Origin of the sequence: Bacillus sp. LB7 (assembly GCF_030449715.1) — a bacterium.
Taxonomy (GTDB): domain Bacteria; phylum Bacillota; class Bacilli; order Bacillales; family Bacillaceae; genus Bacillus; species Bacillus paralicheniformis.
In genome coordinates, this window is sequence record NZ_JASGCA010000006.1 from 1 (window position 1) to 56,236 (window position 56,236).

Genomic DNA, 56,236 nt, shown 5'->3' on the forward strand with positions numbered 1-56,236 from the left:
CATTGGATGTTCGATATTCATTGATACACTCTCCTCACAGTTGAAACATTAATCCCTCTGCTTGCAAATTTGGACGCGATTTCGTGAAGCCGAACAACCTGTTCCGGGTGCTCCATCCGTTTAAGATCCTTGCAATTTAAAATGATTGTTGCCGCAATTTCTACACATCCTTCAAAATCATGTTCCTCGATCGCGGCAGGCAATTCCGCAATAAGATCTCGCGTTGAAATGAACAGCCTTTCCGCCTTTTCGCGGTCAGTTTTTAGAAATCGGTTTAGGTTCATACTTGCTCCTCCTTTTTCGGTATAATGTTCCTGTATAAGACAGGAGGTGAAACTATGAAACTTGATAAAAGCGACTTTGCACCCATTGAACAACTAGAAAATGATATGGAATTGATTCAAAAGGATGCTATGGATATCGCAATAACAGCATTACAAGATGGTTTACAACATGTCTTTGATGAAGCAGACAAGAAAAATTTATCCGATAAAGATTACCTCAAAGAACTTATTTCTGGTGCCTGTGGACTCGCTCTTTCTGCTTCCGCTCTTCATACGAAACATATTGTTTCGAATTATTTTCCGATAATAGTGGAAACGGCTTATCAAAATACTTCTCAACGTATTGAATCGCAGTTAAAACAGAAGTAGTAAAATCCAATTTATTAGTTTTCTTATCAACCTCTGTTGCCGCAGGGGTTGATTTATTTTGTTTGTCCATTTCACAAGCTCCTTTCTAACGGGATACTGTTTATCTCTTGTTTAACAAGTCTTTTAGCATATTCGGCAATCACTTGTTCAGTTTTTGGCTTATATCTAAATTGATCTAAACAATGTAGTAAGTCTCCATATGTCTGACAAAATGATTTGAGTTGTCTAATGAGGTCTTTTGCTGTATTCTCCAAAGCTTCTTCATATTCAACAGATTTGATTTTTACTTTTTGCATTTCCAATCTATAAGGCTTCATTTTCTTTCTCCTCCTATGTGTGTCCAGTTTTATCGGCTTCCTTTAATTATTGAAGCGACAGAATTAATGCAATAACAGATAAAATGACACAAACACTACTCACTATAATTCCAATTAAATGAAATCTTCTGCTATCCATATGATCACCTCGAACCTCTTAAACCTCTGTTGCAGCAGAGGTTGGGTTATTTTGTTTTTCCATTTTCCTACCTCCTTTTGATTTTTAGATATGCTTCTTCACAAATGCTTGATAAATCTTCATAAAACGTTCCGCCTCACTTAAAGCAAGCCATTCTTTTGTTTTGATCTTCATTTCTCTCACCCCCTTTAACTTGTTAGTTTGATCTTTTCAACAACCTCAACATGCTTTCTAATCCAATCAAGAACCATGTCTCGAGGAAACAATATTCTTTCGCCTATTTTGAACTTCGGGAAGTCCGGTCTATTTATCACATGAGCATCAAGCGTTTGAGAACTAACATTAAAAATATGTTTGGCTAACTGAGCTTTACTGATCATGTAAGGAAGTTCATTCTCTTGTTTATGATCTTCAATAATTGAGGCAGCAACTTCCTGAAGCAAATCGTAGAGATTATTCCTAAATGAATCAGTATCTGCTTTCATTGTTAATTCGAACAATTATCCTTACCTCCTTACGATGCACACTCTTCTCGTTCAATTATTGGCAGAATGCCCTTTTTGTTTTTTAATGTTTCGTAAATAAACAATCGTCCTTTTTGAGTCCAATAAGTATGAAGCTTGCTTTTTTCTGAATCGATTGCATGGGTTTTGCTTTGTGTATATCCTTTATCAGCAAATTTTTGATAAAGTAACCAGCAGCCACCTTGTTTATATTGGATACCTAGCTCATGAAGAATTTTGTTCATCTTAGTTCCACTCATCCCGTAGTCTTTGGCTATCTTGCTAATTGACAGTAGGGATTTATTTTGTAGAACTAAGTCATAGTACGAAGCTTTAGGTTGTAATTCACTTATCACTTGAGTCTTCTGAGCATTTTCCAAAAGAAGATTTTCATTCCTTTCTGCAAGATCAGCAGCAAGCCGTAAAGCTTCAGGCAAAGACTGTGGAATATTAGGTTTAAGTTTGTTTTCCATTTCTTCGAACTTTGTTACATATGCAGCTGTAAACAGAACACCCTTTTCGCCAGTCATTTTGTTTGCAACCATGTCGCAGCCTTTTCGAGTAAGTAGGTAACATGGGCGGCTTTCCCCTTTTCCATCTTTATAATTAGATGGAATGAAGAAGTTTAACGAATCCAAATTTGGATTGGTTGATAAAATTCGAATATAACCTTCAATATCTCTTGTTAAGTGAAAATGCCTCTTTCCTGTCATTTCTGCCACGTCTCGGCTATCAAGTAATAATTGACCCTTTTTATTAATAACTTTTAACTCCATTTTTTGACCTCCTCGTGAACTGATATTACTTTTTCAAAAACGTCATTTTATGTTGCGTTATTATAAATGACGGTTTATAATAATGACTGTAAGTTAATTTCTAGATTGGATATTCTAATCCATATCAGCAAGGTCAGGAAACAAGTCTTCTGGCGAAGCATTAAAATAATTTGCGATTTTGAAAAGTAATTTTGCATCTGGGTTGCCTCTACCACTTTCAATATTTCGAATATGGCTTTCACTAACATTAAGTGCTAAAGATAATTGACGTTGAGATACTTTAAATTCACTCCGATATTTACGGAATTGATCTCTTCGACGTGTATCAACCAAGGTGTAACTCTCCTTTCTTAGTGTTTTTTGTGCTTTTTATTGACACCCACATCATAACACGTCATTTAAAAACACGTCAAGTAGGCAAACGTCATTTTAATTGAACTTTTTTCATGGAGGATATTAAAAATGAATTCAGAAGAGAAAAAACGCATCGGAACGCGTATCAAAGAGTGTAGGAATAATGTGAACATTTCACAAGAAGCTCTTGCTGAAAAATTAGATATGAAAAGAACAAATATTGCTAACTATGAAGCAGGAAGAGTTGTCCCACCAGGTAATGTGTTATTAGAATTAGCCAATATTTTTGGTGTTACAACTGATTATTTATTGGGACGTTCTGACGATCCGAACGGCAAGGTATCTCTATTAGATGATGATCTCCGCCAAATACAAAGAGCTAAGAAAAAACTTAAAACTCAAGCAGAACGAGATAGGATGGATCGCATGGTTGAAATGATTAAATTATCATTTGTTGATGCTTTCGAGGAAGATGATGACGATGATGACGATGATCTATAAAGCTGACTATAAAAAAGCAGAAAAAAAAGCTCACGAACTACTCAAGATGTGTGGTGTAAACGAACTTCCAATAAAGGTGAAAAAATTAGCCAAAAAATTCCCAAACCTAAAGATCAGGAGATATACATGGTATGCAAAAAAATGGGGTTTGACAATTGATGAAGTTTGTGAATTAACCGATTCTGATGAAGGTTGTTGCTGGTATATAAAATCCCAAAAACAATACATGATCTTATACAACGATACTGTTGAAAATGATGGACGAAAAAGATGGACAATAGCTCATGAATTAGGTCATTTTATGTTAAAACACAATGAAATCACCGGAAAAGCAATATTCGCAAGAAGCTCATTATCCGATGACGAATATGAGACATTTGAGAAAGAGGCTAATTGTTTTGCTAGAAACTTACTGGCACCAGCCCCAGTACTAAGAGAGTTAAAGCCTGCCAGCCCGCACTTTATTTCAGATATATGTAATATTTCTTATGAAGCTTCTATCAATATTTATAATTTTTTACTTGAAGGGGTTAGGATGGGGATATCTTATTCAAAAAGACACCCTTCACTAAAAATTTTTAAAGATTACATATGGAAAAAGAAAAATACATATCGGTGTTCAAATTGTACATGTTCTTTTATTAAAGAAAACCCAAACTATTGTCTTATCTGTGGAAACCAAGAAATACGTAAAGGAGATTATTTTGAGATGATATATTCAAGTATCGAATTGACAGATTTACATCATGCAAAAAAGTGTCCCAAATGCTCAAATGAAAAAGTAACAGGAGACTATTGTCAAGTTTGTGGTACTTACTTAGTTAACAAATGTACAGGGCTAACTCCAGGAGAGAGAGAATACGAATACAACAATTACCGTATTTTTTGGCATTCTCATGAAGGTGGGTGTGGCGAATTACTTGAGGGTGATGCACGATTTTGCTCAAAATGTGGCTCTACATCTACTTTTTATGAGGAAGGTATTTTAAAAAACTGGGAAGAAGAAAAGGAAAACAAAGTGCAACAACTACAAGATCCATTTGCAGAAAATCAAACACAATCACCAAACAATGAATTAACACTCTCAGATGAATTACCTTTCTGAGAAACTATAAGGCTGTTAAGTTTTTATTGGAGGATTAAAAATGGCTACTTTCAGAAAACGAGGAGACAAGTGGGAATACCGCGTCTCCTTTAAGGATCCTTTTACACTCAAATATAAAATTAAATCTAAGAGTGGATTTAAAACCAAAAAAGAAGCTCAAAAAGCAGCTGCAGAACAAGAAAACCTGATAGCAAGTGGTTTAGAGTTCGACAATGCTCCTTTAACTCTAGAACAATTCTTAATGAGCTGGCTGCAGGAATATAAAAAAGGCACTGTTAGAAAGAATACATACCAACTCCACGAACGAAACATCGGGAATCATATTCTTCCCTACTTCAAAAACGTCAAAGTTACAGATGTAAAGCCTATCATGTACCAAAAATTCCTTAATCATTTAACTGATCAAGGCTATAGCAAACGAACAGTAGAGATTATCCATGGAACAATGTTCAATGCTTTTAATAAAGCTGTAATCATCGGTAAGCTTGAAAAAAACCCATGTTACGGAGCAACAATAGCCAACATAAAGACGAAAAAGAAAGAAAGTCTGGAATATATGATTTCAGACGACATACCACGGTTTTTACAAGAAGCCTATAAGTACAACTATATTTATTATATTTTTTTCAGAACTTTGATTGAAACAGGTATGCGTAAAGGCGAAGCAGCTGCACTTCAATGGACAGACATCAACTTACGAGACAATTATATTGACATTAAAAAGACATTGGATTTCTCAGCAAAAGCTGAGGAAGAATTATTTGGGGATACAAAAACATACGATTCAAAGCGAAGAATTTCAATCGGCCCTTCCCTTTCTTCAGCTTTACAAAAACATAAGAAGTGGCAGTTTGAGAACAAACAAATGCTGCAGAACGGTTATAAACATGATTTGAATTTAGTCTTTTGTCGAGTTAACGGAGACTTCTTACCAAAGTCTACCCTCTTCAATGCTTTTAATCGTATTTTAAAACGGGCAGATATCGAGAGAATGCCCATTCACGCTTTGCGACATACACACGCGGTTTTGCTCTTGGAGTCAGGCGCAGACATGAAATATATCCAGGAACGCTTAGGCCATAAAAGTATGATGGTAACAGCTGATGTTTATTCCCATATTAGTAAAAAGCTCGATCAAAACAGAATCAAAGATTACGAGGATTATGTCTCAGCGATTATGGAGTTAGATTTATAACTTCAAATTTTTTTGGTCATATTTTGGTCAAAGACCAAAAAGAAGACCACTTACATTCTTTTGACCAAAATTCAAAAACCCCCTGACACCAACGGTGCCAAGGGATTCCTAGATTAATACTGAGACATATACTGCTCGCGCTCCCAAGGGTGGACTTGTGTGCGGAACATATCCCATTCGATTTCTTTTGCTTCGACGAAGTGTTCGAATAGGTGGTCGCCGAGGGCTTTGACCATGACTTCGTTTGATTTGAATTCTTCGAGAGCGTCTGCGAGTGTCGCAGGAAGGTCGACGATTCCGTTTTCGAGGCGCTCTTCTTTTGTCATCACATAGATGTTGCGGTCGATCGGAGCCGGTGCTTCGAGCTTGTTTTTGATGCCGTCAAGTCCTGCTGCAAGAAGTACGCTCAAAGCAAGGTACGGGTTCGCAGAAGGGTCTACGCTTCTGACTTCTACGCGCGTGCTGATGCCGCGGGAAGCCGGGATACGGATCAACGGGCTTCTGTTTTGCGCGCTCCATGCCACATAGCAAGGTGCTTCATAGCCTGGAACTAGGCGCTTGTAAGAGTTGACAGTCGGGTTTGTCACGGCTGTAAAGCTTGTTGCGTGCTTGACGATGCCGGCGATGAATTGCTTTGCCGTTTCACTCAGCTGAAGGTCAGCGTCTTTGTCAAAGAAGGCGTTGGCGCCGTTTCGGAAGAGTGATAGATTGCAGTGCATGCCTGATCCGTTTACGCCGAACAACGGTTTTGGCATGAATGTTGCGTGCAGGCCGTGTTTGCGCGCGATTGTTTTAACAACGAGCTTGAACGTTTGGATATCATCGCAAGCGCGGATGGCTCCGGCGTATTTGAAGTCGATTTCGTGCTGTCCAGGTGCAACTTCGTGGTGAGACGCTTCGATTTCAAAGCCCATTTCTTCGAGCTCAAGTACGATGTCGCGGCGGCAGTTTTCGCCAAGGTCAGTCGGCGCAAGGTCGAAGTATCCGCCTTTATCGTTCAGTTCAAGCGTAGGCTCGCCTTTTTCGTCAAGCTTGAACAGGAAGAATTCCGGCTCCGGTCCAAGATTGAAATCTGAGAAGCCCATGTCTTCCATTTCTTTCAAAATGCGCTTCAAGTTATTGCGCGGGTCGCCTTGAAACGGCGTGCCGTCCGGATTATAAATATCGCAAATGAAGCGGGCTACTTTACCTTTTTCGGCGGTCCATGGGAAAATCACAAATGTATCTAAGTCAGGGTATAAGTACATATCGGATTCTTCAATGCGGACGAATCCTTCGATTGAAGAGCCGTCGAACATAACCTTGTTATCAAGTGCTTTTTCCAGCTGGCTCACAGGAATTTCAACGTTTTTAATCGTTCCAAGAATGTCTGTAAACTGAAGGCGAATATATTTTACATTCTCCTCATTTACTAGTTTAACAATGTCGTCTCTTGTATACTTTGCCATTCGTAAAACTCCTCCTCTAAAAGGTAAATGTATATAGCAATACAGTTGCTAACAAATTAATGAAAAAACCTGGACATGTCTCCCTGGCGGAATGTCGTCCCTCTTTGGAAACGGCCTGCTTGGATAAGCTCGTTTTTCAGCAGTTTTCTCAGTTCTTCATCCGACAAGTTGTGTTTCTCTGCTTTTTTCGGCTTGTCTTGTTTGTCTTCTTTTTGTTCGTTTTCTGTTTTGGCGAAAATTTGTTTGATCCCCGCCATGTTTACACCTTGTTCGATCAAATCTTTAATTTCGAGAAGCTTATCTACATCATGGAATGAAAATAAACGTCTGTTCCCTTCGCTTCTTGCAGGAAATACCAGTCCATTTTCCTCATAATACCGAATTTGTCTTGCGGACAGTTCGGTCAGCTGCATGACGATACCTATCGGAAATAAGGGCATTGAGCGGCGAATTTTATCACTCATCTCAATTTCCTCCTTTTCTTATATAAATTTATTATATGTGATGTTATATAATGTGTCAACATGATGTAAGGATTCTTTACATGAAAATATTCTTTATTTTCTTTACATTAATCCCTGCTTCATGAGCGCATCCACAGCACTGCATATCGCATTCTTCACATGGGAATAGGTTAATCCGCCTTGGACATATGCCACATAAGGCGGTCTTATAGGGCCATCCGCTGATAGTTCAATGCTTGCTCCCTGTACAAAAGTGCCGGCCGCCATAATAACATCGTCTTCATAGCCCGGCATATAGCTCGGATACGGTGTCACATGGGCGTTGACAGGAGAAGCGTACTGAATCGCCTGACAAAACGCGATCATCTGCTCCGGGGTGGAAAATTCGACAGACTGGATCAAATCGGTCCGCTTGCTGTCCCACGAAGGATTCGTCCTAAAGCCGAGCTTTTCAAGAAAGCGGGCTGTGAACACGGCTCCTTTTAATGCCTGGGAGACGACATGCGGCGCAAGGAAAAAGCCCTGGTACATCTCCTGAAGGGTGTACAACGACGCACCGGCTTCACTGCCGATTCCCGGTGATGTCATTCTGTAGGAGCAGGCTTTCACCCATTTTTCCTTGCCGGCGATATAGCCGCCTGTTTTGGCGAGGCCGCCTCCCGGGTTTTTAATCAGCGAGCCTGCCATCAGATCCGCTCCAACATGGCACGGCTCACGTTCTTCTACAAATTCGCCGTAGCAGTTGTCGACGAAAACGATGATGTTTTCGTTTATTTCTTTAACAAAGCAAATCATCTTCTCAATCTCATCAATTGTAAAAGACGGACGATCGGCGTATCCTTTTGAGCGCTGGATTCCGACAACCTTTGTCTGCGGTGTGACGGACTCTGCCACGCGGTCAAAATCAACGGCTCCCTCTTTAGTCAGCTCGACATGGCTGTATCCGATTTGGAAATCCTTCAAAGACCCCGAGTTTTCCTCACCTCTGACGCCGACGATCTCTTCGAGGGTATCGTACGGTTTGCCGGTGATGTAAAGAAGTTCATCCCCCGGGCGGAGAACGCCGAATAAAGCAATTGATATCGCATGGGTTCCCGAAATGATCTGCGGTCTGACAATGGCCGCTTCACCGCCGAAGACGTCGGCATAGACTTTTTCCAGCGTATCGCGGCCGATGTCATCGTAGCCGTAGCCAGTCGATGGTGTGAAATGCGTGTCCGATACTTTGTGCTTTCTGTAGCTTTCAAGCACCCTCCACTCATTTCGTTCACTGATTTCATCAATTGTTTTATGGGTCTGAGCGATATCGGTTTCAGCCTCCACCGCCGTTTTCTTTAGTAGATCTCCGTGTTTTAATGTCTCAAACATGTTCTACAGTGTCCTTTCCTACATATACTTCTTCAGCTCTCCCAAAATGTTTTGGTCAGGGAGAATATATCCTTCTACTTCATATACTTCGCGATCTTCGTCAAAAACAGTGCTGTTCGCCATTGTCTCAGACTTGATTCGCGACAACAGCCTTCCTTCTGAAGCGGGAATCCTTACATCATACGGAATGAGCAGCTCCTTTTTCAGATAGTCTTCAACCGCCTGCTTAAACAGCGGCAGGTCTCCGTCTATTTTGGCGCTCGTCATGATATGCCCTCTCCCTGAAGAAGGGATGAAATCCGGCCGCTTCCGGTCTCTTTTATTATAGACTGTTAAAACGGGAATATCGTCGGCTTCAAGTTCTTCAAGAAGGCGCTTGACCGTCGCTTCGTGGCCCTCGTAGTCTTCGTGTGAAGAATCGATCATGTGAAGAATCAGATCGGCCTCTTTTACTTCTTCGAGCGTTGATCTGAAAGCCGCGATCAAAGTCGTCGGCAGATCCTGAATAAATCCGACCGTATCTGAGAGCAGCACGCTGTATCCGCTCGGCAGCGTCATTTTGCGGGTCATCGGGTCAAGTGTGGCAAACAGCAGGTTTTCTTCATAGCTGTCGGCGTCTGTAAGCCTGTTAAACCATGTCGATTTCCCTGCATTGGTATAGCCGATGAGCGCGATTTGCAGTACGCCGTTTTTCTTTCTTCTTTCTCTGTATCTGCTTCTGTGGCGAATGACGGTAGACAGCTGCACATTGATTTCATGAATCCGGTTTCTAATATGGCGCCGGTCGGTTTCCAGCTTTGTCTCCCCTGGGCCTCTTGTTCCGATTCCGCCGCCTTGCCTTGACAGGTTGATTCCCTGGCCGCTTAACCGCGGGAGGGCGTATTGCAGCTGCGCCAGCTCAATTTGCAGCTTTCCTTCCCTTGTCCGCGCACGTTTGGCGAAAATATCGAGGATCAACTGCGTCCTATCGATAATTTTCACGTCAAGTGTTGTGACAAGCGCTTTCAGCTGACTCGGCGACAATTCATCATTAAAAATTAAAACATCGGGCGACAGCTCTTCACAGAGCACCGCCAATTCATCTACTTTTCCTTTTCCGATATATGTAGCAGCATCCACACGGTTCCGCTTCTGCGTGACCGTGGAAACAACCGTTCCATCGGCCGTTTTCGTCAGCGCGGCGAGCTCTTCCATCGAGTATGAAAAACGCTCATCAGACACGTGCGGAAGCTGGCATCCGACTAATATGGCTTTCTCTTTCATGACGTCCTGTCCGTTCAAGTGATCATGTTCCTTTCTTAACGTTAGTCAATAAGCAGTACTATCATAACAAACGAAGGGAGCGGTTGCCAGAAATCCTCGAAAATAAAAAAAGAACGCGCCATTATACGTGCGGCGCGTCTTCCTTCAAGTCGAGATCCTGGCTTTTGATGGTTATCAGGTCATTCTTTAAATAGCAGTCCCCCATCAGCAGTCTCATCGCCTGCGACCGGATGGATTTTTCGATCAGGTTGCGGACGAAGCGGCCATTGCTGAACTTCGCGGGGCTGACCGTGCTTTTGACGGCCATCAGATGGTCTTTCAGCTTCCATTCGGCCTCAGGGCTGAACTGATACTCCCTTTCCGCCATCATCCGTTTCGCAATGTCCATCAGCTGGCTGACTGAGTAATCGGGAAAATCGATACTGATCGGAAACCTTGACTGAAGGCCCGGGTTTAATGAAAGAAAATGATCCATTTCCCGCGAATATCCGGCGAGGATTAAAATAAATTCGTTGCGCTTATCTTCCATATGCTTGACTAATGTATCGATTGCCTCCTTGCCGAAGTCTTTTTCTCCGCCTCTTGCAAGAGAATAGGCTTCATCGATGAACAGGATCCCGCCCATCGCTTTTTTAATTAAATCCCTCGTTTTTTGCGCCGTATGACCGATGTACTCACCGACGAGATCGGCGCGCTCCGCCTCGATCAGATGGCCTTTTGAGAGAACATTCATTTCGTAAAAAAGCCTGCCGATCAGCCTGGCGACGGTCGTTTTTCCGGTTCCCGGATTTCCTTTGAACATCATGTGAAGCGCCTGTTTTCCGGCTTTAAGGCCTTGTTCTTCGCGCTTTTTATTGACGAAAATCCAGGCGTAGATTTCCTTAATATTGCGCTTCATTTCCTCCATCCCGACCAGCGTGTTCATTTCCCTTTCAATTTCCTTCAGAATGCTGTGTTTGGCTTCATTTTTTTGCAGTGCGGCCTGATATTCGGCTTCAGCCTCTGAATTGGCCAAAACCTGCTTTTGACCGTTCAGTATGATATTGATTTGTCCGTTGTTTTTATAAGTAACAGCCCTTTCCAACACACTCACCTCACCATTCTCTCTTTATATCCTATTCATGGCGCGCTTAAGCCGTGACAGACGCCCACATGACTAGCGCATTCCGATGTTTTTTGAGAAGGACGGGGCAGGTCTTGTTGAAACCTGCGCTTTCCCGAGAAATACTTTATTTCTTATTGTATTCAGGTAAGCTGTGCGGACAAACCAATTTTTTATTTCTGTTTGCCTTTTTGGTAAATGCTTAACGGGTTGACATGATGATGTACTGAACCAGCTGTAGGAATACACTATGCTCTTTCGCTTTAATATAGTTATCTTTCATAATAATAAGCTTTGACCCAATAATAGTTTCTACCCTTATTTTCACACCATTCAACAAATCCCTTTGATTGCCCTTCTTTAAACATCACCCAGTCATTCAATAGATCTTGATAATAGTTAAGTGCTTCGTTATTGTTTTTTCTTGTTTGTTCACATTCTACTTTGTTATTTAACTGCCGGGACTCAGCAAGAAGTGCTGTATCTTCTTTAATATCGCCAAGATACAAATCTTCGGATATATGATGAAATGAATACCAAAGGGCGTTCAAGTTAGTATCGATTAGCGTTAATACGGTCTTGGATCTTCGGGATTACTCTTCATCCATCTCTCAAGTAAGGCTTCAAAAGTTCCTCCTCCAAAGGATAAACGAGTATATGATGAATATTATCTGATTCTTCAAACAAGGCAAATAGCCAACTGGCAAAATTCTGTTGTACATTATCATCCCACGTCTTTGCTTCATCAATAAAGGCGGACAATACTTTAAAAGATTCCCTTCGCAACCCTTTGTCTTTGAGGAAACAAAACTTTTTAAATAATGGATATTCATCCAATCTGTCATTTTTCAAGATATTAGTTAAGACATTTACCATTGTTCACATCTCTCTTTGCTCAGGATAAATTCGTAATTTTATTCTAATATCTATGATCGGCACGCTTTCTTTTAATGGATGATTTTTTTACCCACCATTGAGTGCCCTCATAAGATCCGCTTAAAACTTCTATTAATGCCAAATCACGATTATCCATGGTTTTTATGATTTTTATTCTTTTATACCTTGGTATATCAATTGTATTTACTCCATCACTCCTTAATTCAGATATACTGCCGTAATTCTTCTCTAAAGTTTCGATAGATTTAGCACCATGAATATGCCTGAGAATCTCGATTTCATCCCCTGCCTTGTATTCCCCAGTTCCAGGTAAGAAAAAAACTGCTACAACCGCAAGCGCTAGAAGAACGCCAGCAATTCCATAAAGCGCTTTTTTTATGAGTTCTATTAATTTATCCACGAATTTCATTATTGGATTATTTATATATTGGTGTTGTCTGCTTTTCACTCGTGATTGCATTCTGCCCTCTTCTTTCTTATTTTAAATTTTCTTTATTGCGTCCTGGTGATCATTAGGATACTCAATATAGCTTCCGTCATTCTGAACAGCAAATGTCTTTTCCCCAATCATCTTCAGTTCCCCTTCAGTCTCGTTTTCATCACCAAACCATATAACCCGATTCCCATTTAAAAACACCTCCAAGTCTTATTTCGGATTAGATCGATCCGATTTCAAACTCGAAGGTGTTTTTTATTTGTCTCATCTTGCGGGGCAGTCTCCTCGTCATTAGTTTTTTGAACGCGAGCGTGAATATGCGGCGTTCTCACTGTGTTATATTGAGGCGCCTTATCTTATGTACGTGACATTCGTTTTCTGTCTAGATAAGCAGTGACGCTCCATTTATCCCTTCTACACTGACATAACACAGAAAGGGAAAATTAAATTTCTTATCTTTTATTAGATTTAAAACCTTTTGACACCATGTTTTTTCTTCTTTGGCCAGTCTGAATTTTCGATCAATCAAGATATAACGGCCAAAGTTTTTTGACATGCTATCTGAGTCCTTGTTTTTTTCTAGCTCCGCCATTTTTTTCAATTGGGTATCAATTGTTTTTTCTAAATTTCTGATTCGATCCTGAATTAATTTTAGAGAATCTTCCTCTTCCAACAACCAAATCGAGTATACTTTAATAAGAAATTCGTCCCTATTTATTGGATCTGCAGGAGATACGGCGATCCAATCTTCTAACGCTTCTTTTCCCTTTTCTGTAATGGAATATATTTTTTTATCAGGTTTCCCTATTTGTTCTACATGCTCGTATTCAAGAAATTCTTCTTGTTCCATTTTATTTAGCAAAGGATATATTTGACTATGTTTTGCCGGCCACACTACCTCGAGGTACTGAACTAACTCATATCCTGAACAAGGTTTTCTGCCGAGAACACTTAGAATGGCATATCCTAAAGTATTTATATCATTCACCTCAATCTTAACGGCGGTTACTTTATACTATTTTTAAATCCAAAGATTAAACAATCCCTCATTAATACCCAAGTTATACATATAGTATACACCAAAAACAGCACTTATTACACCCGTCGTTATCCCTAGTGTTCCACTGATCGCCCCTCGCTTCTTACTCAGCACAAAGGGAATTCCAATGATTGTTGTAAAGAAAAGCATACCAATAACTGTTCCTGCACCGAATATAAGAATATATATTGCCGCTTCCCCCACACTCTTTACGGTACTTATCGTTAATAAGACCATGGCCCCGCTTCCTGCTAGACCATGAACTAAACCGATGAATGTTGATCTTAAGTATGTTACCTTTTTATGGCGGTGTTTATGGTCACCGCTGTTTTGATGGGTGTGGAGATGTTGATGCGTATGTACATGGCTATTCTTGAAAGAAAGTATCGTTTTAACCCCTAAATAAACAAGCATAATTCCTACTAAAAATTCTAAGGACATCGACCACTTTTCTGATATTTGCCCCTTCATTACAATGACAATGATTCCAACTATAAATAATGTTACCGTATGGCCTATGCCCCAAAATATGCCCGCTAAAGAAGCTTGCCATAACTTTTTACTTTGACTTGCAATTGTCGATACCGCAATCACATGGTCAGGTTCAATCGCATGCTTGATTCCTAAAATTAATGCCAGCATTAAAACCGAGAATAATGTGCCTTCCACAAAATACATCTCCTTTTATCTTGAATCTGAAAAAAACCAACAATTGAACAGTTGCTGGTTTTTTTCACCGTTAATATTTTCTTAAAAAACTCGGGGTTTTGTTAAACCATACTTGGTTGAGGATATGATGAAATTCCGAAAACAGACTTTCGATGATCTGTGTTTGATTTGCTAATACCCGTACGGAAAATCCAGGGACAGGCAATAAAGATATGCCTATTTTATATTCTTTTGTCTGAGTATCAACGGCCTGATATAAACGATCAAGAAGGTCATGATCTACTTTTTCATTGATCACAATCATGGAACCTAAATGAGAATAGCCTTCCATTAAACCGAGACCATCGATATTTTGTTTAGCTGGGCATAGTTTGATATGGTCATAGACTGCCAGCTCATTTTCCATAAAGATTTCATTAATGAATTGAAGCGTATCATAGGTAAACTTTTCTCCACTGGGAGACCATCCAGGAGTCACAATATCTGAATAAAGGAACGTACATCCTTTTTCAATATATACTACATTTTTTTGTTTATACCGTGCATTTTGATAGCCGATAAGCGGATCGGGAATGTATTCAAGATAACTGCCTTCCCTAAGGTTAAATTCAGTTTCCTGATATGCATGTGTATGCGGTGTCTTATATATTTTAGTTGCCGATTGGGTTGTTAATGTTAACCTTGCTTGTTTCTCCAGTGAAATCTTCATTTGATAGCGATCACCGTCTAAATAACCGCCGCCGGGGTTTAAAATGTAATAACAGGCTTGTCCTGATTCATCATGATAAATAGGACGCATGACTTTATACGCCCCTTGAAAATACACATTTTTCGCTATGGTCTTTCCATTTTTTTCTTCAGCGCTCAAACGCAAAACGCCTGTCCAGTCCTCCATCTTACTCCAGTCCTTTTAATAGTGCATTTTCCTTAATCCAGTCAATGACTTGATCAAGACCTTCATTCGTTTTTAAATTTGTAAAAGCGAACGGCTTGTCTCCGCGGAAAACCTTCGTATCAGATGCCATAACATCCAGGTTTGCTCCAACGAAAGGCGCTAAATCTGTTTTATTGATGATAAATAAATCAGATTTAATCATTCCTTGACCGCCTTTTCGCGGTATTTTCTCCCCTTGGGCCACATCAATAATATAGATTGAAAAGTCAACAAGTTCAGGGCTGAATGTAGCTGCCAGATTATCCCCGCCGCTTTCAACGAAAATAAGTTCAACGTCTGGATTCTTCTTCACTAGCTCATCAATGGCTGCAAAGTTCATTGATGCGTCTTCGCGTATTGCCGTATGAGGGCATCCGCCTGTTTCCACACCTATAATCCGATCTGCGGGAAGCACTCCGTTGGTCATTAAAAACTTGGCATCTTCTTTTGTATAAATGTCGTTTGTCACAACTGCCATACTCATTTCATCTTGTAAATGCCGGGTTATTTTTTCGACTAACATCGTTTTCCCTGCTCCTACAGGTCCTCCTACACCGATCCTAACTGGATTCATACCTAACACTTCCTTTTTTTATTAAGACATGAAAATACGAATATTTACACGCTCGTGCATCATCTGAGATAATTCCAAACCGGGGGAAACAATCCCAAATTCTTCTTCATGTAAACTTTGAATTTTTTCTGTTGCTTCGATTAAAACAGTCTGAAATTCTTGAATTGTCTTTTGACCTGCCACTTGCCCTAGAGGGACAGCGCGGACCGCATTTTGGACAAGATTTGAGACTGCAGAATACAAATAGTACAAAGTAGTCGTTGATGAAGGGACACCAAGATGATGACCTACAATCGTAAATACAATGGAGGGATGTCCAAACGATTGCTTTTGATCTATACGCTCCCGATATGTTGAAAGAATGGGTATCTCATATAGGGATTCAATAAGATTTAACATCCGCTCGCCCATCCTTTGGGTTCCTTCTCTTGTTTCACGCGGCAAACTTTGAACAGTCAACATGCGATCTAATTTCCATACTGTTTGTAAATCTTCATTCTCTAACGCTTCATATACTAGGCGGGATGCCAACCCATCAGAATAAATGAGCTGCTCGTTTACATACGTATGAAGCCATTGTACGAACGTTGCTTGATCATAGACTTTATCTTCTTGAATATAGGTCTCAAGACCATACGAATGACTAAAAGCCCCGATAGGGAAATTTGAATCGCATAGTTGGAGTAAAGATAGAATATTAATCATGGCTATGGCCGATATGGCGGAAAGCCTGTTTTACTTTTCGGTCTTCACGTTTATATGGAATTTGCATGTCTTGAAGCAACTCTTTTACAAGATAATCATATTGAACAAGCATTTCGTCCTCTTCAAACTGCGCCGGCAGGTGGCGATTTCCTAATTGATGAGCGATCTTTCCCATTTCATTCAAAGTGCGCGGTTTGATGACTAATAAATCATCGGATAATACATCGATAACGATCATATTTTGATCATTCATATACAAAACATCACCAGCGACAAGGTCACGCGGTTCTTTTAAGCGTATTCCAATTTCGTTGCCATGATCTGTTTTCACCCGTTGGATTCGTTTTACCAAATGAGCACTTTCGAGGTAAACTTTTTCAATATGACGTTTTTCAATCTCCTCTTTTTCCATGTTTTCAATATTTGTTACGATTTGTTCAATTATCATGACTCTCACCTCAGAATAGGAAATATCGTTGACCCATTGGCACCTTATCAACAGGGTCACATGTAATTAATTGGCCATTTACTTTCACTTCATATGTTTGTGGATCGACCGTTATTTCAGGAGTTTCGCCATTCAGCTTCATATCTTTTTTCGTTAGTTTGCGAATACCGCGAACCGGAAGAATGATTTTTTGCAACCCAAGCTTCTCATGCACTTTGTCATCGAAAGCTGCCTGGGAAATAAACGTAATGGAAGTGCTGGACAGCGCCTTGCCAAACTGCCCATACATCGGACGGTAAATCACAGGCTGCGGTGTCGGAATAGAGGCGTTAGCATCTCCCATTAAGCTCTCTGCAACAAAGCCGCTTTTAATGACCATTTCAGGCTTCACACCGAAAAATGCTGGATTCCAGACAACGAGATCGGCCATTTTCCCTGTCTCGATAGAACCGACATATTCGGAAATACCATGAGTAATGGCAGGATTAATTGTATATTTGGCAATATAACGTTTGACGCGGTTGTTGTCCGAAAGCTCGCTGTCGCCCGCCATTGTTCCTCTTTGTTTTTTCATCTTATCGGCTACTTGCCATGTACGTAAAATGACTTCTCCAATCCGTCCCATCGCTTGGGCATCCGAACTAGTCATACTGAATACACCCATATCCTGGAGAATATCCTCAGCTGCAATCGTTTCGCGTCTGATACGTGAGTCAGCAAACGCCAAATCTTCCGGAATGGATGGATTCAAGTGGTGACAGACCATTAACATATCTAAGTGCTCGTCTACCGTATTGACTGTATAAGGTAATGTTGGGTTCGTAGATGACGGCAGAACATTGTTGAAGCTGGCCGATTTAATTAAGTCAGGAGCATGTCCTCCCCCTGCACCCTCTGTATGGTACATATGAATGACGCGATTTTTAATAGCGGCCATTGTATTTTCCATAAATCCGCCTTCGTTTAATGTATCCGCATGAAGGGCAACCTGAACATCATATTTGTCAGCCACACTTAGCGCATGGTCGATAGCTGAAGCTGTAGCGCCCCAGTCCTCATGAACTTTCAGTCCAATGGCGCCCGCGCGTACTTGCTCTGCCAGCGGATCTTCTGAAGCGGCTTGTCCTTTTCCTGTAAACCCAACATTAATCGGCATGCCCTCTGCCGCTTCAAGCATTCGGTGCATATGCCACTCGCCCGGTGTAACTGTAGTAGCCTTTGATCCTGCAGCAGGGCCTGTTCCTCCTCCAATTAAGGTGGTAAGACCTGAAGCTAATGCTGTTCTGATTTGCTCCGGATTAATAAAATGGACGTGAGTGTCAATTCCACCTGGAGTGACGATCATACCTTCAGCAGCAATAACTTCTGTACCGGCGCCAATCACAATATCCACATTGTCCATGATTAGCGGATTACCTGCTTTCCCGATTCCAGCGATTTTGCCATCACGAATTCCAATGTCCGCTTTATAAATACCAGTGTAATCTAAGACAACAGCATTCGTAATGACAACATCTGCTATTCCTTCTCCACGTGTAACTAAAGGGTGTTGTCCCATTCCATCACGAATAACTTTACCGCCGCCGAATACCACTTCATCTCCATATGTCGTGTAGTCTTTCTCGATTTGGATGAGCAAATCTGTATCTGCCAGACGAATAGAATCCCCTGTAGTCGGGCCGTACATTTCAGCGTATTGCTTTCTTGGCATCTTGAAACTCATGATTGGTTCCCCTCTTTTTCTAATGATCCGTCCACTTTATTATTAAATCCGTATACCCGGCGTTCGCCGGCGTAAGGCACTAATTCCACTTCTTTTTCATCACCGGGCTCAAAACGCACAGCCGCTCCTGCCGGAATGTTTAGTCGCTTTCCAAATGCTTCTTCTCGTTTGAATTGAAGCGCTTCATTCGCTTCATAAAAATGAAAATGTGAACCTACTTGAACTGGGCGGTCACCTTTATTCGTTACAGTCAATTTGGACGCCGTTCTTCCGACATTACAAATGACATCTGTTTCTTTTAAAAATAGTTGTCCAGGTTCCATATAAATAGCCTCCTACCAATTTTATTTAATTGGACTATGTACAGTGACAAGCTTTGTGCCGTCTTGAAATGTAGCTTCTACCTGGATATCATCAATCATTTCCGGAATGCCTTCCATTACATCTTCCCGCGACAATATGGTTGTTCCATATTCCATCAACTCCGCAACTGTTTTTCCATCCCTTGCTCCCTCCAACACTTCATACGTTATCAGGGCTACTGCTTCCGGGTGGTTCAATTTCAATCCCCGTTCTTTACGTCGCTTCGCAAGATCTGCAGCGACAACAATCATAAGCTTGTCTACTTCACGCGGTAATAGTTGCATCACAAAACCTCCCTGTATTTTTATTACGACCAAACGGTGAGCATTCTTATAAGGGGGAGCCAGTTCATTACGAACATTAACATTCTGAGCTGACAGCGCCAAAACTAAAAAACTGAAAATATATTTGATTCCACTGCTTCTGTTTTAAATGTATATCATTTTTTACATATATGTCAATTTATATATTCAAAAATTTATATATGATACACTGAAGATATATAACCTTGAAAAGAAAGGAGAATATTAATTATGCGAAAAAACAAACACCATTTATTAAGCGAGGGGGTGTTTTTCCGTTTAATAACAGCTTCTCTCAAAGGCATCTCTCAAGTCATCCTGATTGAGAATGTGATGACCGGCTTTCTAATCCTTATAGCTATTACTATTTTTTCCTATTATTTAGGTATAATCGCTTTATTATCCGCTATTATCGGTACTTTAGCAGGGAAATTGGGAGCAGCAGATGAAAAGATTATCAATCAGGGTCTATTAGGATATAATTCTGTGTTAACAGGAATAGCATTGGCATCATTCTTAACTGGCCCTTACATGTGGCTTGTCGCTTTAATTGGGTCAGCCGTAGCAGCCATTTTTACAGCCGCTATGATGCATTTTACGAAAAGAACCGAAGTTCCAATCCTTACATTCCCCTTTGTTATCCTGACGTGGTTTATACTATTAGCTTCATACAAATTAAATGGGATTAAATTAAGTTCTGCCCTGGTGCCTCAAGATTTAACACACTGGAAACTAAAGACAGCAGGGGAAGTCAATTTAATAGACGGGGTCTTTCATGGAATTGGACAAGTATTTTTTCTGAATAACACAGTATCCGGGATTTTAATTTTTCTCGCCGTATTTTGGGCAGGAAGAAAACTGGGGCTTTATGCAGTTATCGGAAATGCAGTTGCCATCATCATTACATTCCTTTTAGGAGGGGAGCGTTCTCTCATCACATTGGGTCTTTACGGGTATAACGCAATTTTAACGATTCTGGCCGTATCTGCCGTTTTTAAAAGTGAACATAACCGGTTTGCATTTTTATCAGGGATCATTTCAGCTTGCCTGACAGTGCCTATAACAGCAGGCCTCAACACGTATCTTTTGCCATATGGACTCCCTGCCCTAACAATGCCGTTTGTTCTTTGTTCATGGCTGTTTTTAGGTGCAAGAAAGGTTCTGCCAAACTTATAGCTTTGCCTATTGATGATGTAAATCAGCCGCTTAGCGACAATCATTGGCATGTAAAAAGAATTGGGGCGGTAGAGCAGAAGAAATATGATAAGAAGTAAATTCGTGGAAGAAACTCATGATGTCTTACTATATTAATCTACTCGTGTTTAGACATACATGAATGATAACTTGAGAAAAACGATGGTGAGCTAGAAGAATACATAGGCCGTGAAAACTTACCAGGAATGCCGGAATTTTTATAGGAATGTTCCATTTCATTGACACTCTCACTTCAGAAATATCTGGACTCAATCCATTACCACATGAAACAGACTTATTTTTCAATAATGATGTATGAGAGCGTCTCCGCCATTATTCAGATTAACTGCTTGATAAGACCCTTAGGCCAAGTCAGTCTGAAGGTATGCTGCGGCCGCTGCCAGCTCTTCCCTGTAAACTGTGAAAAACCCATATTGGTGGAAGCATATTCTGATGGTGCCGCCGAAAACTGTTCCAGCTTTGTCTTCATTGATCATCGAGAGGGGCATAAATGAAAGAAAGAGGATTTGGACACAGGGAAGGTGAAAGTAACTGATTTGGTTAATGAAAAAAATTCTGTCTCAGGAAGAATACAAACGATTGAGACAGAATTTTGTCTTACTGATTACTTATACACGTAGCAAGTTCCATCGATAACCGTAACACACGTATACGTTCTGTGATAAGATTTACCTTGGCTGTCTCTAAAGAAAACAGTTACAGTATTGTTGCCATTCCATTGGAATTGATAGGCGTCTGGATACTTGTCTCGAATCGGAGTTAAATCCGGTGCAGCGCTTGCAGGTAATCCAGATACCAACAGAGCCCCAGCCACTGCAACCGCCCCCGCTACTTTTTTGAGTTTGTTTTTAAACATAAACACATCCCCTTTTCGTTTTGTTTACCTATTAAATGCTTGTCCACTTAATAGACACCTTGAGCTTAACACCAAAAGGATGAAAAAATTGTCAAACGGTGTAGAATTGAAAAATAATTCAAAAATAATACACATTTTTACAATTGTTTAGACATAACTTTAATTAATTTTCACTCAGGATTTACTTTAATTCCATTCCTAAGCATCAATCCTTCCATTTTTTCTAGAGGCAAATCTGGTGCTGGGAATATATTTGAGAGCCGCTTCTTTACTGGCTTGAATATCTTGATGAAATCCGGAAAACTAATCGATATTTCAGAAATGAAAAAGACCAGCCCATAAACTCACGGTGAGTTTCATGAACTGGTCTCTTCTAAAGGTTCTATATATTAATTTAGCAGTCTCAGAGTTAAATTGCTACCCTGTCAGCAACATGATATGCTGTATTTGTTGATTGATCATAGGAAGTGCCCACTAAACCAACTGCACCCAATAGCAGCATAGAGCAAATTAGCAACTTAGCTTTCATGTACTGTCCCACTCCTTTGTATTTGTCTTCTTGCCTCGACTACCCTGCGGTAAAACTCAAGTGAATCATGTAGCATTTCTTTTCCTTGTAGAAGTTCGGCCGTGATAACTCCATACTCTTCTATGTCTGCATACATACCTTTTTCACTGAAGAACTGAAAGGATTCTCGAACTGCGTCAAGGTCAAATGATAAGTACAACCCGTAAATCATTTTCAGCTTTGTAAGGAATTCTTGGTCCTCAAATTTTTGAGCCCACTCCCTACCCTCGAAGTACCGATCTTCTGCTTCAATCCACTTCTCTTGTTTCGCTTTAACGTGCGAAATATTAAAGAGGGCTTTGGGCAAAAAGCTGTGTTTTTCATTTTTATAAAGTTCAGCAGCCATTTGAAAATGATTTTCTGCTTTGTAAAGTTCTTCAAGTTGATTATAACATATTCCAATATTCAAGTGTGAAGAACCGATTAAATAATCAACTTGCAATTCCTTTGCATCTGACAGTGCTTTGCTGGTATGCTCCAGGGCTTTTTCAGGATTCATTTTATCTAGCCAGTTACCAGTCATTAAAAATTGGCATTGTACTCTACGCTGGCCATATGTTGGCTGTTTTAAATAAATCTTATATACATGATTAGCATAATACATTGAAAAATATGTTTGTTTCATATAGTAATAAATTTCTGACAATTTGAAATAAAATTCCGCCTTTTCAACATCATCGCTTTCAAATGAATTCAACTGATTTTCGGCATTTTGGTAGTAAGCCAAAGCATGAAGAAGTTCTTTCTGTCTAAAATGATACATTGCTGTGAAGAAATAGTAATAATATTCGAGCATACCATTCAAATTTTTCCCGCCTTTAGTCTTTTCCCTTAACTCTTCATAATGAACCTGTATATCTTTTGCTGCTTCCGGACAAATGTAATCCAACATCAGCTTATGACGGAATTCAAGCAATGAAAAATATATAAGGACATCCTGGTTTTCTTCCATTATAGCGATCTCTTGTTTAACCTCGGTTTTCATTTTTTCAGCTTCATCAACCCAGTCATTTTTAAGAGCTACATACCAATAATTCATTTTCGTTGCCACTAGATCATAAGGTATTACGCTTTTATATGCCAAAATAAAAACCCCTTTCTTCTCTATTTTTTCTGATACTTGTCTCTTGGAAGCTTATTTAATCATTTTGAATATTCGGCATTTAAACGTTTGAATTTTCTTACATTTTTAAGCTTTCTTCTTTACCCCTTATCATGTCTGAACGATTGGTTTTACTTAGTTTCGTAAGAGTTAATATCGCAATTCCAGCTAGAATTTCAATCAGTCCGCCGAAAGCGATAACTTTTCCTGCACCAAAGGTAGCAGCTGCATAGCCGCTAATTAAAGCCCCTAATGGTACCATCACATGAGAGATCATTCTAATAACAGCAAATACTTGTGGCTGATCTTCATCTGCAACTGAGGTTTGAATAATGGTGTGTTCAGGTACGTTTATGGCACTAATGGTAGCCCCCAAAATAAATGCTGCGAGAAGAAGTAGTAATAAAACTGAATTCATTCCTGTTATGAAAAGTGCAATTCCTTCTATTATTCCTGCGGAGACAAACAATAGTCCGTATCGGTTCACTCTTACTTTAGTTAAGATAAACCCCATTAAAAAGGCTCCGGTAGCTGTTGCTACTCTTATGAAAGAATGAATGACCGAACCGCCGCCTAAATCTTCTGAAAGATAGATCGCTGAAAGCGCCTCCCAAGGAGCTGAACCGATATTCAACAAAATGCAGTATACGGCTAGCGGAAGCAAAATATGATGATTTCGGACAATTACAAAACCTCTTTTTAGCTTTTTGAAATATGCGCCTTTTGGTTTCTGTTCCTGAGCCCCTTCTTCTTTCAAGCTATATTTAATACACAGAACTAAACAGGCTGAAGCGATGTAAAATGGAAATATAATAAGCATTGTATAAGCAGCGCCTATTACGGCAATCAATATACCGCAAACCATTAACGAGACCAATTTTACAACTTGGGCTGAAGATTCTATGGTGGCATTAGCTTTTTGAATAAGTTCATTCTTAACAATTTGCGGAATCATGGAAATGGATGCAGGATCATAAGAAGCCCCAGTTGCCGAATGTATCAGCATTAGTGAAATAATGAACCATAATGGTGAAAATCCACTAAAATAAAAAATTGGAATGATCAGCATCAATGAAGCCCTTGTTATATCTGCAGAGAACATCCAGAACTTAAGAGTTTTTGGCTTCATAAAAGGTGAAATCAACGGTGCTATTAAAGCTTGTGGAAGAAGGGTGACAGCTATTAACATACCTGTTCCGACAGCCCCTTTTCCATCTAAAATGAGAAACCACAAAATAGAAGTAAAAGCAAAGCTGTCTGCGGTTATTTTCACCATTTTAGAAACAAACAGAAAGGAAAAATTTCTTTGCCACACAGTGGAGCCACTATTCATTCCTCAAAAAATCCCCCTTACAAAAATCCCTCATTTTTACAGGCTCTCACCAAAGCATATCCTATATTTGGTTTCTTGGTCAATGTAGGAGAGGAATAATTTAAGAAACATTAAGGTAAAAAGAGAAAGATTTCATTACCCTCTTAAAAAGCTCTCCTTTACAGAGAGCTTGTTTACAGATGTTAAATTAATCTTTTAATAATTCATCATCTAACCAAATAGAAACAATTCCATCGTCTCCATAAGGTTCAATTAGTTCGTCCTCCAGACTTAAAATAAAGTCCTCAATAGAATTTGCTATAAGATAAAAATCTTTTTCTGGGTTTCTAAGCTCATGATCCCAAAACATTACTTTGCCATTGTCTAAATCTAAACAAATTTCATTCCCTCCGGGAGAACCAGCAATTGCAATGATTGTTTCAGGAAATCGATCAGAATATGTATCAACGATATCCATTATATTGTCAATATCGTTTCGAAAGCCGTAAAAGGACTCTAATAATTGTGTCTCATCATTTATCCCCATCCATGGATCTTTTTCAATTGGTCTATAACAAACATCAAACTCCGCGTCATCGTTTGTTTTTCTGCTTTCTAATAAACATCCTCCGTATTTAGCTAAAAACTTTTTATAATCTGAATGAAGTTGTTTACCAAGTTTCTTTTCAAGATCTTCAATTTTTAATATTAGAATTATTATTGCGATCCTTATCTATATTAATTAAAAATTCTTTCATTTTTTGTTCAATCTTTTCAAAGCTCATTAATAGGCTCCTCTCAAATCTGATGCTTAACCCACCAGTACGAACTAAGCAAAAAATCTCATCCTCTAATAAGGATGAGGCTGTTTTGATCACTCTTCATCGTCCCAATCTTCGTCTTCTTCCCAGTTTTCTTTAGACTCCTTAAGATCTTCCATGAAAAACTCTAGAAAATTATTTGCAACTACATCTCCGTAACCTGCATCATTAACCCATACAATTACAGGACACTCTCCGTCTTCCATTTTATTTGTATCGAGGCAATAGGAGAACTCGTCAACATACTCTATTACAACAATCCCATCAGGTAAATCATAATATTTCCTATAATCCTCAGTTTGCTCTACAACATAGGCCCCCTCAAGGTCATATCCGATTATTTCTAAACCGAAAATTCCACCAGAGCCATAGTTTTTTAAAAACCATTTATAACTCTCTGGAAGATCGACATTAAGTTCGTTTTCAATAATTTTAACTTTTTCTTCAGAAACTCCTCCAGTAAAAATCGCATGATCTTTGTTGTCATTTTCTTTTATGAATATTTCCACTTTAGAATAATCCATTTTTTCATATCCTCTGCCAGGGGGAATTTCATCCCCGGTATCACTCTCATTTTTCGTTAGGCTAAATCAATATAATATTTGTCGTTATCCATCACTTTAATTAGAAATTCTTCTAATGAATCTGCTATCTTTATATCATCATAATAAATCGGATTGTTTTGCTCTTCACTTAATTCAATTAATAATAACGCACTTTCATTCGCTTCAAAAAATATTAATTTATCTTCTTCCAGATCCTCATAAATTTCGATGTCAGGATAAAATTCAAAATCATTAGTTTTCAATCTAGCATCTCGTATTGAAGATGGCCCCATCATCCGATTGATATTATATTCTGATTTTTTCAGAAAACCATATCCTACTTCCAATAGAAACTTCCGTAATTCAAAAGGCATCTTTAATCCCAATGTTTCTTCTACCTCTTGTATTTCTTCCTCACTTACTGGATAAAATTGATTTTCTTGATCATCTCTAATAAAATCGTATTTCATTTTATTTACCCCCTTTAAATAATTTATTCGCAGGTGATCCTGTACCATGGATACCAGATTGATGTTCATTTGGAAATTTAGCAAGGGGTATATTCCACCACTCATGTTCTCCGCGAAAGCTATTTTCAATTATATGATGTGTTCTTCTAACTGGCCATGATACGATTTCTAATCCCAGTTATCTATTGCTTCTTGAAAACTGTCTTGTAAATACTCATCAAAATTAGAATATCTTTCAACCTTCTTTTTGCTTATGGCATCCCACATTATTACACAGTGATTTTCTTCAGTATTGAGACAATAAACAAATTCGTCCACATTTTCAATAACTAAGTATTTATCAGGTAAACCAAAATTTCTAAATCTTTCTGTAGCCTCAACTACTGAAGCATAGCCATTTCCTTCAACACCCAAAACTCAACCCCACATATACCTCCTGAGCCATACGCTTTAACAAACTCTTTATATTGCCGTGGAAATTTGCACCCTAGTTTTTCTTCAGCCCTCGAAATATCTTCTTCGGGTATTGATCCGAAAAAATCACCTTTTTCTACATATTCATTTATCATCATTGAAATTTGAGCATTCATTACATATATTTAACTGAACCTAAAAATTCAAATTCACTATCACCAATAGATACCTTCTTTTTGACACCTTTATAGTTGAAATTATATAAGAGTACCAACGCGTTATAATTTTTTGTCAGGTGCTCTCCACATACTGAAATAAATTCTGGGATAATCGTATCATCGTAAGAGAAGTCTTCTAATAATCGACTTAGCGAGTTACTAGACTCTTCATAAAAATCTGCTTCACGAACAGAATCATCGTACCTTTCTATATTAAAGCTATTAGCAAATATTGAAGGAATAAAATCACCATCTTCAGTATAAGAAGTTTTAAGAATCTTTTCTAATTCGTCTGGAGAACTGATACTACCTAACCAAAGTGATACAAATTCTTCTTTTTGCATAAAGCTACCTCCTCTTCTATAGCTGCGCCTTTAGTGCCGACGACAGACGTAGTAACCATTCCGATAGCCATATTTAACAGATTCTTCCCAAAACGCCTTCAATTCCGCCCTATTCCTTGCTGGCTTTCTCCAATTTGTTCAAAAAACCTTGAAAGGCACTGCCGTTCAAGGTGAAAAACGCATTAAATTTTCGGAACTTCAATCACATTCCCTGGTGACTTATCAAGTAAGCATCGGGAATATGCGGGTTGTTTTTTTTCAGCTTAAATCTTTGAACCCTTGTTATTTCAGGATCGGATGAAATATTTTGAGATTTAAACTGCAAATATAAGCTTTTGATAAGTTTGGATTAAGAAATCCTTCCATTCTTCTAAAGCAGATGCTGAAACATCGTCTGGGCTTTCGAGCATACGATAACCATCTGCATAATGGAACATTAATAACCCCGTACCATAATCGCAATTTTCATTCTCAAGAATTGCTTTTGGAACTTCAAAACCACTATTCCAATTATAATTCGCTGCAAAAACGTGAAGAATCACAGGGTTTTCAATATTTCTCTTCACTCTTACTAGATCGTCTTTATCTGTATTATAAAGCAGCTCCTCGAGGAACTTAATATCTTTCTTATCCAATACTGTTTTACCTCCTAACAAAAACACTTTAAATATTAGTCGACCAATTGTTTAAGCTTTCTCCTTCATAATAAGTTCCCTTAGGGAGCTTATTATGAAGGACTATTTGAATTTAAATACTGTTCTAAGAACCTAATGTTATCTTCATCATTAGGAAAATTGCATAGATTTCAGACCACTTCTTATATGAAGATGATGTCCATCTCGGATTTTTCTAGATTTAAACAAAAAAGCACTCAATCAAAGATTAAGTGCTTGAGATTTAATATATTATTCTTCCTCGTACCAATCTTCTTTAGCTTGATTTAAATATTCCCATAAAAACTCAAGGAAGTTAGGAGCCTTTTGATGATCATATCCGCTTTGATAAACCCATGTAACTACAGGACATTCTCCGTTATCCATTTTTTGTGTATCTAAGCAATAAGCAAATGCATCTACATCAACGACTACTACAATGTGATTTGGTAAGTCATAGAGCTCCCTATAGTCTTTGGTGAACTCTACGACTTCAGGAGATACAAGTCCATGACCCAATATTTCGACGCCAAAAGAGCCGCCTGAGCCATAGTTTCTTAAAAACCATTTATAACTTTCAGGAAGAGTGGTTTGTAAGTCATTTTCAATTTTTTTGATTTTTTCCTCATTAATTCCTCCTGTAAAATCATGGGGAGTAGCATGTTTATTTATAAAGTCTATAATTAATTCTTTAGTATTCATTGAGATCCACCTTTCAAGCTCTTTTCATATTGTTCAGCTCTCCACATCCAGTATTTTCTTCTGAAACTATCGTATTGTTGTTGCAGTTCAGGATTATTTCTAAAGCTATCCCCCTTCTCCACTAATTGGTGTAGTACTTTATGGTATTTTTTATGAGTGGTATGAAGTATCTCCAACATCGTACCTGGCTCTTTTTGTATTAAATGATGTAAATTAATTGGTTTGCCATCTTCCCCTATGGGCGCTTTTGCGCTTTTGCGCTTTTCATTAATTCTAAATTAGTTATATTTTTATTTGGATGCTTCATGTTGAAGTCAATGTTTTTAAGTTGATAAATTCTTCTGTCAACATCTTTTAAGTTTCCTTTTGGTTTTACTTTACCTTTAACTTCAACTGCATTGTACTTCTCTTTATTTAACCATGGTACTGAGATTTTACCACCTGTAAACGGTTTTCTGCTTATATCAGAGACTTTCTTCGCAAATTGAATAAGACTATCTTTTATATGCTCCCCATTAATCGCATGGTAAGGGACTTTACCCCCGCCTGCAAGCTGAATTTGCGGCGCAAAAGGGTTGTGTATTTGAATCCCTTTTATGTTTGAAGCAACCCTTTGTATCGATTTCTTGAAAGACGCTACGCTTTTTTCCAAAGCTTGTTTCGATACTTTTTTAGAAGCTTTAGTTGCTTTGGCAGCGACTTGCCCTACCTTCCCCGCTTTGGCAGCTTTTGCTGCTTTGTCAACGCCTTTAGAACCAACAATCGATGTCCCGACCATTCCAACGGCATAGCTAAACCATCTGGCTTGGGTGTAAGAATCACCATTGACGACATCTCGCTGATACGAGTCTTCAATTCCTTGTTTTATAATATTGAATGTGACATCAGGATGATGAAGCGTAAAGTTAATGCCCTCAATCGTTTCGTCTGCGTGAACGACCATGTCCCATAGGCCTACAGCAGTGTCGACAACTGCATTTTTAAGTCCTTCAGCACTTCCTTTAATTGCGTTGCCAAAATCACGAGCGCCTTCAATTTGATTGAAATACCGCTGTTGCCAAGAAGAAAAGAATCCCTAAAAACAAGGGATTCTTTTCTTTAATCAATATTTTCTTAATGGAATCTTTCCAATAAAGTTTTTCAATGAAATTTTATAATGGTGTTCAATGTCCCGTCCAAGTCTTTCATGCAGCATTTCCATTTGTTCAATAATGTAATTAAGGTCGAATACGTTATATAATTGTTGAGTTTCCCAAATGGTCGTGAGTCGAGCCTTATTGTCAAATGGTATCAATGAAATAATGGGCTCGTCCTCCTCATACTCCATGGTGTAATATCTATACTCTGCAACTTTGTTTTTTTTCTTGATCTTTTTAATCCACTCATTCAAAGAAGCATAAAACTCTAATAGGGCAATATTTTCTTCGAAATACACAATTCCATTTATTTTTATTTTAAACTCTCCCTCAACTCTCATCGCTGCTGAAGGGTCTTTTTTCATTTTTTTCGGGATATCTGCTTCTTCGGATGTGAACTTATAAACAAATTCTACTTGATTGGATACGCCGTCCATATCTTACCATCCCATCCTATTACTATTTTTATTTTTGTCTCACCTTTTGTTCCGATTTTCTTTTTTAAATTTGCAGTGATGACAAATGATAATTTTTTATTATCATTTATAGTAAAGGAAATATTCTTGGATTGTAAAGCCTCCTTTATCCATTTATTCACTTTGCTTTTACTTGTAGTATTAAATTTTCTGTATCTACCACCAGCATTACTGAGGTGTTTATTGCTAACAGAAAACTTAGAAACTTTTTTTATAGCTTGCTTAATTGCTGTTTTTTTAAATGTTTTTATAATAAGTTTTTTTCCGTATTTTTTAATAGCCCACTTTATACCGAATTTAGCAACAACTCCAATTATTATTGCAGGGACGATGGAAGCTTGAGCTTCTAAGGTGCTAATTTTATAGTATTCGCCCGTTTTTTGATCCACAAACGTAGCTTTAAAATCAGTCCCCTCAATCTCTTCAATCAATACATTGTAATGGTTTATTTCTTTTTCACCATTTTCTAATTCTCTAATACCAGTAACAGTGATTTCACCAGTTTCCTGATTAATGTTCATATCAGTTTGAACATTAGCATTTTCAGTTTCAAGCTTAGTAGTAACATTCACTTCATCTTGATTTTCTTCAACAGCCATCTCAATATCTTTTTCAAGAGCAACTCCAAACTCTTTTTCAACATTTACTCCATACACTTTATTTGTATTTTCTTTAATACCTGCAGTTTTGAAATCGCTCTCAATTTTGTTGTCATTTGATTCTGCATTTGCAAACCCAGGTAGAACTCCAGACAAAACTAACGTAAATATAAGAATTCTTATCAAAGTCTTTTTCACACTACTTCTCTCCTTTGTTACAAATAATCATCCCATGACCAAACTCTTTGTCATACCCTGAACTCCCTAAATCAACAGCATACTTTTCGAGTGTTTGATGAAAATTTTCTTTAGATATTTTCTTTTTTGAAATTAAACAGCCTATAGCGCCAGTTGCAAACGCAGTTGAAAAGGATGTACCTCCAACCTTTTTATAACTTCCGTTTTTATCTGTTGATTTTATATTTATTCCTGGAGCTGAAAAATCTATTTTGCCTTTTGCTGATACCGGATCAATTTTCAACTTTTCATCAAAAGAGGAAATAGATAGGACTCCTCTATATTTTGCTGGGTACTCCACGGTAAGACCTAAAGTATTTCCAGAGGCAGCAGTAATGATAATGTTATTATGTAGAGCATTGTTAATGACATCACGCAAGTCATCATAGTCTTTTTCAAATCCAAAGCTTATATTAATTATATCTACTTTCTGTTCAATACACCAATTGATTCCCCTAACAACATCCTCAACTTTGCCATTACCACTTTTATCTAGTACTTTGACATCATATAAAGTAGCATTCTGTGAAATACCTTTTATCTCTTCACCACCTGCAGCTATTATTCCAGCAATTGCTGTACCGTGACCATACTCATCTTCAACGGATTTATTAGGATCAATAGCATTGTATTCATAAAAGGTTATATTATTAAACTCTTTATGTGACTTATTAATGCCACTATCAAGAATAGCTATCTTGACAGGCTCTGTATGATTATTGCGCGCTTCTTGGCCGATAATTTCATATCCCCACATCAGTTCTTCTTTCTTATTTGTACTAGATGTAGTACTGCTATCTTTAGAAATATCATCAATACACATCAAATATAAGCCAACTGCAAAAATTACAAATAGGCAAGAAACAAATAGAAACACAATCTTCGATCTTTTCATTCAAGCTTCCTTCTCATAAACAATATTTGAAAATTCAAACAGATACTCTCATACTCCCCCCTTTTACTAAAACACATGATTATCTTAACCTATAATATAATGTATGTAAACACCTTTTGTTCCATAATGACCATTTTTATTAACATATTTCCATTAATGCATTAAAAAGGATTAATTTTATGATTAGAATCTGGTCTTGCTTCGTCTCTTCTAATAGAGTACTTAGGTGCTCTATTAGAAACTTTTCAAACTCATTATCTTTAATGAAGGATTCTTCCCCTACATTCTAGCCTGCTGTTTACTGTATTCGCTTTTTAAAGTCTCAATTAACTGCATAAAGTTTGTCCCTTTAATTAGCCTGTTTGTTTTATCAATATGGGGTTGATACTCACATATACTACATGTGGGTTCGCGGTTCTGTAGAACCTCTTTTCTGATTTTCCCCACAACGTTTCCCCAACTGCCTTCCTAACAATCTACTTATGGAATAATGAAGGTTTGGCATCTATTTTTAACTTAAAATGATCATATTTATTCATGATACACCTTCCTTAAAACAATTATTTTATCTTAAAGAGCCTATTAATTTACCTGCTTATAATAAAAATACAATTGGTGATTTTCAATTGATTTTAATTGTTCCTTGTAACGTTTATACGATACAACACCGTCATACGCAATTTTTGCTGCGCCTCCTAGACATGCCTGAGTAATATTTAGATAATCCGACACAGTTGCAAAAGCCAACCCTATTGTTGCCGGAGCACTCCAATTTTGAAATACTCGTCCACTTAATTCCTTCAAATAATTGTTTGATTCACATAATTCTTCAATCTCTTGTACAACAGGTTCAATTTCCTCTCTGAATTTATCTTCTACTTCAATCATGAAATCATCTTGCCAAACTTCAGAATTAATTTCATTAGAATACTTAAGCATAAGCGCTCTAAACTTTTTTAAAGGTTTGTCTAGCTCTTTTTAATGTCCATTACTTCTTTAATTTGCGCCAACTCAAAACTTGGGAGTCTATTAAAAAATCGAATGTCAGACCTTCCATGCTTCATTGAATATCTGAACCCCCTTTTTGCTTGAAGTGAACAGTTGCACTTTGCCGCATTTAAAAATGGAGTTTTTTATTTCTTCACATTTTGACAAAAACAGGGCAGGTCTTGTTGAAACCTGCGCTTTCCCGAGAAATAATTGTGCGGTCAAACCAATTTTTTATTTCTGTTTGCCTTTTCTGTAGATCAGCCATCCGGCCAGAATGATCAACAGGCCTGATGCGTCATAGGCAAGGTCGAATAAGAGGCGGTTCGGGCTTAGCGGGTTGACGTGGTGAATCTGAAGAAGATGATGATTGATGATGCCCTCGAGGAAATTAAACCAGCCCGCCCCCAGCAAAGAGGCTCCCCAAAAGATGTGCTGCGGCCGGCTGCTGCTCAGGTCACCTCTGTTCCACAGCAGGATCCCGCCGATAAAAAGGATGACGAGCGAAAACAGATGGAACAGTCCGTCGCTCATAATTTGGTGAGAGCGGTCTGTGTCCATGTACACGCTGTGCCATTGAAGCAATTGGTGAAAAACGATGCCGTCGATCATGGCGATGATGCCGACACCGAACAGAAAAGGTCCCCAAAACGCTTTTTTGTTTTTCATATGATTTGTCCTCCTTTATTTGCTAATCTGTTATGTACCCGCCGGCTTAAAAGATCAAACCGGTTATGTTTACATTCTCTCTCGAAAGCAATTATCCTCTTTTTACCATATGAGTATTTAAAAAGCTGATCCGAAAAGGTGTCTTCATTCCTTTCAGATCAGCTTTTTTATTTATGAAAGGCGGGAAGCCCGCACACGTTTTGTTTCCATTTCGTTAATAGTAAGTGTCTCAGGGTCAATCACGACACCGTAATCTTGCAATGCTGATTCAATGCTGACAAACTCATTGAAGACGTCGTCCAGCACCTTTTCCGGTTCACGTTCCAGCGGATTTCCCCAGCCTCCGCCGCCTGCACGGTAAAATTGGATGATGCCGCCCGCAGGCATTTCGACTTCAAAAGCCGTTTCCGCGATCTCTCTGGCTTCGTCTGTTCCATACCCGACGATCACCTTGTTGCTTGGTGCATCACCTGCTCCGCAAAAGCCTTTTGTTGTATTTCGGACCCCTGCCATCATGACGCTTGTCCGGCTTTCTTTTAAGTGCTGGATCTGAACGTCCAACCCGGGGGTGCCTCTCCATCGGCCTGCTCCCGTAAAATCGCTCGTATATTCATGCTTTAATACACGGCTAAAACCGGCATGACGATTGTCCAGTCAAGGCTGTGCGAGCCTCCATGAGGGAATTATCATCATTCAGCATTTTTGATGCCAGTCATTTTTGCACCTTCTGCCTGCTGGAATTCAGGCATTCGTTTTATTTGACAGCATTCACTTTAAAATGAATAAAAGGGCGGACACCGCCCTTTATTTACAGCAAGTTAGTTTACATAAAACATTTACAGTAAACTGATTTTAAGCAAATAAAAAAAGCCATTTTATTCAAATGACTTAAGTGAAGTGCTGCAATTGCCGTATGCAAGTAAGAAAGTTTTAAACCACACTCCTCAAAGTGGGTGTCTGCAGAAACGTTCCTGTCGTCCTTTCGAGGAAGGCATGACATTCCGGTTCCGATATAAAACTCCCTATTACAGCTTAAAGGTTAAAACTTAATTATCATTACGTACAATGCAGCGTAATTGAATTATATGATAAAAACATTCAAAATGCAACCTCTTGCCTGAAGAGAATATGACGCTCTATAATAAGTTGAATATTTAAAAAATTCTGCAATCTATCAGCGATCGTACAACCCTTCTCGTCCATCTGTTCATAGACTGTCTATTGAGGTGATGTCTTGTGGTAAAAATTTTTATCGATCCCGGCCATGGCGGGACTGATCCAGGCGCTTCAGGCAATGGTTTGCAAGAAAAACAGTTAACATTGCAAACCGCCTTGGCTTTAAGAAACATGCTGCTGAATGAATATCAAAATGTTTCAGTCCTGTTAAGCAGGACAAGCGACCAAACCGTCAGTCTGACGCAACGCACGAACGCTGCGAACAGCTGGGGAGCGGACTACTTTTTATCGATTCACATGAATGCCGGGGGCGGGACAGGTTTCGAGGATTACATTTATCCCGGCGTCGGCGCACCTACCACCACCTATCGGGATATCATGCATGAAGAGATTTTAAAAGTTGTCGATTTCAGGGATCGCGGCAAGAAAACGGCCAATTTTCATGTACTAAGAGAAACAGCCATGCCCGCACTTCTTACGGAAAATGGCTTTGTAGACAATACAAGCGACGCCGAGAAACTAAAGTCTTCCGCTTTTATTCAATCCATTGCCAGAGGCCACGCCAACGGACTCGCAAGGGCATTTAACCTTTCCAAAAAGGCCGCAGCTCTCTATAAAGTGCAGATCGGCGCTTTCAGGACCAAAGCCAACGCCGATTCGCTTGCCGCTCAAGCGGAAGCGAAAGGGTTTGATGCCCTTGTGATTTACAGGGACAGCCTTTACAAAGTGCAAATTGGCGCTTTTTCTTCAAAAGAAAATGCCGAAGCGCTCGTTCAGCAAGCCAAAAACGCCGGATTTGACGCTTTCATTTACCAGGAATAGGGACAATCATCAAGAAAAGCCCGCGATCTGTCTCGTATAGATCGCAGGCCTTTTTCATGCTTTTGCAGCTTTACTTTGAATCGGCGGCTTTTGCGTTTGATTCGATGCATGGCTGTTCAACACCATTCCGATAATCACAAGAGCCATGCCGCTCCATGAGATGGCACCAGGAAGCGGACTTGAAAGAAGCAAAATTTCACCAGCGGCAGCAAACAGCACTTCAAACGATTGTGTGGCCTCGACAGCCCCTAATTTTCGCATATCCCCTTTTACAAGATCGGTTGCGGCAAAGAACAGCACAGTTGCGCATATTCCGGAAAAGACAGCCACCAAACCTGACTGAATGACTTGTCCCCGGCTGGGCGCACCAGCCGACGCCAGCCCGTACAGCGAGAGGATCAGCCAAAACGGAAGGCTTGCCAGCGTCATCCCCAATACCCGCTGATAAGCATCAAGGCGCCCGGCGCATGCTTCCATCATTTTTCTGTTCCCAAGCGGATATGCAAATGAAGCCAACATAACCGGCACGACGCACAGCAGCATCTCATGTAAAGAAAGCTGTGCCGCATGCTCAGCCTGCATCAGCGCCACCCCGATTAAAATGATCAACGACATCGCCAGCCCTTTATAGGGAATTTTGCCCCTCAGCTGTACGGGACCTGTTTTTGTTTGGATGGTTTCGTAAAAAAGCGGCGCCAACAGGGAGCCGGAAATAATCGTAATTTGCCATGTTCCTGCGATCAGCCAGCCTGGCCCGTAAGCCGCCGCAAAACAGAGCGGCGCATAAAAGAGGCCGAAGCCGACGATGCTCCATCTCAGCCAAATGCCCGGCGCTTTTTTAATTTCCTGAAAAAGCTCTTTTACGTTCCCCCTCAGCCAAACAATGACAAATAAAAGAGGCGCCATAAAGATAAATCTTAACGATGCGCTCCAGATCCAGCTTCCCCCTTCAAGCTCCATCGCCCTGTTTAAAACGAATGTAAAAGCAAAAAAGAAGGCTGCAAAAACGCCCAGTATAATCGGCCTCACAATCCCCTCACTCCTTTTCCTGATGTCCGGCCAATCGGTCTCCGAGACTGAGCCAGTTTTCCTCGGCAAGCCTGATGGCCGCATCCCGATCCCGCTGTCTGCAGGCATCGATGATGTTCTGATGCTGTTCGACAGATTTCAAGCTGCCGATCGAGGAAAACTGCGACATTTCAAGGCGGTAAATTTTCGAAGAAATTCTCTCCAATGCCCGGGTAATTTCCGGGTTTTTTGATGCTTGTAAAAACACCTCATGAAAAGCAGCATCCGATTCGATTGCTTCGATAATGTCTTCTTTTTGAATCGCTTGCTGCAACGTTTTGTTATGCGCCTCCAGTTGATCAAGGTCTGAATCCGTTAAAAAAGGAAACGACAGTTTGACAGCCAGCGCATGCAGTGCTGCAGTGACTGTAAAAGCATGTTCAGCTTCCTCGCGATTTAACGGTGCTACACGTGTTGCTGAACCCGGAACAGTTTCAACAAGTCCTTCATCTTCCAGTCGTTTGAGCGCCTCCCTGACAGGTGTGCGGCTGATGCCAAACTGCTCTGCAAGCTCCTGATCATGCAGGCGCTCCCCCGGCTTAAGTTCCAAATGTACGATGGTGCGCTTCAGCGTTTGATACACTTCTTCCCGAAGCGAAATTCGTTTGATTCGTTTAATGTTATTTTTCATCATAAAACCAATATATCGGATTTTGGTTTTATGCACAACCAAAAAGAGATTCGTTTTTATCAAATCCCTTTCACTTTAGCGGCGTATTTTTTTTTCGCCTGGCAATCTTTGCAGATGCCGTACAGCTCCAATCGGTAATGTGTCACTTTAAATCCGGTCAGCCGTGCCGCGATGTCTTTTACTTTCTCAAGTTGCGGACATTGAAAATCGACGATCTTTCCGCATGCTTCGCATATGACATGATCATGTTTCTCTAGAGCCAGATCAAAGCGAAGCGGATCAGTAAAGCCCATTTCTTTTATAAGACCCTCTTGTTTAAAATAGCGGATGGTGTTGTATATCGTCGCTGTACTGACGGCGGGATAGACTTCCCTTAATGATTGTTGAATTTCTGCTATTGTGGGATGGTTCCTGTTGGCTAAAAAATAATGGTAGATGGCCAGCCGCTGCGGCGTCATTCGAATGCCTTTCTGTTTAAGCTGCGCCATCGCTTCCTGCTTTACATTCGTTTCGTTTTCCATACCTCTTTCGTCACTGCCCCTTTTTCCCTTGAATCTTCCGATATTCTTTACCCGGCGGCCTTAGAACCGGAGTGCTTTAGGTGTGGTGTTCACTTAATAAACGTTCTCCTTGATCCGATCAAAAGCCTGCCACGGCATCAGGGCACAGTTATGACGGGCCCGCAACGGATGGACGCCCATCAGGGAAACGGCATCTCCCAGTAGATCCTCTGCCGGTTCTTCTCCTTTTCTGATCATATTTTCCATCGCTGCACGCATTAGGCCGGCTTCTTTTAACGTCTTTCCTTTTATCAGTTCAGTCATGATTGATGAGGAAGCCATGCTGATGCTGCACCCATCTCCGATAAAAGCTGCGTCTTCGATCTTTTCATCTTTAATGTCGATAAACAAAGTCATCACATCACCGCATGTTGGATTTTTGTAATGGACGTAATACGCGCCGTGTTTATCGATTTTTCGAAAATTTCGCCTGTATCTTGCATGATCCATAATGACGGACCGATACAGCTCTTCCAGTTTCGGCATGAAATGATGCTCCTTCCCTTTTAAAGAGTTTATTTTGGTTGAAAGAACAAATGGATTCAGTTATACTTCCGTTGTTAAATCGTAATTATTACGATTTAATGATAACCGATCAAGCAGCTCATCGCAAATGAAAAGACACAATGAAACTGCCTCTTCTAATAAAGAGGCAGCGGTCAAACGCAAAGGGGGAAGGATTTATTATGAAGGAGCCAGACCGCATTCAACTCGATTCTTTTCAAATGACAATTTTGTCTGATGGAGCATTTCGAGTTTCAAGGGATTTCTTTTTGGCGGGAGGAGACTCCAAGGAAACAGAACGTTATCCTGAAGAATTTGAAGCAGCGCTGAACTTTGCCTGTCTGGAGACGAACGGCAAACGGATACTGATTGATACGGGATTTGGCGAAACAGGCGGACAAGAAAGCGGATACTTGATTCATCACATGACACAGGCTGGAATCAAGCCTGATTCTATAGACTATGTCATTTTGTCACACAGTCATTTAGATCATACGGGAGGTCTTCTAAATAACGGGAAACCCGCTTTTCCAAACGCTGTTCATCTGATCAGTGAAGCAGAATGGCTGTACGCAAAACAAACGCCGTCTTCTGAACAGTTTCGCATTCTCTCCTCTGTCCGGCCGCTTCTGAAACTGCTGACAGAAGATAACGAACTGCTTCCCGGACTGAAGCTGATCCATACGCCCGGACATACACCTGGGCACTTGACGATTGAGTTACAAACAAAAGACGGTGTCTGTCAGATCACCAATGACGTATTTCACATTCCCGAAAGCATTTCCAATCCAAAGCTGCGGGTTTCGCTTGAGCATGACCCTCTAGAGGGAGAAAAGACAAGAAGACTGCTGGCCCGGCAGGCTTATAGCGGCCAGGTCCTGCTTCACGGGTGTCATTTCCCCTACCCTGGTTTCGGGTTAATCGAAAAGCAGGGCTCACTTTTTCAATGGAAACCGGTTCAAAACGAAAAGAAAACTCGCTAAATCAGCGAGTTTTCCAATTTACACTAAAATATCAACGACAAACTGTGACCAAGATTCAAGTCTGTCATAGACGCTTTTTTCTTTCAGATCACTGGCTTTCATCCAGCGGCCGGCAATCTGTTCCTTTTCTTTAACTTCAACGTGGGCGCCCGGTTTTAATTCAAGCGCTGAAAGGATTCCGATATGTACTTTTCCGACGCTGTTTTCATCATCATTAATCAGTCCGAGCGTCACCATTTTTTCTTTATCTGATTCCTTAATCAGAAGCTCTTCATCAAGTTCGCGGTCTGTGTTTAACTTCAGAATACCGGAAAAGTCAAGCCCTTCGGCAAAGTTCATGTGGCCGCCGAAGCCGAGTGACAGCTTGTTGTGAAGCCGCGCTTCCCCTCCGCCTTCGAGCCGCTCGTATACAAATATTTCGTCGTCTCTTTTGATGACAACATAAGGGATCGGCTGTTTAAACGCAGGATCTTCTTCGGCGTCTCCCCTTCTCATTTCACTGAAGTGCTGTTCAATATGCGCCATGATCTTCCCGACCTTCTCGCCATCGCTGTTGACGCCTTGGAAGGTCAGCGTTTCATTTGCAAATACGTTTTCCCGCGGGACCACGAGAATGATTTCATCCATTTTTCCCATTGTATCCGTTTCCTCCTCAAAGTGAAAAGAGCAGATTCGTTCTGCTCTCATTTTGCCGTGTATCCGTAACTGAAAGGCGGGGCTTGGGCGCGGATGCGCCCTTTTATCCCGGCCGGCTTACTTATCGTCAAAGTAAAAATCGTCGTCTCTTAACGGTTCAACTGTTGCTTTTTTGTAGCCGTTCCCTTTCATTGAGAAGAAGTCATGTGACTTCGTTTTCGTATTCAACCCGTTCAACACGATCGGATTGATCTCTTCTTCTTCAAAATAAGCTTCAAAGCCAAGGTTCATCAGCGCTTTGTTGGCATTGTAGCGGATGAACTTCTTCACGTCGTGTGAAAGGCCGACCTGGTCGTACAGATCTTCTGTATATTCAAGCTCATTTTCATAAAGCTCTTTCAATAGATCAATGGCAAACGCGTACAGCTCTTCTTTTTTCTCAGGTGTCTGCTCATTGTAAATCTCCTGAGCGAGCAGGCCGACATAGACGCCGTGAATCGCTTCGTCCCGCAAGATCAGGTTGATGATTTCGCCGCTTTGCATCAGCTTGCCCTGTCCGTAAAAATAAAGCGGGTAGTAGAAGCCGCTGTAGAACAGGAAGCTTTCTAAATAAACGGATGCGACCATCGCTTTAAACAGCGAGATTTTATCGCCCTGGCGGATTTTCTCATAGAGTCCGACAATGACCTGAGCTTTTTTCTGCAAATATTTGTTTTGTTTAACCCATTCAAAGACTTCGTTGATCGTCTCTGTCGGGGCAAGCGTCATGAAAATGTTTGAATAGGACTTGGCGTGGACCGCGTTTTCCATCATCGCCATGAAGTTCAGCACCGCTTTGCGCTGATGCCCTTCCACATGCTCAGCGACAAGGGGCATTCCCGTGTTCCCCTGCTCTGTATCGAGTAGTGTCAGCCCCGCGAGCACCTTCATGTATGTGTCCTGTTCATTTTTACCCAAGTACTTCCATGTCAGAAGATCCCCATTAAGCGCGATCTCTTCCGGAAGCCAAAATTGCTTCACATTTTGGTTGTAAAACATTTGGGTAAAATCATCTTCATGCTTTGACCAGTTTGCTGCATCATAAATTTTCGTCACTTTCGCATACTCTCCTTTAATCAAACGACACAAGAAAGGCAGCCTTCTTGCCCTGTATCCTTCGTTCTTGCATAGTAAAGTGTTTTGATTCCTTTATGGTGGGCATAAAGGTCGATCCGGTTCAGATCGCGTGTCGTCATTGTATCTTTCAGGAACAATGTAAAGCTTATGCCTTGGTCAACGTGCTGCTGAATCGTCGAGATCATGTCGACAACTCTGAACATGTCCATATCATACGCTTCTTTATAGTAGAACCAGTTGCTCGGCGCAAGTCCAGGCATCGGATAGTACGTCTTGGAGTTGCCGTAAGTTCTTTCTTCAATCCGCTCCATGATTGGCATGACTGATGCTGTGCTTGACTGTACATATGAAATGGACCCGGTCGGTGCGATGCACAGTCTGTAGCTGTGGTACAATCCGTGTTCTTTGACAAACTGTTTCAGCTGCTCCCAGTCTTCTTTTGTCGGAATGTGCATGCCTTCAAAAAGCTTGGCCACTTTTTCGAATTTAGGCGAGAAATCTTGTGTCACATACTTTTCGAAGTATTCACCCGTTGCGTAAGCCGAACCTTCGTAGTTATGGTACGTCTCGCCTTTTTCTTTGGCGATCTCGGCAGACCGTTCAATCGAGTAGAAGTTCATCATCATAAAGAAAGTGTTCGCGAAGTCCCTCGCTTCCTCACTTTCGTAGGCGATATTGTTCTGTGCCAGGAATCCGTGCAGGTTCATCGCTCCAAGGCCGATGGATTTCATCGCTTTGTTCGCTTTTTTGACCGCCGGTGCGTTCGTAATGTTTGTCGTTTCAGAAACGTGTGTCAGCGAATCGGTTGCAAGCTTAACCGTCTGCTCAAGCGATTTGTTTTTCATGACGTTCAATATGTTCAATGAACCAAGGTTGCAGGAGATATCAAGGCCGATCTCATCTTCTTGACCGTAGTCTGTGTATGAAGAAACTTGTGAAGCCTGAAGAACTTCCGAGCAAAGGTTGGAAAATTTAACCTTGGAAATATGATTGTTCGCATGCGCGTTGTTGACATTGTCCTGGAACATAATGTACGGATACCCGGATTCCGATCTTAACATCGCAAGCTTTTCAAGCATCTTGCGCGGGTGGACTTTTTCTTTTTTGACGCGCGGATCTTCCACAAGCCTGTCGTACATCTCGTTCATGTCCATTTCATCGAGGTGCTCGCCGTACGCTTTATAAACGGTGTGCGGATAGAATACGTATGCCGCTTTATCCTCTCTTGCAAGCTCGATGAATTTGTCTGGAATGACGACTCCGATGGACAATGTTTTCACCCGGACATCCTCATCAGCCGAAATCTTCTTCGTATCGAGGAAATCGTTGATGTCGCGGTGGAAAATGTTTAAGTACGCAGCGCCTGAGCCTTGTCTTTGTCCCATCTGATCAGCGTAGCGGAATGCGTTGTCAAGAAGCTTCATCACGCCGACGACGCCTTTTGTCGCGTTTTCGACGTCTTTGATCGCTTCGCCTTTCGCACGCAGTTTTGAAAGGTTTAACGATACGCCTCCGCCGAGCTTTGACAGCTGCATCGAAATATCAATCGCTCTCGAGATGTCGTTCAAGGAGTCATTGACTTCCAGGAGGAAACAGCTGACCAGCTCTCCGCGGCGTTTGCGGCCGGCATTTAAGAATGTCGGCGTGCTCGGCTGATACTCCTGGTTGATCATCATTCTGACGAATTCTTTCGCCTTCTCCTTATCCCCGTTAGCAAAAAATAAAGCTACGATAGAGATTCTGTCTTCATAGCGTTCAAGAATTTTTTTCTTGTCGTTTGTCTTCAGCGCATAGTCATTGTAAAACTTAAAAGCGCTCATAAAGGACGGGAATCTGAATTTTTTGGCGTAAGCCTCTTTGAACACTTCCTTGATTTCTTCGAACGTGTAGCGGCTTAAAAACTCTTCTTCATAGTAGTCATTCTTGATTAAGTAATCGATTTTCTCTTTCAGATCATGGAAAAATACCGTATTTTGGTTGATATAGTCTACAAAATAACTATGTACAGCTTCTTTATCTTTATCAAACTGGAATTTCCCGTCTTTTTGGATCATGATCTCATTGTTTAACTGGATCCATTTTGGCACTTGATTTTGTGACAACTCTTTCTACCTCCTGAGTAAACAGTTCAACGTCTTTGGCCGTCCCGCTGAGCTCAAATTTGCCGAGAATCGGAACCTGATACTGCTTCGAAATTTTTTCTGCGCTTTTCGCAAAATTGTCTCCCCACACTCTGTTTCCGCTTGCCGCAACTCCCAAAAGAAGATGGGCGTTTTTCTCAAGAAACATCTCAGTCGTTTTCGGAACTTCCCCAAACCCTGTCGTGTACGTGATCAAAACAAACGGTTCGTCTAGATACTCCTCTGTGCTGACTTTCCGTTTATTGCGAAAAGGCGTCTTATCCACAAAGCGCTGAACGTTTCCCGTTTTTGAATCAAATACGATCTGAATCATCATTATCACGACCTAGTAAAATTGTTTCCGAGTCTTTCAACTCGAACCTTACACAATATATAGTATACTATCATTCAAGAAAACACAATATATTGTGCTCAGGTTGATGAAAGTTCACAATTTGCTTCAGCTTAGGAGGCCTAAGGCCAAAGAAATATGAGTAGAATGAGAGCCGTTCACTCATCCTACTCACAAACCGAAATCTATCATAACACGAAAAAAATTGAGTTAGTAGACTAGACTTTTTCGCTTATTTTTTGTAAGTGTCACAGCACTTGTTCTCGCATACCTCTTTAATATCGGCTTCGATGCCGAGCTCCTTAAGAACTGACTGAACAGCCGTCATGATCGACGCTTCCCTGACAAGTTCTTTTCCGTTGACGAGAATACTTGTGCCGTATTCATAGCAGGAATCATCTTCACACGTCTCTTCCCAATGGTTGATGACGATCTTAGGTTTCATTGTTCGCTCATTCCTTTTCATTTTCAAACTGAATTGATGTAAACACTACTTAGTTTAGCGATTAGATGCCGCTTTGTAAATTTGAATGCTTCGGTCTTTCACAGGATGTAATGACGGCGGCGTTTTAGACGGGGTGTCCGGCAATTGGCCGTCGCTCCTTTTATTCCCTGACTCCTGCTCGGCAGGACCGGCAACGGCCGCAGTTTGTAAAGTCGCCTCGAAAACGGCAAAATCCCAAAACAGTAAACTGTTTCAGGATTTTGTCAGGCAATCTGAAAAGACCATGCCAGGCATGGTCTTTTAGCCGTAAATCGCTATTCGAGTTCGAGCTGAACGTTTTTTTGCGGTGCAAACGTGGAAATGGCGTGTTTGTATATAAGCTGCTGCTTTCCTTCCGATTCAATCAACACTGTAAAGTTGTCAAATCCTTTTACTTGTCCGCGCAGCTGAAATCCATTCAGTAAAAAGACCGTGACAAATGTACTTTCTTTCCGAATCTGATTCAAAAACTGATCTTGAATATTTATCGATTTCATGTTTCTGGTCCTCCTTGTTTCTCTATACCATACTGTTTCGATTAAAGTTCGAGCTTTCCTGCTATGTAAGTGAAAATTTCCTGTTTTTTCTGCTCGATATTGACAGGGGGCGTCATGTCATACCAGGCGACATCCATTTGATTTCTGAACCATGTCAGCTGTCTTTTGGCATAGCGTCTCGAATTCCGCTTCAACGTCTCAACCGCCTCTTCCAAGGACGATCTGCCTTCAAGGTGCGCATAAAGCTCTTTGTACCCGATGGCCTGAACAGACTGGCAATTTCTTATGTTTTCATCATAAAGCTGTTTCACTTCATTCAGCAGCCCCTCATCCATCATCTGGTCTACGCGGCTGTTGATCCTGTCATACAGCACTTCCCGCTCCATCGTCAAACCGATGAGAGCCGTGGTGTATAAAAGCTCTTTCCGCTGGCCTTCCATTTGTTCGGACATCGTTTTTCCTGTCGTATGGAGGATTTCAAGCGCCCTGATGACCCTTCGTTTATTGTTTGGATGAATGGTTTTTGCCGCTTCGGGATCGCGCTCTTTCAAAAGACAGTGAACATATTCGGCTCCCCTCTTGTCAGAGAGCGCCTCCATCTCTGCCCGGAACTCAGGGTCGCCCGCTTCCTCTGTGAATGAATAGTCATAAAGGACAGACTGAATATAGAGCCCGGTTCCCCCGACAATCATCGGAAGCTTACCCCGCCTGTCAATCTCTGCGATTTTTTGTCTGACGATCTCCTGATATTCAGCAACCGAGAAAGATTCCGTCGGTTCTTTAATATCGATCAGGTGATGCGGAACCCCGTTCATTTCTTCTTCTTTGATTTTTGCTGTGCCGATATCCATTCTTTTGTAAATCTGCATCGAATCTCCGCTGATAATTTCCGCATTCAAATGCTCGGCCAGCATCACGCTTAATTTTGTTTTACCGACAGCGGTCGGTCCGATCAAAACGATGACCGGCGGTTTCGTTTTATTCACTGCTGATCACTCTCTTTAAACAAGCTCCTCCCATTATACCATTTCACGTTCAAAAACATCCATTTCATTTTACCCTTTTTCATCATTTTCCAAACATTTCCTCACCAACCTATCGGCTCATTTCCCACGATTTCTCTTGTGTAGCCTTTAAAAATATGCCGATGCCTTTCCTTCATTCCATCGCTTACATACACGACTCCGCCATATCTGATCGGGGGAGCCGCAGAATATGCCAGATAGGTCGTGCCCTCGATTTCATGATAGTGCGTGCCGTCCGCCCGCGGAATCGCGGGCCCCGTAATCGCGTAATACCTGTGGTAATGTCCCTTTTCAAAAGAAGTGATGCCGGAATAAAAATGAACGTGCCCATCTGTATTGCTCCCGTTTGCCGGCTGGGAAAAGCCTTCAATTAGGTGGTAATGGCCATTGGCAGTCGATGTTCTCGCCCTGTAGGCGTGGGCATGGGGAGGCGCTTTTGACCAATCCGACTGATACAGCGTCATGTTTCATTCACTCCTTTTTAAGGGCGGCTTCATTCAAAAATACGACGGGCGCCCAGGCAAAAACGGCTGGGCAGAATACAGTGATGTTAGTCAGGTTTCATTTTATTATTGGAGGGATTTTTTTATGAATCATTTCGAGCAAGCTCCTGTATATTACGACGACAACCAGCGCATCATCGGCAGACCTTTCTTTGGCGGACCTTTTGGGCGACCGTTTTTCGGACCGCGTCCGTTTTTCGGCCCGGGCCCCTTCTTCGGAGGTTTTTTGGGCGGGCTTACTGCCGGAGCGCTTCTCGGCCCTTGGGGATATCCGTATCCGCCGTATCCTTACTATCCTTTTTATTGACAAATAAAGGCTCTTCCAGGGGCCTTTTTACATAACTTTTTTCTTGACTTAGAACTTTTGCATCAATTAAGATGGATTTTACCAACCGGTTAGTAATGCGGGTTTTTTTTATGTCTAAAAAAGAAGAAATCTTTGAAGCGGCCTGATGACGATTGCGGAATAAACCTTTAACACTTTAAAATCGTTTATGGGCGGCGTTTTTTGATATTCGAATGAAAACTGACTTTGTACAAGCGCCCTTGCTGCGGCAGCATTTCTTAAACCGCGGCGTGAGTTGTGTGAAAAGAGGGCTGGCAAATGGTCAAAGTCTTTTGTTTCAATTGGAACTGCTGGCTGACGAAGAGAAAGCTCTCCTTTTGAATCTTGAAATAACATCGATAGAGGAGGATTTCGTATGATTGCAGGCTACATTTTTCTACTGATCGCCATCTTGTCAGAAGCGGCGGCAGCCGCCATGCTGAAAATATCTGACGGGTTCGCGCGCTGGCAGCCGTCGGTTCTCGTAGTGATCGGCTACGGTCTCGCATTTTACATGATGTCACTCACATTGCAGGTCATCCCTCTAAGCCTCTCCTATGCGACTTGGAGCGGAGCGGGCACCGTTCTGACTGCAATCATCGGCGTCTTGTGGTTTCAAGAAAAGCTGAACCGGCGAAATATCGCCGGCATTATCTGTCTCGTGTCAGGCGTTGTCCTGATCAATCTGTCATAAGGAGGAGAATGTCATGAAAGGCATGATCTTTTTGGCGGCTGCCATTTTGTCCGAAGTATTCGGAAGCACAATGCTGAAGCTGTCAGAAGGCTTTAGCGTCCCCCTGCCCGCGGCCGGTGTCATGATCGGTTTTGCGGCTTCTTTTACGTTTCTGAGCTTTTCATTAAAAACACTGCCTTTATCTGCGGCTTATGCGACTTGGGCCGGCACCGGGACGGCTTTGACAGCTGCGATCGGGTATTTTATATTTCAGGAACCATTCAATCTCAAAACTCTTATTGGGCTTGTATTGATCATCGGCGGCGTCTTTTTGCTCAATTCAAAGCATGCTGACGCCGCAGACCAAAAGGCTCAGCTCCCGGTCGAAATCTAATCCGCTTTGGAGACGACAATCTTCGGCTCTAATTCAATGGCGACATTGCCCTGAACCGCCCTTGATATCATACAGGATGTCTCCGCCTTTTCAGCCAGTCTTTCGGCAAGTTCGACCTCTTTTTCCGCCGCTTCTTTCGGAAGACGGATCAGAGGTCTGTGAATGATTTTTTCGTATGTAAACACCCCGCCTGTCACATCGACAACGGCCTCGGATTCCATCGTCAGGCTCTCTTTTTCCAATCCGCTCCTTTCCATCATGGCTGCAAGCGTGATGATATAGCAAGTCGCAGCGGCACCGAGCAGCATTTCGTCAGGGTTTGTCCCTGCCCCCGGACCCTCCATTTCCTTTGGAATTGAAATTTCTGTTTTTAAATTCCCGCTTTCAATCCTTCCGATGTCGTTACGTTTTCCAGGCCAGTCTGCCTGAAGGTAAAAATGATGTTTAGCCATAAAAAATACCTCCTTTTTTTATCCTGCTTTAAAGTCTACCGGTATTTGACCTTTATGTCTGTTGATTTGCCTAAAAAATCGGTAAACCGTGACAGACGTCTAACACACGGGGCATGAGCGGAACATAGAATACAACGAAAATCCGGCAAGAAAGGACGAAAAAAATGGAGAATGTAGAACCTTTACAGCAGACACCGGCTCCCGAACAGCATATGCATATCCCCCAGTATCAGCACGCCGAAACAGCCGTGCACCACATCAAATGTCCGTTGTTTCCGCACTTGAAACATAAGACATTGTGCACGGTTGCGCCTTTTGTTCATTACGGTTTAAATGAAGCGCAAGCCACTTCCTATCACCATGCCATGGAAGAAGTAGCGGCAATGGCTTATTTAATGGGCATGGGTATGGACCCTCACTTGGCCTACTGTACAGTTGAGTCATGGGAAATCAACGAAACATTTTATTAATTAGACTGAACAGTCAAAAATAAACAGAAAAGACCGTTCAGTCTCAGGAACGAGTTAAAGCAGACGCCGGCGTGTTCATTGGCGAAATCAGCCAGTGAACGCGGTTTTTTTCCCGTGATGCGTTCCACTGTATGGTGTGATGCGTTTTTCTTTGCCATTCTTGATTTTCTCGTCTAGTTCCGATATGAAGCTGGCATAATCGGGAGATAATCCTGCTTTTATATACCTTTCCCTCAAAGCGGACACTTCGACATTGACATGCCTGCCGCTCTGCCGATAATTGCCGCAGCTTCAGCATAACTCGAGGCTTCCGGCCCGGTCAAGATATGGCTCGTATTATGCGGCTTTTGATCAAGCAATGCGTGCACAGCCACTTCAGCAATATCGTCTGCATCTATAAACCCGGCTTTGCCGATCCTGACGCCGTGACGATTTCATTTTTCTTCCGAATCGAAGCGCCATGCTGATGGTCAAAATTCTGCAGGAAATATGAAGGCTTTAGCACCGTCCATTCAGGAACATATCGCCTGACCGCGTGATGAAGCTTCCCGAATACGGGTCCGTCTTCATCGATAATTGCAGCGCTGAGCAGAACAATGCGGCGGACGCCGAATGCCGCTGCCATTTCCAAAAGCGGCACAACGAGTGGCGACGGTTTGAATACACCGACAGGCGCAACCAAATATAATGAGTTCGTGATTTTTAATGCGTCTCTGTAAGTTTTTTAATCATTCCAGTCAAAATACACATGTTCCGTTCCGGCCATTGCAGGCATTCTCCGGCTTGCGATCCGGACGCCGGCGCCCGAACGTACAAGCCGTTTGGCGATTCGGCTTCCAGTCGTGCCGGTTCCGCCGGTAATCAATATTGTTTTCTCCACTTTTATCACTCACTTGTTAGGTCATTAAAAAGTCTGCAGCCGTCCCCCGAACGATTCGATGACAATCAAAGGATTCCAATCATCTTTGTAGTGGACAATTTTGCCCTCTTTCATGCTGTTGGTTATAAGGAAGACCCGTCTCGCACACCGTGCCTTCACATTCAAATTCGACTGCCGCCTAGCCCGTATTTGCCATTTGATGAATAGTGGGCGCTGTGAAGCGGACACTATCGATCTTTTCGGGAAAATCCTTTATATATTCGTAAATAGCCGACTTTCCTTCTATTTTTTTAGGAAAACCTGGCGGCGCATACGGATGCTCAAACACCGCGTCTTGATCCCAAAGCTGTATCCACTTTTCCATATCTTTTTCGAGCATCGACTGCAAAAATGGTTCCATCACATCGGTTATCGTATGCGCCATTTTCTTTCCCTTATTTTTTGACCATTCGGTCTAAAATAGTGATAAAAACGAGCGGCAGCCCATCTTCCGTTGACGAAAAAATTCTTTAATCAAGAACAGACAGGCTGACATCGATCAAATCCTGAAGGGCGTCAAAGTCCTCCGTTAACTTCGCCTGAAACGTTAGCGACAGCCGGGTTTGATTTAAAAAACGGGCAACTGCTGAAAGATCTTGGCCGCCCTTCTTTAGTTCCCCCTGTGACTCGGCCCGGACAAGCGCTTTGTAAAAGGCGGTTTCCAGCTGCCTTGTCTGCTTATCAATGTATTCGGCAACCTCTTGATCACGGGGAATTTGTTCAATTGCGCTGTTGATGATATAGCATGCCTTTGAGCGTTCGGGGTCTTTCAGAGCGTTTAAGCTTTCCTGAAAGATCTGCCGAACCGATTGCTTCACTGAGCCGGGGCTTTCAAGCCTGGCGATCACTTGAGCATTTTTATCATCAAGATATCTTGTAAGAGCGGCTATAAACAGATCCCGTTTCGTTCCGAATGTATTGTACAGACTTTGCCTGGCAATTCCCAGGCGGCTGAGCAGCTCTTGCATCGATGCGCCTTCATAGCCGAATTGGCCGAAAACCTCCATTGCTTTATGAAGGACGAGGGCAGCATCGAATTCTTTGCTTCTTCCCAAGCCTTTATCACCTCCTTTATTTGAAGAATACGCTTTTTAGATCGATCAGTCAAGAATTATCCGCTTCACGGATCTATTCACGGTTCCGATTGAGAAAATCGGCGCATGATCCTTCAGCGCCGGTCATAGACATAGCAAAAACCCCTGTCGCATACAGAGGAACAAAAGGAAGTGTGCCCGTTGTTTATTTATACGGTTCAGCCGGGAGATTCATTATTTGTCATCGGTGCCAGGTTCGGAATTTCGATTGACCAGATCCGATTGGCAAACGGGTTGGTCGAAACAAACATTGTCCCCGGACAGGCTCTTTTAATACCGCTTTATACATATACTGTTCAGCCGGGAGACAGTTATAACTCGATCGCCCTCCGGACGTTTGTATCCGCCGAAGCATTGCAAAAAGCAAATCCGTCTGTAACGCCTGCCAATATGAGGCCGGGGATGAAAGTGACGATTCCGGAATTGCCGAAAAAACCGATCACCGCTTTAGGATATTACACATTGAGAAACCCCAGCTTAGACCAGGAATTGATTCATAATTTTGCCCCCTACGCCACATATCTGGCATTTTTTGAATACCACATGTCAAGCGACGGATCGTTAAGCGAGCTGAATGATTCACCGGCCGTACAAACGGCCTGGAGGCGGCGCGTTCCTCCCCTCATGACAGTCACCAATCTGACAGAAACAGGCTTTAGTCCGTCTCTTGCGCACCGCGTATTAAATCAGCCTACCGTAAGAAACCGGCTCATCGACAATATTGTTCAAACGATTTCCAGAAAAGGATATGCAGGCGTCAATATTGATTTCGAACAGATTGTGGAGGAAGACAGAGATTTATTTTCAGGTTTTCTCCGCCTGTTGAAAGAGCGGCTGAAGCCTTCCGGTTATGTGTTGACGGTTGCCGTTCCGCCGAAAACAAATGAAAATATCGCCTGGCTGAAAGGGTATGACTATGGCGGAATCGGCGCAGTGAGCGACCTTGTCTTTATCATGGCATACGACTGGCACCACGGAACAAGCGAGCCCGGCCCCGTCGCTCCGATCAATGAAGTCCGGCAGACGATTCAATTTGCCCTTCGCCATATTCCAAAAGAAAAAATCATTCTCGGCTTTCCGCTTTACGGCTATAACTGGACGCTGCCCTATCAGCCTGGTGCCGTATACCCGGGAATCGCCAACCAAGACGCCGTTCAGCTCGCCATGAAGCACCAGGTACCGATACAATATGATACAAAGTCTGAGTCTCCTTTTCTCCAATACACAGATGAACAAGGCAGAAGGCACATCATATGGTTTGAAGACGCACGCAGCATCGGAAGAAAACTGCAGCTCATCATCGAATACGGACTTGGCGGCGGCGGTGTCTGGCAGCTCACACTCAGTTTTCCGCAAGGAACCTGGCTCTTGACCAAATTCTTTCGCGTCAGAAAAGCCTGACAGCAACATGTAATTTATTGTAAAACAGAAAACAGAATAATCCCGCTAACGAACCTTGATACTAATGATGTGTCCTTCACACAATAACAAATCTGAAAGGAATGTTTGCAATTGAATAATGGGATTCATGAAACATTGGAACTGCATGAGCTGTTAATGTTTAAAAACCTTTGCCTGACTAAGTCATCAACAATGACGGGAATGGTGCAGGATCAAGAGCTTCGCGACATCTTGGAACGGGATGCTTCCCAAACAAAGCATCAGATCGAGCATTTGCAAGGACTGCTGTCAATGAGAGGTGAAACCGTATGAACGAATTCATCCAAAACATGACAGGAATGGGCGCGATGACTGAACAAGTGATAGCGACCGACTTTTTAATCTCAGCGAAAACCGGTGTCAAAAACATTGCCACTGCTATCACAGAAACATCTTCTCCAGAAGTGCGTGAAACGCTTAAGCAGTATTTAAACGACGCGATTGATACTCATGAACAGATCACAAACTATATGATGTCAAAAGGTTATTACCATCCTGCCAATTTATCTCAACAAATTCAAGTTGATACCAAAGCTGCCGAAACAGCTAAAGATCTTCCGCAACTGTAATGAAAACGCGTGAATCCCCCGCAGTCCATACGCGGAGGATTCTTATTTAAACGGTTTCTTCTTTTTTCTCATCATAATCAATGACTGCCTTTGGAAGGGCCGTATATTTCGCCCAGTAAAATACCGCAATCGATCCTGCTGCGATCAAGATTAAATCGACCGGCATCCTCAATAGGCCCATGCCGTTACCGAATGAGCCGAGATACGACAAAATCAAGAGCATGACATAATAACCGACAATCCACCAGCTTGATTTAAGCTGCTGTGCAAACGAAACATCGTCTTGGGGAACATATTTTTTACACGCGCAATAAACGGCAAACATCACGAGCTGCGATCCGAGCAGCCATGACACGGTGTTCCAGCCTGACCAATAGACGATATACGACGCAAATACGAAGGAGACAGGAGCAATGACAGCCATCCCCTTGATTTGCAGAGGCTTGTTGAGCTGCTTGGCATTCACATTCAGCGCTGCCGCTGAAACCGGAGCAATCGCATAGGAAAGAATCAAGGCTACAGAGCAAACATTGACGAGCGCGTCCCAAGACGGAAAAGGAAGCGTCCAAAAAACGGCGAGCGCAAACGACAGCCACAACGACGGACGCGGAATTCCCGTCGATTTATTCACCTTGGCAAACACTTTGAACAACGTGCCGTTCCGCGCCCACGCATAAACCAAGCGCGATGTCGTATTCATAAAAATATTGCCGTTTCCGCCGGGTGATAAGATCGCATCCAGAACGACAAGAGTGGCAAGCCAGCCCATCCCAAGAAGCACCGCGATGTCTTTGAATGGAAGAGAAAATTCCTTGCCGATCGCTTTCCAGCCGTCATTCAGCATATCAGTCGGGATGGCTCCGATAAACACCACTTGCAGTATCGTATAAATGCAAGCCGAAACAATGATGCAAATCAGCAGAGCGACCGGGATGTTCCGCTGCGGATTTTTCACTTCACCGGCGACCGAAACGATCGGATGAAGACCGAGGTATGCAAACATCACCCCGCCGGTCGAAATGGACGCCTGCACTCCGTCAAAGCCAAACGGGGCAAATTCTCCCGCAAAGTTGGCCGACTTAAAATGGAATATCAATACGACAATGATCGTCAAAGGAACAAAATACTTAAAAACCGAAATGATTAAATTTGATTTCGCAAACGCTTTGACACTCCAATAATTGAGTAAAAAGAACAAACAAAGCAGCACAAACTGCAAAAGCCAGCCGATAATCGTCGGCGATTCAGAACCTTTTATCGTCAAACCGGGAAACCAATAAGCTACGTATTGCCTGACAGCGGTCACTTCGATTGAAATCAGGCTTGTATAGGCAACGATCGTGATAAATGAAATCAAGTATCCGACAAGGTGGCCGTGGGTATACACCGGATAGCGGATAATCCCGCCCGTCCGCGGCAAAGCAGCTCCCAGCTCGGCATAAACGAGGCCGATTAAAAGGATAATGACGCCGCCGATAATCCACGAAAAGCTTCCCGCGGGCCCGGCTTTTGAAGCGACATTGCTGACGGCAAACAGCCAAGCCGAGCCGAATATCGCTCCCATGCCGATCAAAATCAGGTCAAGCAGAGAGATCGTTTTTTTGAAATTGCCCTGATTTGACAAATCACTTCCTCCTTTTTAATACATTTAATAGAAGGTAGTATGTTCAAAAAGCGCCTCTGTATACTTTTCCCGCTTCCTTTCGGCTGCAACAAAAAACCCGGGGATTTCCCGGGTTCCTTCATATGGTTATTTCACTCCTGCCGGTGCTAAAAATAACTCAATTTCATCTGCGGCTTTCTCGGCTCCTCCTGCTTGTTTAATGTGCTCTTGCATGTCCTTTACGCGTTTCAGGACATCCAGGTTACCGTCCGTCTGGGAGACGGCTTCCCGCAATGAAGCAACTGTTGTGTCCTCCGGCTGCAAATGCTTGCCAAGCCCGAGTTCTTCGACGCGGCGGGCAGTGATTTCCTGTTCAATCATTTGCGGGATGGCAACAAGCGGTACACCGGCATTCAATCCTTCCATCGTACTGTTCATACCCCCATGGGTGATGAAAAGCTCCGCTTTCTTCAGGATTTCCAGCTGCGGAACGCGCTGATGAATCGAAAAGTTATCAGGTATGTCGTCAAAGCTTTCAGGATCGATTGTCGCGCCGACAGCCATGACCACCTGCCACTTCGTGTCCCTGAATGCTTCTATGCACATATGATAAAATTCCGGCCAGGCATTGAACGCCGTCCCTAAAGAAATGAGCATGACAGGACGGCCGCTGTCCGAAATAACCGGCGTGTCTTCTTCCTGAAACTTGCGTTTGGCTAGAGAAGGACCGACAAAAGAAAACCGTTCATCAAACGTTTCGCCGTAAGGCTGAAAAGCACGAGGCATAAAGACAATGTTCAATTTTGCCGGTTCGAACATCTCTTCAAAACTAAATGACGGAAGATTCGCATTTTTCAAAGCGGCTTCTTGCTCAGGCGTGAGCTCGATCTTAAACTCTTCAGACATTGATTTGAATGAAAAATGTTCGTTTTGTGCATATGAAGAACAAAGGCGAACCGCCTCTATTCCAAACTTCTCAGCCAGCATTTTTCCCGCCATGGCCATAAAGTCAAAAAGGATGAGGTCAGGCTTGTCGTTCTCATAAAGCGCTTCAAGCTGAGGAAGAACCTCCTCCATTTCTTTCATAAACATCATCGGAGCCTGCGTCATATCTTTTTTATTTTTCATCAGCTCCCGAATTTGCTGCGGATCGATATTTAAAGTTGAGCGGTAGTTAAGCGGCTCTGCCCCAGTTTCCTCAACAGCTTTCACAAACTCATCCGTTACCGGATATGTTACCCGATAACCGCGTTTGACAAGGCTTGCCGTTAAAGCAAGCGTCGGATTAATATGCCCGTGAGCGGGAATATTAAAAATCGCGATATGTTTTTGGCCCATTTTTTAACCTCCCGTTATTTTTCGCTTCATAACAGTAACGATGATTTTAAATCTCTTTCACTATGTTAAACAACATATTATAGATAATAAAGGAAAAACCCTTCAAAATTAAATTAAAATTAAAAAATACTAATATAGTCCTTTTTCTCACAAAAAAACACCGAACTTTAGCCCTTAGTTTAAGGCCACACTCGACTTTATTCCCCTTTTCGTTACCGTCGACTTATATTTCAATCGTTTTAAAACAAAAAACATCCGTCAAAACAGCACTCGTTTTAACGGATGTCATGAAATTGCCATATTTTAAATTTAGTTTAAATTATTCTGTAAATGATGGTAAATCCAAAAAAATTTTTATAATGTTATTTTGTCGCGCTTCCTGCTTCATTTCCTTTCAAAACTATCGTTTATCGTTTCCTTCTCATCATAATTAGATATGAAAGGACTGTTGTTATTGGTATATACAGCGGAACATCTTGATGATTATTTAATGGAACAAGCATCCAACAATCATTTTCACGGCAGCATTTTGCTGGCGGACTCAAACGGTATTCTGTTATCGAAAGGATACGGTTATGCTAATTGCAAGGACAAAGTGAAGAATAAACCGTCTACACGCTACCAAATTGCTTCGCTGACAAAGCAATTTACAGCCATAGCGGTCATGCAGCTGCAAGAAAAGGGGCTGCTTCATACAGATGATCCGGTACAAAACTATTTAGAAGGCTATCCGAACGGGGACAGCATTACCATCAAACATTTATTAAGCCATACGTCCGGAATTCCCGATTTTCTAGAGGATGAATTGCTCGATATTGAACTGGAGCGCGCACCGTTAGACCAATTTATCGGCCGTTTTATTGACAAGCCGCTCGAATTTCGTCCGGGACAAAGGTTTAATTACAGCAATTCAGGATACATACTGCTCACAAAAATCATTGAAACAATCACAAATGAAGCTTATGGAGACGTCATTCAACAACTG

The 56,236-nt window shown here is 41.5% G+C and carries 67 protein-coding genes, 1 other RNA gene and 6 pseudogenes (1 of these 74 cut by a window edge); 15 read left to right on the forward strand and 59 right to left on the reverse strand.

Annotation, left to right across the window (positions count from 1 at the left end):
• Positions 1–17: 17 nt before the first annotated feature.
• A complete protein-coding gene (locus QMZ64_RS09690; RefSeq protein WP_021837731.1) occupies positions 18–284 on the reverse strand; it encodes a YqaH family protein in 267 nt (88 codons plus the stop codon).
• Positions 285–338: 54 nt separating this feature from the next.
• Between QMZ64_RS09690 and QMZ64_RS09695 the strand changes: the two genes are divergently transcribed.
• Complete coding sequence (locus QMZ64_RS09695; RefSeq protein ID WP_048406869.1) at positions 339–653, forward strand: hypothetical protein; 315 nt, start codon at positions 339–341, stop codon at positions 651–653.
• Between the two features lie 71 nt (positions 654–724).
• On the opposite strand, the gene QMZ64_RS09700 is transcribed toward QMZ64_RS09695, so the two are convergent.
• From QMZ64_RS09700 to QMZ64_RS09715, 4 genes are all read right to left on the reverse strand, one after another.
• Positions 725–970 (reverse strand): hypothetical protein, encoded by a 246-nt coding sequence (locus QMZ64_RS09700; RefSeq protein ID WP_095264156.1) that lies wholly within the window; start codon positions 968–970, stop codon positions 725–727.
• Positions 971–1,297: 327 nt separating this feature from the next.
• Positions 1,298–1,609 (reverse strand): MerR family transcriptional regulator, encoded by a 312-nt coding sequence (locus QMZ64_RS09705; RefSeq protein WP_265626981.1) that lies wholly within the window; start codon positions 1,607–1,609, stop codon positions 1,298–1,300.
• Between the two features lie 14 nt (positions 1,610–1,623).
• Complete coding sequence (locus QMZ64_RS09710; RefSeq protein WP_265626982.1) at positions 1,624–2,388, reverse strand: Rha family transcriptional regulator; 765 nt, start codon at positions 2,386–2,388, stop codon at positions 1,624–1,626.
• A gap of 114 nt (positions 2,389–2,502) precedes the next feature.
• Complete coding sequence (locus tag QMZ64_RS09715; protein ID WP_048355960.1) at positions 2,503–2,721, reverse strand: helix-turn-helix transcriptional regulator; 219 nt, start codon at positions 2,719–2,721, stop codon at positions 2,503–2,505.
• Between the two features lie 129 nt (positions 2,722–2,850).
• Here QMZ64_RS09715 and QMZ64_RS09720 point away from each other — a divergent pair, with 129 nt between their 5' ends.
• The 3 genes from QMZ64_RS09720 to QMZ64_RS09730 are packed head-to-tail and all read left to right on the forward strand — an operon-like array spanning position 2,851 to position 5,543.
• Positions 2,851–3,243, forward strand: a complete 393-nt coding sequence (locus tag QMZ64_RS09720) for a helix-turn-helix domain-containing protein (protein WP_265626983.1) — start codon at positions 2,851–2,853, stop codon at positions 3,241–3,243.
• Complete coding sequence (locus tag QMZ64_RS09725; RefSeq protein WP_268296998.1) at positions 3,224–4,348, forward strand: ImmA/IrrE family metallo-endopeptidase; 1,125 nt, start codon at positions 3,224–3,226, stop codon at positions 4,346–4,348. Before QMZ64_RS09720 ends, QMZ64_RS09725 begins: the two co-directional genes overlap by 20 nt.
• 40 nt (positions 4,349–4,388) lie before the next feature.
• Positions 4,389–5,543 (forward strand): site-specific integrase, encoded by a 1,155-nt coding sequence (locus QMZ64_RS09730; protein ID WP_301441286.1) that lies wholly within the window; start codon positions 4,389–4,391, stop codon positions 5,541–5,543.
• A 113-nt stretch (positions 5,544–5,656) separates the two neighbouring features.
• On the opposite strand, the gene glnA is transcribed toward QMZ64_RS09730, so the two are convergent.
• From glnA to QMZ64_RS09810, 16 genes are all read right to left on the reverse strand, one after another.
• Positions 5,657–6,991: a type I glutamate--ammonia ligase gene (gene glnA, locus QMZ64_RS09735; protein ID WP_025811550.1), complete on the reverse strand. Its 1,335-nt coding sequence runs from the start codon at positions 6,989–6,991 to the stop codon at positions 5,657–5,659.
• Positions 6,992–7,047: 56 nt separating this feature from the next.
• Positions 7,048–7,455, reverse strand: coding sequence for a MerR family transcriptional regulator (locus QMZ64_RS09740; protein WP_003182143.1), 408 nt, complete (start codon positions 7,453–7,455; stop codon positions 7,048–7,050).
• A gap of 102 nt (positions 7,456–7,557) precedes the next feature.
• Entirely contained in the window at positions 7,558–8,823 is a 1,266-nt protein-coding gene (locus QMZ64_RS09745) for a methionine gamma-lyase family protein (RefSeq protein ID WP_265626986.1), read from the reverse strand.
• 18 nt (positions 8,824–8,841) lie between these two features.
• Positions 8,842–10,086 carry a GTPase HflX gene (hflX, locus tag QMZ64_RS09750; RefSeq protein WP_409365407.1) on the reverse strand — a complete coding sequence of 415 codons (1,245 nt, stop codon included), beginning with the start codon at positions 10,084–10,086 and terminating at the stop codon, positions 8,842–8,844.
• 121 nt (positions 10,087–10,207) lie between these two features.
• Positions 10,208–11,173, reverse strand: coding sequence for a stage V sporulation protein K (spoVK, locus tag QMZ64_RS09755; protein ID WP_003182136.1), 966 nt, complete (start codon positions 11,171–11,173; stop codon positions 10,208–10,210).
• 615 nt (positions 11,174–11,788) lie between these two features.
• A complete protein-coding gene (locus tag QMZ64_RS09760) occupies positions 11,789–12,064 on the reverse strand; it encodes a hypothetical protein (protein ID WP_265626988.1) in 276 nt (91 codons plus the stop codon).
• A 43-nt stretch (positions 12,065–12,107) separates the two neighbouring features.
• Positions 12,108–12,533: a hypothetical protein gene (locus QMZ64_RS09765; RefSeq protein ID WP_265626989.1), complete on the reverse strand. Its 426-nt coding sequence runs from the start codon at positions 12,531–12,533 to the stop codon at positions 12,108–12,110.
• 370 nt (positions 12,534–12,903) lie between these two features.
• Complete coding sequence (locus QMZ64_RS09770) at positions 12,904–13,509, reverse strand: PadR family transcriptional regulator (protein ID WP_265626990.1); 606 nt, start codon at positions 13,507–13,509, stop codon at positions 12,904–12,906.
• A 33-nt stretch (positions 13,510–13,542) separates the two neighbouring features.
• On the reverse strand, positions 13,543–14,229 hold the full coding sequence (locus QMZ64_RS09775) for a HoxN/HupN/NixA family nickel/cobalt transporter (protein ID WP_265626991.1): 687 nt from the start codon (positions 14,227–14,229) through the stop codon (positions 13,543–13,545).
• Positions 14,230–14,299: 70 nt separating this feature from the next.
• On the reverse strand, positions 14,300–15,124 hold the full coding sequence (locus QMZ64_RS09780; RefSeq protein WP_265626992.1) for an urease accessory protein UreD: 825 nt from the start codon (positions 15,122–15,124) through the stop codon (positions 14,300–14,302).
• 1 nt (position 15,125) lies between these two features.
• Positions 15,126–15,737 (reverse strand): urease accessory protein UreG, encoded by a 612-nt coding sequence (gene ureG / locus QMZ64_RS09785; RefSeq protein WP_265626993.1) that lies wholly within the window; start codon positions 15,735–15,737, stop codon positions 15,126–15,128.
• 21 nt (positions 15,738–15,758) lie between these two features.
• Positions 15,759–16,442 (reverse strand): urease accessory protein UreF, encoded by a 684-nt coding sequence (locus QMZ64_RS09790; protein ID WP_265626994.1) that lies wholly within the window; start codon positions 16,440–16,442, stop codon positions 15,759–15,761.
• Complete coding sequence (gene ureE / locus QMZ64_RS09795; protein WP_265626995.1) at positions 16,435–16,890, reverse strand: urease accessory protein UreE; 456 nt, start codon at positions 16,888–16,890, stop codon at positions 16,435–16,437. The genes QMZ64_RS09790 and ureE overlap by 8 nt, the downstream gene beginning before the upstream one ends.
• Positions 16,891–16,900: 10 nt before the next feature.
• Entirely contained in the window at positions 16,901–18,613 is a 1,713-nt protein-coding gene (gene ureC / locus QMZ64_RS09800; protein WP_265626996.1) for an urease subunit alpha, read from the reverse strand.
• Positions 18,610–18,936 carry an urease subunit beta gene (locus tag QMZ64_RS09805; protein WP_265626997.1) on the reverse strand — a complete coding sequence of 109 codons (327 nt, stop codon included), beginning with the start codon at positions 18,934–18,936 and terminating at the stop codon, positions 18,610–18,612. Before QMZ64_RS09805 ends, ureC begins: the two co-directional genes overlap by 4 nt.
• 21 nt (positions 18,937–18,957) lie before the next feature.
• Complete coding sequence (locus QMZ64_RS09810; RefSeq protein WP_265626998.1) at positions 18,958–19,260, reverse strand: urease subunit gamma; 303 nt, start codon at positions 19,258–19,260, stop codon at positions 18,958–18,960.
• A gap of 249 nt (positions 19,261–19,509) precedes the next feature.
• Between QMZ64_RS09810 and QMZ64_RS09815 the strand changes: the two genes are divergently transcribed.
• Positions 19,510–20,454: an urea transporter gene (locus tag QMZ64_RS09815; protein WP_265626999.1), complete on the forward strand. Its 945-nt coding sequence runs from the start codon at positions 19,510–19,512 to the stop codon at positions 20,452–20,454.
• Between the two features lie 643 nt (positions 20,455–21,097).
• Here the strand turns inward: QMZ64_RS09815 and QMZ64_RS09820 are convergent.
• The 20 genes and pseudogenes from QMZ64_RS09820 to ssrS form a co-directional block, all read right to left on the reverse strand.
• Positions 21,098–21,349, reverse strand: a complete 252-nt coding sequence (locus QMZ64_RS09820; RefSeq protein WP_075754482.1) for a hypothetical protein — start codon at positions 21,347–21,349, stop codon at positions 21,098–21,100.
• A 518-nt stretch (positions 21,350–21,867) separates the two neighbouring features.
• The gene (locus QMZ64_RS09825; RefSeq protein WP_301441287.1) at positions 21,868–23,001 is read right to left on the reverse strand and encodes a response regulator aspartate phosphatase; all 1,134 of its coding nucleotides are present in this window, start codon (positions 22,999–23,001) and stop codon (positions 21,868–21,870) included.
• Positions 23,002–23,098: 97 nt separating this feature from the next.
• Positions 23,099–24,352: an MFS transporter gene (locus QMZ64_RS09830; protein ID WP_265627001.1), complete on the reverse strand. Its 1,254-nt coding sequence runs from the start codon at positions 24,350–24,352 to the stop codon at positions 23,099–23,101.
• Positions 24,353–24,539: 187 nt separating this feature from the next.
• Positions 24,540–25,116: pseudogene (locus tag QMZ64_RS09835) on the reverse strand (SMI1/KNR4 family protein).
• 89 nt (positions 25,117–25,205) lie between these two features.
• Entirely contained in the window at positions 25,206–25,676 is a 471-nt protein-coding gene (locus QMZ64_RS09840) for an SMI1/KNR4 family protein (protein WP_265627002.1), read from the reverse strand.
• 56 nt (positions 25,677–25,732) lie between these two features.
• Positions 25,733–26,167, reverse strand: a complete 435-nt coding sequence (locus QMZ64_RS09845) for an SMI1/KNR4 family protein (RefSeq protein WP_265627003.1) — start codon at positions 26,165–26,167, stop codon at positions 25,733–25,735.
• Between the two features lies 1 nt (position 26,168).
• A pseudogene (locus QMZ64_RS09850) lies at positions 26,169–26,306 on the reverse strand (hypothetical protein); the annotation flags it as partial.
• 29 nt (positions 26,307–26,335) lie between these two features.
• A pseudogene (locus QMZ64_RS09855) lies at positions 26,336–26,757 on the reverse strand (SMI1/KNR4 family protein).
• Positions 26,757–27,143, reverse strand: coding sequence for an immunity 22 family protein (locus QMZ64_RS09860; protein WP_265627004.1), 387 nt, complete (start codon positions 27,141–27,143; stop codon positions 26,757–26,759). The pseudogene QMZ64_RS09855 and the gene QMZ64_RS09860 overlap by 1 nt, the downstream one beginning before the upstream one ends.
• Positions 27,144–27,325: 182 nt before the next feature.
• A pseudogene (locus tag QMZ64_RS09865) lies at positions 27,326–27,778 on the reverse strand (DUF4274 domain-containing protein).
• A gap of 270 nt (positions 27,779–28,048) precedes the next feature.
• The gene (locus tag QMZ64_RS09870) at positions 28,049–28,498 is read right to left on the reverse strand and encodes an SMI1/KNR4 family protein (RefSeq protein WP_026579690.1); all 450 of its coding nucleotides are present in this window, start codon (positions 28,496–28,498) and stop codon (positions 28,049–28,051) included.
• Entirely contained in the window at positions 28,495–28,770 is a 276-nt protein-coding gene (locus QMZ64_RS09875; RefSeq protein ID WP_367618612.1) for an HNH/ENDO VII family nuclease, read from the reverse strand. The genes QMZ64_RS09870 and QMZ64_RS09875 overlap by 4 nt, the downstream gene beginning before the upstream one ends.
• Positions 28,734–29,441, reverse strand: a complete 708-nt coding sequence (locus QMZ64_RS09880; RefSeq protein ID WP_301441288.1) for a hypothetical protein — start codon at positions 29,439–29,441, stop codon at positions 28,734–28,736. Before QMZ64_RS09880 ends, QMZ64_RS09875 begins: the two co-directional genes overlap by 37 nt.
• 159 nt (positions 29,442–29,600) lie before the next feature.
• On the reverse strand, positions 29,601–30,071 hold the full coding sequence (locus QMZ64_RS09885; RefSeq protein ID WP_265627007.1) for a DUF7878 domain-containing protein: 471 nt from the start codon (positions 30,069–30,071) through the stop codon (positions 29,601–29,603).
• Positions 30,047–30,907, reverse strand: coding sequence for an SAR2788 family putative toxin (locus QMZ64_RS09890; RefSeq protein ID WP_265627008.1), 861 nt, complete (start codon positions 30,905–30,907; stop codon positions 30,047–30,049). Before QMZ64_RS09890 ends, QMZ64_RS09885 begins: the two co-directional genes overlap by 25 nt.
• Before the next feature lies 1 nt (position 30,908).
• Entirely contained in the window at positions 30,909–31,841 is a 933-nt protein-coding gene (locus QMZ64_RS09895) for a S8 family peptidase (protein ID WP_265627009.1), read from the reverse strand.
• A 582-nt stretch (positions 31,842–32,423) separates the two neighbouring features.
• A complete protein-coding gene (locus tag QMZ64_RS09900) occupies positions 32,424–32,729 on the reverse strand; it encodes a hypothetical protein (protein ID WP_265627010.1) in 306 nt (101 codons plus the stop codon).
• A 333-nt stretch (positions 32,730–33,062) separates the two neighbouring features.
• Positions 33,063–33,497: a DUF2243 domain-containing protein gene (locus QMZ64_RS09905; protein WP_020451523.1), complete on the reverse strand. Its 435-nt coding sequence runs from the start codon at positions 33,495–33,497 to the stop codon at positions 33,063–33,065.
• A gap of 171 nt (positions 33,498–33,668) precedes the next feature.
• Complete coding sequence (locus QMZ64_RS09910; protein WP_265627814.1) at positions 33,669–34,151, reverse strand: hydantoinase B/oxoprolinase family protein; 483 nt, start codon at positions 34,149–34,151, stop codon at positions 33,669–33,671.
• A gap of 239 nt (positions 34,152–34,390) precedes the next feature.
• Positions 34,391–34,574: non-coding RNA, 6S RNA (gene ssrS / locus QMZ64_RS09915), on the reverse strand.
• A gap of 159 nt (positions 34,575–34,733) precedes the next feature.
• Here ssrS and QMZ64_RS09920 point away from each other — a divergent pair.
• Positions 34,734–35,495 carry an N-acetylmuramoyl-L-alanine amidase gene (locus QMZ64_RS09920; RefSeq protein ID WP_265627011.1) on the forward strand — a complete coding sequence of 254 codons (762 nt, stop codon included), beginning with the start codon at positions 34,734–34,736 and terminating at the stop codon, positions 35,493–35,495.
• A gap of 54 nt (positions 35,496–35,549) precedes the next feature.
• Here QMZ64_RS09920 and QMZ64_RS09925 read toward each other — a convergent pair whose 3' ends face one another.
• The 4 genes from QMZ64_RS09925 to sufU all read right to left on the reverse strand — a co-directional run bounded on the left by QMZ64_RS09925 (position 35,550) and on the right by sufU (position 38,240).
• Complete coding sequence (locus QMZ64_RS09925) at positions 35,550–36,524, reverse strand: DMT family transporter (RefSeq protein WP_265627012.1); 975 nt, start codon at positions 36,522–36,524, stop codon at positions 35,550–35,552.
• A gap of 7 nt (positions 36,525–36,531) precedes the next feature.
• Entirely contained in the window at positions 36,532–37,197 is a 666-nt protein-coding gene (locus QMZ64_RS09930; RefSeq protein ID WP_075754710.1) for a GntR family transcriptional regulator, read from the reverse strand.
• 56 nt (positions 37,198–37,253) lie between these two features.
• Positions 37,254–37,715 (reverse strand): Fur family transcriptional regulator, encoded by a 462-nt coding sequence (locus QMZ64_RS09935; protein WP_301441289.1) that lies wholly within the window; start codon positions 37,713–37,715, stop codon positions 37,254–37,256.
• 93 nt (positions 37,716–37,808) lie between these two features.
• Positions 37,809–38,240, reverse strand: coding sequence for a Fe-S cluster assembly sulfur transfer protein SufU (gene sufU / locus QMZ64_RS09940; RefSeq protein ID WP_243940430.1), 432 nt, complete (start codon positions 38,238–38,240; stop codon positions 37,809–37,811).
• A 200-nt stretch (positions 38,241–38,440) separates the two neighbouring features.
• On the opposite strand from sufU, the gene QMZ64_RS09945 reads away from it, so the two are divergent.
• Entirely contained in the window at positions 38,441–39,241 is an 801-nt protein-coding gene (locus QMZ64_RS09945) for an MBL fold metallo-hydrolase (RefSeq protein ID WP_265627014.1), read from the forward strand.
• Positions 39,242–39,259: 18 nt separating this feature from the next.
• Here QMZ64_RS09945 and QMZ64_RS09950 read toward each other — a convergent pair whose 3' ends face one another.
• The 8 genes from QMZ64_RS09950 to QMZ64_RS09985 all read right to left on the reverse strand — a co-directional run bounded on the left by QMZ64_RS09950 (position 39,260) and on the right by QMZ64_RS09985 (position 45,935).
• Positions 39,260–39,877 carry a hypothetical protein gene (locus tag QMZ64_RS09950; RefSeq protein WP_265627015.1) on the reverse strand — a complete coding sequence of 206 codons (618 nt, stop codon included), beginning with the start codon at positions 39,875–39,877 and terminating at the stop codon, positions 39,260–39,262.
• Between the two features lie 117 nt (positions 39,878–39,994).
• Positions 39,995–40,972, reverse strand: a complete 978-nt coding sequence (nrdF, locus tag QMZ64_RS09955) for a class 1b ribonucleoside-diphosphate reductase subunit beta (RefSeq protein ID WP_243940425.1) — start codon at positions 40,970–40,972, stop codon at positions 39,995–39,997.
• 20 nt (positions 40,973–40,992) lie between these two features.
• Complete coding sequence (gene nrdE, locus QMZ64_RS09960; protein ID WP_154998763.1) at positions 40,993–43,095, reverse strand: class 1b ribonucleoside-diphosphate reductase subunit alpha; 2,103 nt, start codon at positions 43,093–43,095, stop codon at positions 40,993–40,995.
• Positions 43,052–43,447 (reverse strand): class Ib ribonucleoside-diphosphate reductase assembly flavoprotein NrdI, encoded by a 396-nt coding sequence (gene nrdI, locus QMZ64_RS09965; RefSeq protein WP_011197997.1) that lies wholly within the window; start codon positions 43,445–43,447, stop codon positions 43,052–43,054. The genes nrdE and nrdI overlap by 44 nt, the downstream gene beginning before the upstream one ends.
• Positions 43,448–43,697: 250 nt before the next feature.
• The gene (locus tag QMZ64_RS09970) at positions 43,698–43,910 is read right to left on the reverse strand and encodes a hypothetical protein (protein WP_020451502.1); all 213 of its coding nucleotides are present in this window, start codon (positions 43,908–43,910) and stop codon (positions 43,698–43,700) included.
• A gap of 314 nt (positions 43,911–44,224) precedes the next feature.
• On the reverse strand, positions 44,225–44,446 hold the full coding sequence (gene hfq, locus QMZ64_RS09975) for an RNA chaperone Hfq (protein WP_020451500.1): 222 nt from the start codon (positions 44,444–44,446) through the stop codon (positions 44,225–44,227).
• Positions 44,447–44,487: 41 nt separating this feature from the next.
• Positions 44,488–45,432: a tRNA (adenosine(37)-N6)-dimethylallyltransferase MiaA gene (gene miaA, locus QMZ64_RS09980; RefSeq protein ID WP_301441290.1), complete on the reverse strand. Its 945-nt coding sequence runs from the start codon at positions 45,430–45,432 to the stop codon at positions 44,488–44,490.
• Positions 45,433–45,533: 101 nt separating this feature from the next.
• Entirely contained in the window at positions 45,534–45,935 is a 402-nt protein-coding gene (locus QMZ64_RS09985) for a YmaF family protein (RefSeq protein ID WP_243940419.1), read from the reverse strand.
• A 124-nt stretch (positions 45,936–46,059) separates the two neighbouring features.
• On the opposite strand from QMZ64_RS09985, the gene QMZ64_RS09990 reads away from it, so the two are divergent.
• The 3 genes from QMZ64_RS09990 to erbB all read left to right on the forward strand — a co-directional run bounded on the left by QMZ64_RS09990 (position 46,060) and on the right by erbB (position 47,366).
• Complete coding sequence (locus QMZ64_RS09990; protein ID WP_265627017.1) at positions 46,060–46,281, forward strand: hypothetical protein; 222 nt, start codon at positions 46,060–46,062, stop codon at positions 46,279–46,281.
• A gap of 394 nt (positions 46,282–46,675) precedes the next feature.
• A complete protein-coding gene (gene erbA / locus QMZ64_RS09995) occupies positions 46,676–46,993 on the forward strand; it encodes an SMR family multidrug efflux transporter EbrA (RefSeq protein WP_003182039.1) in 318 nt (105 codons plus the stop codon).
• A 13-nt stretch (positions 46,994–47,006) separates the two neighbouring features.
• The gene (gene erbB, locus QMZ64_RS10000) at positions 47,007–47,366 is read left to right on the forward strand and encodes an SMR family multidrug efflux transporter EbrB (RefSeq protein WP_243940415.1); all 360 of its coding nucleotides are present in this window, start codon (positions 47,007–47,009) and stop codon (positions 47,364–47,366) included.
• Here the strand turns inward: erbB and QMZ64_RS10005 are convergent.
• Entirely contained in the window at positions 47,363–47,818 is a 456-nt protein-coding gene (locus tag QMZ64_RS10005; protein ID WP_243940413.1) for an OsmC family protein, read from the reverse strand. The two genes, erbB and QMZ64_RS10005, sit on opposite strands and share 4 nt — an antisense overlap.
• 164 nt (positions 47,819–47,982) lie before the next feature.
• Between QMZ64_RS10005 and QMZ64_RS10010 the strand changes: the two genes are divergently transcribed.
• On the forward strand, positions 47,983–48,288 hold the full coding sequence (locus QMZ64_RS10010) for a hypothetical protein (RefSeq protein ID WP_265627018.1): 306 nt from the start codon (positions 47,983–47,985) through the stop codon (positions 48,286–48,288).
• On the opposite strand, the pseudogene QMZ64_RS10015 reads toward QMZ64_RS10010, so the two are convergent.
• From QMZ64_RS10015 to QMZ64_RS10025, 3 genes and pseudogenes are all read right to left on the reverse strand, one after another.
• Positions 48,285–49,174, reverse strand: a pseudogene (locus QMZ64_RS10015) (NAD(P)H-binding protein). The gene QMZ64_RS10010 and the pseudogene QMZ64_RS10015 overlap by 4 nt on opposite strands.
• A gap of 18 nt (positions 49,175–49,192) precedes the next feature.
• Positions 49,193–49,592 (reverse strand): annotated as a pseudogene (locus tag QMZ64_RS10020) (nuclear transport factor 2 family protein).
• 85 nt (positions 49,593–49,677) lie between these two features.
• Positions 49,678–50,262, reverse strand: coding sequence for a TetR/AcrR family transcriptional regulator (locus QMZ64_RS10025; protein ID WP_243940409.1), 585 nt, complete (start codon positions 50,260–50,262; stop codon positions 49,678–49,680).
• A gap of 180 nt (positions 50,263–50,442) precedes the next feature.
• Between QMZ64_RS10025 and QMZ64_RS10030 the strand changes: the two genes are divergently transcribed.
• From QMZ64_RS10030 to QMZ64_RS10040, 3 genes are all read left to right on the forward strand, one after another.
• Positions 50,443–51,702 (forward strand): glycosyl hydrolase family 18 protein, encoded by a 1,260-nt coding sequence (locus QMZ64_RS10030; RefSeq protein WP_265627019.1) that lies wholly within the window; start codon positions 50,443–50,445, stop codon positions 51,700–51,702.
• A 111-nt stretch (positions 51,703–51,813) separates the two neighbouring features.
• Entirely contained in the window at positions 51,814–52,014 is a 201-nt protein-coding gene (locus QMZ64_RS10035; RefSeq protein WP_023857660.1) for a spore coat protein, read from the forward strand.
• Positions 52,011–52,310 (forward strand): spore coat protein, encoded by a 300-nt coding sequence (locus QMZ64_RS10040; RefSeq protein ID WP_020451487.1) that lies wholly within the window; start codon positions 52,011–52,013, stop codon positions 52,308–52,310. The genes QMZ64_RS10035 and QMZ64_RS10040 overlap by 4 nt, the downstream gene beginning before the upstream one ends.
• A 46-nt stretch (positions 52,311–52,356) precedes the next feature.
• On the opposite strand, the gene QMZ64_RS10045 is transcribed toward QMZ64_RS10040, so the two are convergent.
• Complete coding sequence (locus QMZ64_RS10045) at positions 52,357–53,934, reverse strand: APC family permease (protein ID WP_265627020.1); 1,578 nt, start codon at positions 53,932–53,934, stop codon at positions 52,357–52,359.
• Between the two features lie 126 nt (positions 53,935–54,060).
• Positions 54,061–55,251: a macrolide family glycosyltransferase gene (locus QMZ64_RS10050; protein WP_265627021.1), complete on the reverse strand. Its 1,191-nt coding sequence runs from the start codon at positions 55,249–55,251 to the stop codon at positions 54,061–54,063.
• A gap of 454 nt (positions 55,252–55,705) precedes the next feature.
• Between QMZ64_RS10050 and QMZ64_RS10055 the strand changes: the two genes are divergently transcribed.
• Positions 55,706–56,236: the 5' portion of a serine hydrolase domain-containing protein gene (locus QMZ64_RS10055; RefSeq protein ID WP_265627022.1), read on the forward strand. 486 nt of this gene lie beyond the right edge of the window; the window shows 531 of its 1,017 coding nt (coding positions 1–531); its start codon is at positions 55,706–55,708; the stop codon falls past the right edge of the window.

Coding starts and splice junctions, on each gene's coding strand:
- QMZ64_RS09930 (WP_075754710.1), bottom strand. CDS start 37,197: ATGATGAAAAATAACATTAAACGAATCAAACGAATTTCGCTTCGGGAA.
- QMZ64_RS09790 (WP_265626994.1), bottom strand. CDS start 16,442: ATGATTAATATTCTATCTTTACTCCAACTATGCGATTCAAATTTCCCT.
- QMZ64_RS10005 (WP_243940413.1), bottom strand. CDS start 47,818: ATGGCTAAACATCATTTTTACCTTCAGGCAGACTGGCCTGGAAAACGT.
- erbB (WP_243940415.1), top strand. CDS start 47,007: ATGAAAGGCATGATCTTTTTGGCGGCTGCCATTTTGTCCGAAGTATTC.
- QMZ64_RS09810 (WP_265626998.1), bottom strand. CDS start 19,260: ATGCAACTATTACCGCGTGAAGTAGACAAGCTTATGATTGTTGTCGCT.
- ureG (WP_265626993.1), bottom strand. CDS start 15,737: ATGAATCCAGTTAGGATCGGTGTAGGAGGACCTGTAGGAGCAGGGAAA.
- QMZ64_RS09905 (WP_020451523.1), bottom strand. CDS start 33,497: ATGAAAAACAAAAAAGCGTTTTGGGGACCTTTTCTGTTCGGTGTCGGC.
- QMZ64_RS09885 (WP_265627007.1), bottom strand. CDS start 30,071: ATGGACGGCGTATCCAATCAAGTAGAATTTGTTTATAAGTTCACATCC.
- QMZ64_RS09815 (WP_265626999.1), top strand. CDS start 19,510: ATGCGAAAAAACAAACACCATTTATTAAGCGAGGGGGTGTTTTTCCGT.
- QMZ64_RS09710 (WP_265626982.1), bottom strand. CDS start 2,388: ATGGAGTTAAAAGTTATTAATAAAAAGGGTCAATTATTACTTGATAGC.
- QMZ64_RS09990 (WP_265627017.1), top strand. CDS start 46,060: ATGAATCATTTCGAGCAAGCTCCTGTATATTACGACGACAACCAGCGC.
- QMZ64_RS09945 (WP_265627014.1), top strand. CDS start 38,441: ATGAAGGAGCCAGACCGCATTCAACTCGATTCTTTTCAAATGACAATT.
- QMZ64_RS09840 (WP_265627002.1), bottom strand. CDS start 25,676: ATGGATTATTCTAAAGTGGAAATATTCATAAAAGAAAATGACAACAAA.
- QMZ64_RS09985 (WP_243940419.1), bottom strand. CDS start 45,935: ATGACGCTGTATCAGTCGGATTGGTCAAAAGCGCCTCCCCATGCCCAC.
- QMZ64_RS09700 (WP_095264156.1), bottom strand. CDS start 970: ATGAAGCCTTATAGATTGGAAATGCAAAAAGTAAAAATCAAATCTGTT.
- QMZ64_RS09780 (WP_265626992.1), bottom strand. CDS start 15,124: ATGGAGGACTGGACAGGCGTTTTGCGTTTGAGCGCTGAAGAAAAAAAT.
- QMZ64_RS09860 (WP_265627004.1), bottom strand. CDS start 27,143: ATGCAAAAAGAAGAATTTGTATCACTTTGGTTAGGTAGTATCAGTTCT.
- QMZ64_RS09880 (WP_301441288.1), bottom strand. CDS start 29,441: ATGGTCGTTCACGCAGACGAAACGATTGAGGGCATTAACTTTACGCTT.
- hfq (WP_020451500.1), bottom strand. CDS start 44,446: ATGAAATCGATAAATATTCAAGATCAGTTTTTGAATCAGATTCGGAAA.
- QMZ64_RS09725 (WP_268296998.1), top strand. CDS start 3,224: ATGATGACGATGATCTATAAAGCTGACTATAAAAAAGCAGAAAAAAAA.
- QMZ64_RS09950 (WP_265627015.1), bottom strand. CDS start 39,877: ATGGGAAAAATGGATGAAATCATTCTCGTGGTCCCGCGGGAAAACGTA.
- QMZ64_RS09895 (WP_265627009.1), bottom strand. CDS start 31,841: ATGAAAAGATCGAAGATTGTGTTTCTATTTGTTTCTTGCCTATTTGTA.
- QMZ64_RS09870 (WP_026579690.1), bottom strand. CDS start 28,498: ATGAATACTAAAGAATTAATTATAGACTTTATAAATAAACATGCTACT.
- QMZ64_RS09970 (WP_020451502.1), bottom strand. CDS start 43,910: ATGAAACCTAAGATCGTCATCAACCATTGGGAAGAGACGTGTGAAGAT.
- QMZ64_RS09845 (WP_265627003.1), bottom strand. CDS start 26,167: ATGAAATACGATTTTATTAGAGATGATCAAGAAAATCAATTTTATCCA.
- QMZ64_RS10010 (WP_265627018.1), top strand. CDS start 47,983: ATGGAGAATGTAGAACCTTTACAGCAGACACCGGCTCCCGAACAGCAT.
- erbA (WP_003182039.1), top strand. CDS start 46,676: ATGATTGCAGGCTACATTTTTCTACTGATCGCCATCTTGTCAGAAGCG.
- QMZ64_RS09745 (WP_265626986.1), bottom strand. CDS start 8,823: ATGTTTGAGACATTAAAACACGGAGATCTACTAAAGAAAACGGCGGTG.
- QMZ64_RS09830 (WP_265627001.1), bottom strand. CDS start 24,352: ATGAATAGTGGCTCCACTGTGTGGCAAAGAAATTTTTCCTTTCTGTTT.
- ureE (WP_265626995.1), bottom strand. CDS start 16,890: ATGATAATTGAACAAATCGTAACAAATATTGAAAACATGGAAAAAGAG.
- hflX (WP_409365407.1), bottom strand. CDS start 10,086: ATGAAAGAGAAAGCCATATTAGTCGGATGCCAGCTTCCGCACGTGTCT.
- QMZ64_RS09730 (WP_301441286.1), top strand. CDS start 4,389: ATGGCTACTTTCAGAAAACGAGGAGACAAGTGGGAATACCGCGTCTCC.
- QMZ64_RS09760 (WP_265626988.1), bottom strand. CDS start 12,064: ATGGTAAATGTCTTAACTAATATCTTGAAAAATGACAGATTGGATGAA.
- ureC (WP_265626996.1), bottom strand. CDS start 18,613: ATGAGTTTCAAGATGCCAAGAAAGCAATACGCTGAAATGTACGGCCCG.
- QMZ64_RS10050 (WP_265627021.1), bottom strand. CDS start 55,251: ATGGGCCAAAAACATATCGCGATTTTTAATATTCCCGCTCACGGGCAT.
- nrdI (WP_011197997.1), bottom strand. CDS start 43,447: ATGATTCAGATCGTATTTGATTCAAAAACGGGAAACGTTCAGCGCTTT.
- QMZ64_RS09935 (WP_301441289.1), bottom strand. CDS start 37,715: ATGGAAAACGAAACGAATGTAAAGCAGGAAGCGATGGCGCAGCTTAAA.
- QMZ64_RS09900 (WP_265627010.1), bottom strand. CDS start 32,729: ATGATTGAAGTAGAAGATAAATTCAGAGAGGAAATTGAACCTGTTGTA.
- QMZ64_RS10040 (WP_020451487.1), top strand. CDS start 52,011: ATGAACGAATTCATCCAAAACATGACAGGAATGGGCGCGATGACTGAA.
- QMZ64_RS09720 (WP_265626983.1), top strand. CDS start 2,851: ATGAATTCAGAAGAGAAAAAACGCATCGGAACGCGTATCAAAGAGTGT.
- QMZ64_RS09690 (WP_021837731.1), bottom strand. CDS start 284: ATGAACCTAAACCGATTTCTAAAAACTGACCGCGAAAAGGCGGAAAGG.
- QMZ64_RS09820 (WP_075754482.1), bottom strand. CDS start 21,349: ATGTTTAAAAACAAACTCAAAAAAGTAGCGGGGGCGGTTGCAGTGGCT.
- QMZ64_RS09740 (WP_003182143.1), bottom strand. CDS start 7,455: ATGAGTGATAAAATTCGCCGCTCAATGCCCTTATTTCCGATAGGTATC.
- QMZ64_RS09805 (WP_265626997.1), bottom strand. CDS start 18,936: ATGGAACCTGGACAACTATTTTTAAAAGAAACAGATGTCATTTGTAAT.
- sufU (WP_243940430.1), bottom strand. CDS start 38,240: ATGCCGAAACTGGAAGAGCTGTATCGGTCCGTCATTATGGATCATGCA.
- glnA (WP_025811550.1), bottom strand. CDS start 6,991: ATGGCAAAGTATACAAGAGACGACATTGTTAAACTAGTAAATGAGGAG.
- QMZ64_RS09695 (WP_048406869.1), top strand. CDS start 339: ATGAAACTTGATAAAAGCGACTTTGCACCCATTGAACAACTAGAAAAT.